The following is a 56,160-nucleotide window of genomic DNA, read 5'->3' as shown; positions in this document are numbered from 1 at the left end:
GATTGCGTTTTCCCCTTCACGGAAAGTGTTCGGATGCAGACTTCGTCGCCCCTTGCCGCCGAAGCGGCAGCGCCCGGCGTCGCGGTGCGCGTACGCGGCCTCGGCAAGACCTACGCCGGCGGTTTCACGGCCCTGCAGGATGTCGATCTGGACATCCGCAAGGGCGAATTGTTCGCTTTGCTGGGGCCCAACGGCGCCGGCAAGACCACCCTCATCAGCATTGTCTGCGGCATCGTCAATCCCAGCCGCGGCACGGTCACCGCCGATGGCCACGACGTGACCCGCGAATACCGCGCGGCGCGCGAGAAGATCGGCCTGGTGCCGCAGGAACTGACCACCGACGCCTTCGAGACGGTGTGGAACACGGTCAGCTTCAGCCGCGGCCTGTTCGGCAAGGCGAAGAACCCGGCCTACATCGAGAAGCTGCTGCGCGACCTGTCGCTGTGGGACAAGAAGGACAGCAAGATCATGATGCTGTCCGGCGGCATGAAGCGGCGCGTGATGATCGCCAAGGCGCTCTCGCACGAGCCGGAAATCCTGTTCCTCGACGAGCCCACCGCCGGCGTCGACGTGGAACTGCGCCGCGACATGTGGGAGGTCGTGCGCGGACTGCGCGAACGCGGCGTCACCATCATCCTGACCACGCACTACATCGAGGAGGCCGAGCAGATGGCCGACCGCGTGGGCGTGATCAACAAGGGCCGCATCATGCTGGTCGAGGACACCGCCGAGCTGATGCGCAAGCTCGGCGAGAAGCGCCTGATCCTGCAGTTGTCCGAGCCGCTGCAACGCGTCCCCGAAACATTGGCATCGCATCGCCTGACGCTGGCGGCCGACGGCCGCGAGCTGGTCTACACCTACGACGCCCAGGGCGAACGTACCGGCATCACCGGTCTGCTGCGTGAGCTGAGCGCGGCGGGCATCACGTTCCGCGATCTCAGCACCAAGCAGAGCTCGCTGGAGGAAATCTTCGTCAACCTGGTGAGGAGCAGCCAATGAATCTGCGCGCGATCGCCGCCATCTACCGTTTCGAGATGGCCCGCACCCGTCGCACGCTGCTGCAGAGCATCGTCGCGCCGGTGATTTCCACGTCGCTGTATTTCGTGGTGTTCGGCTCGGCCATCGGCTCGCGCATCACCGAGGTCGACGGCGTCAGCTACGGCGCGTTTATCGTGCCGGGCCTGATCATGCTCAACCTGCTCACGCAGAGCGTGTCCAATGCCTCGTTCGGCATCTACTTCCCGAAATTCACCGGCACCATCTACGAGATTCTGTCGGCGCCGGTGTCGTACCTGGAGATCGTGCTGAGCTACGCCGGCGCGGCGGCGACCAAGTCGATCATGCTCGGGATCATCATCCTGGCGACGGCGGCACTGTTCGTGCCGCTGCGGATCGAGCATCCGCTGTGGATGCTGCTGTTCATGTTCCTCACCGCGGCGACCTTCAGCCTGCTCGGTTTCATCATCGGCATCTGGGCCGACAACTTCGAGAAGCTGCAGCTGGTGCCGCTGCTGATCGTCACGCCGCTGACCTTCCTCGGCGGCAGTTTCTACTCGATCCACATGCTGCCGCCGCTGTGGCAGAAGGTGACGCTGTTCAACCCGGTGGTCTACCTGGTCAGCGGTTTCCGCTGGAGCTTCTACGGACTGGCCGACGTGAGCGTGGGACTGAGTCTGGGCATGATCGTGCTGTTCCTGGCGATCTGCCTGGCGACGATCGCCTGGATCTTCCGCACCGGCTACCGGTTGCGTACCTGATTCGCGGAGTCGGGCGGGGCGACGGCGCAGGCCGCGACGGGTAGCCCCAGCGATCGCATGGCCGCATCGACCTGACCGGTGTAGCCGTTGTCGCCGCCGAGATCGCGGTTGAGCGCCCGGTGCGTCAGGTCCACGGGCAGTACGTGGACGCGGCTGCCGAGCGCCGCGGCACGCTGCGCGAAGGCGCGGGTCTGTGCGCAGGAGATGGATCGCCTGGTCGAGCAGACCAACAGCATCGGCGGCGTGGTCCGGTGCAGACGTAGCGTCGGCGACATCGCGCGCCACAGCGCCGGGTCCTTGCCGAACGCGCGGTCGTAGAGCCGCAGGTGCGGCGCGCGCATCAGCGTCACCAGGTCGTAGGCCGCGCTGTCCAGCGCCACGGTGCCGGCCCACGGCTTGGCGCCCTGCGCTTCGGCGATGTCGGGCGCGGCGCTCAACAGGACGACCAGATGCGCGCCGGCCGAGTGTCCCAGCAGCACGATGCGATGCGGGTCGCCGCCCCAGGCGCGCGCCTCGCGCTGCACGTAGGCCAGCGCGCGCGCCACGTCCTCCGCCTCGCGTTGCGGGTCGATCGGCGCCTGCATGCGGTAGTTGGTCGAGACCACGATCGCGCCCGCCGCCGTCCAGTGCGCGACCTTGCCGTCGACGAAGGCGCGCATCGCCTTGTCGCCGCGCCGCCAGCCGCCGCCGTGCACCATCAGCAGGATCGGCGCATGACGGGCGTGCCGAGGCCGGTACACGTCCAGGCGCTGACCGGGCTGCGGTCCGTAGGCGAGATCGCGCTGCACGACCGGCGATGTCGCGTGCGCCTGAAGACAGGACGACGATGCCGATGCAGCCGTCGTCATCGCGATGACGATCGCGAGCGTCGCCGCGAACCAGGGTGCGATGCGATGTACCCGCGAGCGTGAACCCATGATGGACTCCTGCCGATTTTGCATGACTGTCATCGTTCCAGGCGATCAATGTGAGCCGGAGGTGGGACATATACAACGCGCTTTGCGCTCGAAGGATGACAGCAAGTGCATCACTTGCATGACTTTTTCATGTGCGTTGCCCTGCGTTTGCCGGTGCGCGCCGCCGTGTCGGCGTTTCGCGGACTGGCTGGATCTTCGTGGCGAGGGTGTCGGTGCGCCGATTGAAATTTCTCTGCGCGTCCGCACGCAGGGAAAGCAGGCGGCCCGATCTGGACCGTTTCCCACATTCACACTCACACTCGATCGAGGAGTGCACCATGGAATACCGACAACTGGGCCGTTCCGGCCTGCGCGTTCCCGTTCTCAGCTTCGGCACCGGTACGTTCGGCGGCAAGGGCGAATTCTTTGAAGCCTGGGGTCGCACCGATGTCGACGAGGCGCGGCGTCTGATCGACATCTGCCTGGAAGCCGGCGTCAACCTGTTCGACAGCGCCGACATCTACTCCGCGGGCCGTTCGGAGGAAGTGCTGGGCGAGGCGCTGAAAGGGCGTCGCGACGAGGTGCTGATCTCGACCAAGGCCACCTTCCGCAGCGGCGATGGTCCGAACGACGTCGGCTCCTCGCGGTTCCACCTGATCGACGCCGTGGACAAGGCGCTCAAGCGCCTACAGACCGACCGCATCGACCTGTTCCAGCTGCACGGCTTCGATGCGATGACGCCGGTCGAGGAAACCCTCACCGCGCTCGACGATCTGGTCCGCGCCGGCAAGATCCGTTACATCGGCTGCTCCAATTTTTCCGGCTGGCATCTGATGAAGTCGCTGGCGGTCTCCGAGCGTCACAACCTGTCGCGCTATGTCGCGCATCAGGCCTACTATTCGCTGATCGGCCGCGACTACGAGTGGGAGCTGATGCCGCTGGCGCAGGACCAGGGCGTCGGCGCGGTGGTGTGGAGTCCGCTGGGCTGGGGCCGCCTGACCGGTAAGATTCGCCGGGGCCAGCCGCTGCCGGAGACCAGTCGTCTGCACAAGACTTCCGACGCCGGGCCGCAGGTCGACGATGAATACCTCTACAACGTGGTCGACGCGCTCGACGCCGTTGCCGAGGAAACCGGCAAGAGCGTGCCGCAGATCGCCTTGAACTGGCTGCTGCAGCGTCCGACCGTGGCGACGGTGATCGTCGGTGCGCGCAACGAGGCGCAGCTGCGCCAGAACCTGGGCGCGGTGGGTTGGAACCTGACGCCGGAGCAGGTGGCGCGACTGGACGCGGCGAGCGAACCGGCCAAAGCCTATCCGTACTGGCATCAGGCGCAGTTCAAGGAGCGCAACCCGTTCCCGACCGCGCGCGCGGAGTAGTCGCCAGAGGCGTGCGCCAAGAAAAAGGGCGGGAATCTTCCCGCCCTTTTTCTTTATTGCGCGCGACGCTGCATTCGATCAGCGCTTGTCGCGGTCGTGCCGGTCGCGACGATGATCGTTCTTGCCGCGATGGTGGTTGTCATTGCGCGAGCTGCCATGCGACGACTGCGTGTTGCGCTGCGCGGATGCACGGTTGCGCGCATCGTTGCGGTGCGGTGCGCGTGCGCCGCGGTACTCGGGGGCGGAGCGATGCAACACGGTCGGTGCGAGTCGGCGGCGCGTCTGGGCCTGATGCTGCTCGACCCGGCGGTGCTCGTCGCGACGATGTTCAAAGCGCTGCCGTTCGTGTCGACGCTGTTCGGCGCGATGGCGTTCCACGCGACGGTGCTCGATGTGCTCGCGTTCGACGTGCTGGCGATACCGGTAGCGGTCGCGGTCATGGTCGCGATGCACGAAGCGCGGCGGCGCGTGGCGGTAGCGGTAGGGTGGCGCGCGATGACGCGGGTGGTAGCCATACCAGTAATCGCGATGGCCGTAGAACGCGCGGTGGCGATAGTGGCGGTGCCAGTAATCGCCGATCACGAAGCGGACCACCGGGATGCCGATGATCGCGCCGTAGCCGTAGATCGGTACCCAGCGCTGCCGGTACGGGTAGCGGATGAAGTTGCCCGCGACCCAGCCGCGGTGGCCGTAGGCGATCACGTCGCACCAGGCCCAGTCGTCCGTGCAGCCCTGGACATACAGCGGCGTGCCGCCCGGGATCAGATCGACGATCGGATAGCCGATGTCGGGACCGGCGCGCATGTTGACGGTGACGTCCGCGTAGGCGCGGGTCGCCTGTGCGGCCGCGGGAAGGGCCAGTAGAAGCGTGAACGCGAAAAGCCAGGCGTGACGTCTCATGGCGTTTCTCCTGCGTGGTGGATCGGACGCCGTATCTGCAAGGACACGGCACGAGCGGGACCGGTTTCCCCATCGGGAAGGCGGTGCGCATTCCGTCGCGACGCATGTCCGCGATACGGATCATGCCCACGTGAATATGAACGGGAGCGTCCCGCAGCGCGTTGACGGCCGGCGCGCCGCGGGTTGGGCGGCGTTCATGCGGCGCGGTCGTTCAGGATTCGGCATGCACGTATCCAGCAAGACCGAAATGCGCGTGATGTGTGTCACATCATCATCATCCGCGGCGTGCATGATGAGATTTGTCGGTCGCCTGGCGACCGACCGCCGCCGGCACCGTCAACCCGGAGAGGTCATGCGGACCGACGGCGCGCACGCGAATCCCAGGACGGGATCGCGTCGGGGGAAAGGTCTTGCCGACAAGGCCATGGACCGGCAGGGAGGCCGCGTTGAATCCCTTTCTGCCGGACTTCATTACTCCACACCATCATGAGGAGAACACGATGTCCGTACTCATGCACAAGCACGTACTCGCGGCCGCTCTGGCCATCGCCGGCGTCACCGCCATCGCCGGCGCGCAAGCCGCTCCTGCTCAGGATGCGCTGCATCCGCCGCAGGGCGTCAGCAATCAGGAACTGGCGCACATGAACCCCTCGATCCCGCTGAAGCTCGCCGCGCGCATCGCCGCCGAGTCGCATGCCATGGGTTCGCAGATCCGCCTGCATGAAGGCACGTCGCAGCAGATGCAGGTGAACGGTTACCTGTACGCCGCGGCCACCGGTTCCGTCGCCGGCATGGACGTGAGCGGCTACCAGGGCAACGTCGCCTGGAGCACCGCGTACAACAATGGCGCGCGTTTCGCCTATGTGAAGGCGACCGAAGGCACGTACTACACCAATCCGTATTTCGCCCAGCAGTACAACGGTTCCTACAACGTGGGCATGATCCGCGGCTCGTATCATTTCGCGCGTCCGGACACCACCAGCGGCGCCACGCAGGCCGACTACTTCGTCAATCACGGCGGCGGTTGGTCCGGTGACGGCAAGACCCTGCCGGGCGCGGTCGATCTGGAATACAACCCGTACGGCTCGACCTGCTACGGCAAGAGCAAGAGCGGCATGGCCAGCTGGATCGCCTCGTTCAGCAGCGAGTATCACGCGCGTACCGGTCGCTGGCCGGTGATCTACACCAGCACCAGCTGGTGGACGCAGTGCGTCGGCACGGCCGGCAACTTCGCCAACAACAGCCCGCTGTGGGTGGCGCGTTACTCGTCCAGCGTCGGCACTCTGCCGTACGCCTGGAGCTACTACACGTTCTGGCAGTACGCCGACTCGGGAACCTTCCCCGGCGATCAGGACAAGTTCAACGGCGCCTACAGCCAGCTGCAGGCGATCGCGAACGGCTGATCCGTTCCCCGACGGTTGCGCGGCCTCCGTTCCCTGAAGACGGAGGCCGTTTTTTTACGGCGAATAGGTCACCGGCGTCGCGCGGTACAGCGCGGGAAGCTGCTGTCGAAGCTGGGTGATCTTCGGTGCGTCGTTGACCGCGATGTACAGCGCGTTCGGGTGTAGTCGGGCATAGTCCTGGTGGTACGCCTCGGCCGGATAGAATCCGGTCAGCGGCTGGATGCGGGTGACGATGGGGCGGTCGAACGCGCCGGCGGCATCGAGTTGGCGGACGTAGGCTTGTGCGACGCGCGCCTGCTGCACATCGGCCGTGAAGATCACGCCGCGGTATTGCGTGCCGACGTCCGGACCCTGGCGGTCGCGCTGGGTCGGATCGGTGGCGACCGAGAAGTACACGCGCAGCAGCTGGCCATAGCTCACCTGCGACGGGTCGTAGCTCACGCGGACCGACTCGGCGTGGCCGGTGCCGCCGCCGCTGACGATGCCGTAGCGGGCCGTGGACGCCTGACCGCCTGCATAGCCGGCCTCGACGCGCTGCACGCCGCGAACGTGCTCGAACACCCATTGCATGCCCCAGAAGCATCCGCCGGCAAACACGGCCGTGCGCTCGCCGGCGTGCCGGGGTACTGGCGTATCCAGTTGCGGGGGCGGCACGGCGGATGACGTGCTGCGCGCGGGCGCCGTGGGGGCGCAGGCCGTCAGCGTGGCGAGCAGGACCGCGCAGAGCAGGCGTCGGACGTTGCGGGGGAAAGCGTGGACGATCATGGCCTGGCCTCGTCGGGGGACGTATCGCAGATGACCCGCGACGCGCGACAAAACTTACAGCGCGCTTCGGAGTGCGCCCGAAAACCGGCGCGGTCCGTGCGGGTCTTGCGGCTCATGCCCAATTTTTATCAGGAATTCAATGCGTTCGGATGCGCCAAAGTATTCCGTGACGAGTAGGCTGGCGTTGTGCCGGTACCTCGTTCATCGAGGCCGGCACGCGCGTCTAGCGACGTCGTCGACGTCGGGACGTGTCCGCACCGGTACGTGCAGGCATGCGTCGGTGCGGATTCATCCAACAATGGAGATTGATCATGAATACGCAATTCGAACGCAACGGGTCGTTGACGGAACTGAGCAGCTATCCGCAGTGGACGCAGGACATGGTGGGCACGTGTGAAGACGCCAAGCGCAGCGTCGTCGAGCATGAACTGTGGGATCTGATGCGGGACCGCACGATGGAATCGACGTCCACCCGCAACTTCATGGTCGGCATCTGGCCGGTCATCGAACGTTTCCCCGGCTACATGTCGATGAGCCTGCTGAAGACGCAGTTCGGTCGCAGCGCGGGCGACAACCTCGCGCGGCGCTGGCTGGTGCGCAACATCCGTGTCGAGCAGAACCATGCCGAGCACTGGCTGAACTGGGCCGAAGGCGCCGGCATCGGCCGCGACGAGGTGCTGCACGGACGCATTCCGCGCGGCGCCGACGTGCTGGCGCGCTGGTGCGAGGAAGCGGCCGGCAAGGATTCGCTGGCGGCCGGCATCGCCGCGACCAACTACGCCGTCGAGGGCGCGACCGGGGAGTGGTCGCAGATTCTGTTCGACAGCGCCTCGTACCGCGAGAGCTTCGAGGAATCCACGCGCACGCGCAGTCTGCGCTGGCTGCAACTGCACGCCGCCTACGACGACACCCATCCTTGGGAGGCGCTGGAAATCGTCTGTACGCTGATGGGAGGCAATCCGTCGGTTGACGATGTCGAGCACATCGCGGAATGTGTACGCCGTAGCTATGTCAGTATGAGAGTGCTCGCCGATATCTGCGTCGAACCCAGCAAGGCGACGCAGGCGGCAAACGAAGCCGCGGCGTAACCGGCAGACACGACCAGGCCGGTCGTCGTATGCTGAGGACGTTGCTGGGAGACAGGGACTGCGATGCGAATCGCTCGGGCCAGCTTGCAACAACCGCTCATACGGCGACTCATGCCACTGGCATGGGGACTGGCCGCCGTCGTGGGGCTGCTCTTGGCCCTGTCCTGGGGCGCCCTGAAGATCCAGGTTGCTCTCGCCGGTTTTCTCAACGGCGAGAGCATCTGGTCGAAGTCGCAGAAGCAGTCCGTGATCGATCTGGACGCGTACGCCGAGAGCGGCAACCCCGAGGAGTTGGCGAGTTTCCAGCAGCACTACACGGTGCTTCGTCATTTCCGCTTCGCGCGCGAGGAAGTGCGTCGCGATCATTACGACTACGATCACGTGGCGCGTCTGCTTCGCGAAGACAATGCGATGCCGAGCGCGATTCCGATGATCCTGTTCATGATGCGGCACCTGACGCAGGCACCGTACATGCGTGAATCGCTCGAAGCCTGGCGCTCCACGGACAGCCGCGTGGACGCTCTCGGCGTGATCGCGGAGCGGTTGCGCAACGCCTATGCGCAAGGCAACGTGACGCCGGCCTTCATCCATGAACAGCGTAAGGCCATCGCCGACCTCAATGCCTACATCGAACCGCGCAGCAACAACTTCTCGCATCTGATGGCGCGCGGCGCGGCCTGGGTGGCCGGACTGCTGTTCGGCGTGCTGGCGATCACCGGCGTGCTGGCCGTGCTGCTGTGGCTTTGGCTGGCGCGGCGCGTGTTGGTTGGCGTGCGCGGCACGGAAGAACGCTACCGCCTGCTGTTCGACAGCGCCGCCGACGCGATCCTGATGGTCGAGGACGTCAGCGGCGACATTCTGCAGGCCAACCGCATGGCTTCGCTGTGGACCGGGCTCAGCGAGGACCAATTGCGCGGACGGCCGTTCCTGGAACTGTTCGCGGAACACGATCGACGGCACCGGCGCGACCGTCACGTCAGCGATCTGCGTCATGTCGACGGCGGCACGCGTCCGGTGGAGATGTCCAGCAACGTGGTCGACTGGGGCGTCCGCAAGGTGCGCCAGGCGATTCTCCGCGACATCACCGAACGCGTCGACATGGCCCGCGAGCGTCGCATCGCTTCCGAGGCGATGGCCAGCGTCGCCGAGGGCGTCATCATCACCGACGCCTCGCGCCGGATTCTGACCGTGAACGCCGCGCATCAACGCCTGACCGGCTACAGCACGCTGGAAGTCGAAGGCATGCGCTTCGACGAACCCCGCCGCATGCCCGACGGGCAGCCGTTGCCGGAGACCGTGTGGGACGCGGTGGCGAAGGACGGTCACTGGAACGGCGAAGTGCAGTGCCGGCGTCGCGACGGCAGCGTGTATCCGGAGATGCTCAGCATCAGCGCGATCCGCAATGCCGATGGCCAGATCGAGCACTACGTCGCGGTATGCACCGACATCACCGACAGCAAGGCGGGCCAGCGCCATCTGCAGTATCTGGCCACGCACGATGCACTCACCGGCCTGGTCAATCGCGCCGAGTTCGAGCGCCGGGTCGCGGAGATGCTGCTGGTCGCCGAGCGCAAGCACGAAACCGTGGTGGTGGTGTTCGTCGATCTGGACAATTTCAAGCTGGTCAACGACAGCTACAGCCATGCCATCGGCGACAAGCTGCTGACGGTAGTCGCCGAGCGCATCCACCGTCATTTGCCGGCCGGCGCGGTGGCCAGCCGCATTGGCGGTGACGAGTTCACGGTGCTGGTCGGGCATCTCAAGGCGCGCGAGGACATCAACTGGTTCGCGCGTCAGCTGATCGAGACGCTGTCGCAGCCGATGGTCGTGGATGGCTACGACATCGTGCTCAGCGCCAGCATCGGCATCGCCTCGTTCCCGCTGGACGGCTACGATGCGACCACGCTGCTGACCAACGCCGACGCGGCCATGTACAGCGCCAAGCAGGAGGAGCGCAACACCTTCCGCTTCTACACGCCGCGCATGCGCGCCGACGCCAACCGCCGCCTGCTGCTGCTCACCGATCTGCGCCGCGCGTTGCAGGAGAACCAGTTCCAGTTGCTCTACCAGCCCAGCATCGCGTTCGCCGACAGCGGTCTGCTCGGCGCCGAGGCGCTGTTGCGCTGGCACCATCCGGAACGCGGCTACATCATGCCCAGCGAGTTCGTGCCGATGGCCGAGACGCTGGGCCTGATTCGCCACATCGACGAGTGGGTGCTCGACGGCGTGTGTCGGCAGATCGCGCAATGGAAACGCAGCGGCCTGAAGATCCGTCGCATCGCGGTGAACATCTCCGCAGGCTGGTTCTCGCATCCCGACTTCGTGCAGCAGCTGACCACCACTATCGAGCGCAATGCCGTCGATCCGCAGCAGATCATGCTGGAGATCACCGAGAGCACCATCCTGCATCTGGGCGAGGCCACGCGGCAGACCATGAGCGCGCTGCACGGACTCGGCGTGGCCATCGCCATCGACGATTTCGGCACCGGCTACTCCTCGCTGGCGTACCTCAAGTTGCCGGCGGTGGCCTACCTGAAGATCGACCGCTCCTTCGTCGACGGTCTGCCGGACAGCGCCGAGGACGCCAGCATCGTGCAGGCCATGCTGGTGATGGCGCGCAGCCTCGGCTTGGCGGTCATTGCTGAGGGCGTGGAGACCGAGGCGCAGCACGACTTCCTGCGCCTCGCCGGTTGCGAGGAAGGTCAGGGGTATCTGTATTCGCGACCGATCCAGGCCGACGAGCTGAGCGAGTTGCTACGTCGCGACGCGCAGCAGGACACAAAGCGACTGACGCTGGTTCCCCCGCGCACCAAGCCCTGACGCGATGCCGCGATCCATGCGCAGACATCGCAGCGCGCGCGGCTTGCGGCTTCGCATGCATCCGTGGAACGATCAGGCGAAGTATCCGCACGGGGAGATGCATTCGTGAATACCACCGGCCACGGCGCACTGGCGCCGCAAACCGAGCTGACCGTCCGCGGCGTGATCATCGGCGTGCTGATCACGCTGGTGTTTACCGCGGCCAATGTCTATTTCGGTCTCGAAGCGGGTCTGACCTTCGCCACCTCGATTCCGGCGGCGGTGATCTCGATGGCGCTGCTGCGCAAGGTCAGCGACGCCACGATCCAGGAAAACAACATCGTGCAGACCATCGCCTCAGCGGCGGGCTGCCTCTCGGCCATCATCTTCGTGTTGCCGGGCATGGTCATCGTCGGCTGGTGGGCCGGTTTCCCGTACTGGGAGACCGCGGCGATCTGCGGGCTGGGCGGCATCCTCGGCGTGATGTACTCGATTCCACTGCGCCGCGCGCTGGTGACCAATTCCAATCTGCCCTATCCGGAGGGCGTGGCCTGCGCCGAGGTGCTGAAGGTCGGTGACAGCCACCGCAGCGCCGACGCCGATCCCGATGCGGTCGAGGTGGCCCGTTCCGGCTTCCGCGCCGTGGTGGTCGGTGCGCTGGTGTCGGCGGGTTTCGCCGTGGTCGAGGCGACCAAGATCTTCGCCAAGGACGTCAGCGCCTATTTTCACGTCGGCAGCCGCGGCGCGGCCACCGGCTTCGATTTCAGTTTGTCGTTCGCGCTGCTCGCGGTCGGTCATCTGGTCGGTCTGTGGGTCGGCGTGTCGATGCTGCTGGGCACGCTGATCGCCTGGGGCTGGGCGGTGCCGCACTACACGCTGCTGGCGCACGCCACCGGTTCGGCCGCCGACATCGCCGGTGCGGCCTTCGGACAGAAGGTGCGTTTCCTCGGCGCCGGAACCATCGCCGCGGCGGCGATCTGGACGCTGCTGAAGCTGGTCAAGCCGGTCTACAGCGGGCTGGCTGACGCCATGCGCTCGACCAAGCTGCGCAAGAGCGGGCAGGGCGGTAGTCTGCCGCGTACCGAACACGATCTGCCGATCGGCATCGTGGCGCTGGTGACGCTGGTGTGCATGTTGCCCATCGCCTGGCTGCTGGGCGATTTCAGCGTCGGTGCGGGCCTGGGTTCGCACATGTGGCTGCTGGTCATCGGCGGCGTCGTGTTCGTGGCGCTGATGAGCTTCTTCGTGGCTGCGGTCTGCGGCTACATGGCCGGCCTGGTGGGCTCTTCCAACAGCCCGCTGTCGGGTATCGGCATCCTGGTGATCGTCATCGCCTCGGTGCTGCTGGCGCTGAGCGTGCAGTCGAGTCTGCCGCCGGAGGCGGGCAAGGCGCTGGTGGCGTTCGCGCTGTTCGCCTCGTCGGTGGTGTTCGCCGGCGCGACCATCGCCAACGACAACCTGCAGGACCTCAAGACCGGCCAACTGGTCGATGCCACGCCGTGGAAGCAGCAGGTGGCGCTGGTGATCGGCGTGATCGCCGGCGCGCTGATCATTCCGTTCGTGATGAACATGCTCAACGAGGCCTACGGTTTCGTCGGCGCGGCCAACGCCACCAAGGACGCGCTCGCGGCGCCGCAGGCCGGACTGATCTCGGCGCTGGCGCAGGGCGTGCTGCAGCACAATATCGAGTGGAGCCTGATCTGGACCGGCGCCGGCATCGGCGCGGCGATCATCGTCGTCGACGAGTTGCTGGGCCTGAAAGGCACTTCCGCGCGCCTGCCGCCATTGGCCGTCGGTCTGGGCATCTACCTGCCCTCGGAGATCACCCTGATGATCGTGGTCGGCGCGTTCGTCGGCTGGTATTTCGACCGCCGCGCGGCGCGCGGGCCGAAACCGGTGGCGACCAAGCAATTGGGCGTGCTCATGTCCTCGGGCCTGATCGTCGGCGAGAGCATCATCGGCGTGGTGATCGCCGCCATCGTGGTGTTCTCCGGCGACGACCGCCCGCTGGCGCTGGTCGGCCCCGGCTTCGAGCATGCCTCGGTGTGGGTCGGCGGCGCGGCTTTCATCGCCGTGCTGGTCGCCTTGTACATGTGGGTCAGCCGGTTGGGCCGCCCGAACGGCGCGTCCTGATCGCGTCGCGGGGATGCGCGCGGCGGGGCCCTGCCGGCTCCGCCGGAGCGCTCTCCTCCGTCAGTTATCCACCGGGCGCTGCGGCAGGTCCGTGGCCGGCTCCATGGAGGCATCCCACGTGCAGATGCGGTTGCGTCCGGCCTTCTTGGCGGCGAACATCGCTTGGTCGGCACGGTCGATGCTCAATTCGACGTTGAGCGTGGCGTCCAGTTCTGCCAGGCCGATGGAAGTCGTCACCTTGACCTCGGCCGCATTGGCCGTGGTCAATACGGTATCGGCCAGTTCCTTGCGCAAGCGTTCGGTGATCTCCCATCCCGAAGTGATGTCGGTGTAGGGCAGGACGATAAGGAATTCCTCGCCGCCGAATCGGAAGATGCGGTCGTATGGACGCAGAATTCCACGGATCACCCGTACCGAGCCGGCCAGCACTTCGTCACCGACGAGATGACCGTAAGTGTCGTTGACGTTCTTGAAATGGTCTAGGTCCAGCATGGCCAGCGTGCATGATTGCGGCATGCGGCGGATCAGCGCCTGCATTTCACGCAACGTCGCCAGCATGCCAGTGCGGTTTTCGGCGCCGGTCAGCGTGTCGATGCGGTAGAGCGATTCGTCGATTTCGCGATTCAGCGACATCAGCTCCAGACGCAGACGGTCCAGCGCGCTGGCGAAGTTGTCGTATTCGGTCACTTCGATGCGGCGTCCGAGATCGATTTCCTGCAGCATGCGCGTGGCGATCTGGTGCATCCGCTTGTGCTCGAATTCCATCGCCGCGAAGGCCTGGTGTTCGCGCAGCTCGCGGGTGACGTCGCTGTAGTACCACTGACCGAAGCGGCATTGCATGTGGGCGTCGGGCGCCACATCGCGCTGATCGTGGTTCAGTCCGCACACGATCGTGCGGATGATGTCCTTGTGCCATTGATCGTGGTTGTAGAGTGCTTGCTTCAACTGCGAGGCTACGGATTGCAAAGATTCGCGACCGATCAACAGCATATGCACACTCCTTGCCTGGCGGATGGGGGCGACTGGCGGCTCGTGCAGTGTAGCGAATCCGGTATCGGGCATTCGGACCGGCGTCGCACCTGAAGCACGATACGCAGGGCCGTACTCGAAGACCGCGGGTGCGCGTGGAGCGCGCCGAACGCCGCTTAGCGGCCTTCCTCCGGGTCCGGCCGGACGTGGATGTCGAGGCCGTTCACGCTGACGCGCTGGCCCACGCGAATTTTGCAGGTCTTGCGCAGTTCGACCTGACCGTCCACGCGCACCGCACCGCTGGCGACCAGCGCCTTGCCGGCACCGCCGCTTTCGCATACGCCGACCAGCTTGAGCAGTTGGTTCAGTTCGATGTATTCGCCGCGCAGGTGGAAGTCTTCGCGCTCCGTCGCGCTCGCCGTGGACGCTGCGTCGGTCGCACCTTCCGGCGACAGGGCGACGAAGCAGAAGAACGGGATGCGCGCCTGCGACCAGCTCGCGGCTGTCTCGTCGAGGATGTCGAGCAGGACGTCGAAATCGCGCGGGTCGGCGTCGTGCAGCGCCTGCGCTTCGTCCAGCAGCAGCACGTAGCCCTGCGCGGGCAGCCAGGACAGGTCGCTCAGGCTGTCGGCCAGCGCGTCCCAGTTGCGGCCGAAGTCGGGCGGGAAGTCCAGCGCGCGCGCCAGCGCCGCGAACAGGGACGCCTTGTCCGTGCAGGCGCGCAGGGACACGTGGCGCACGCAGATGTCTTCGGCGTGTTCGGCCTCGGCGACCTGATGCAGGTCCTCGTCGGTGACGAGGTAGACGCCCGACTGCTCGGGATCGTCGAGGTCGACGCTGGCGGCTTGCATGTTCACGGATGCACCTGGAAAGAGCGGAAACTGCGGTAGTGGTCGTCGGTGTAGTAGTAGATGTCGGGCGGGTTGCCGCCCGTCACGATGCGGCGCGCGCCGCGCGTGCCCACTCCCGGCGTGGGTACGGTGTATTCATGGTAATAGCCGCGCGGGCGATCCGGCAGCAGGCGTTCGCGATTGCCGAACACGGTGCCGTCCTGGCGATACGGGAACGGACCGCCGCGCTGGATGGCGTCGAGGGTGTCGCGGGCTTCGGGCGGCAGGAAGGCGGGCAGGGCGCGCGGCGCGGCGGTCGTCGGCGCAGACGCTCCGGTCACGCTTGGAGCAGGCGCATGCACGCCGCGCCAGGACACGAAGCCCCAGACAGCGGCGATTAGCAGGAGCAGGGGCAGCAGGCGGCGCATGGCGATCACGTGCGGCGGCAGGAGGCCCAGTCTACCGCCCCGGCGGGTGCCCGGGGACGGGGTGCGAACCATGACTTTCGGATGTGTGCACGCGCGCGCGGCGCGGTCCACAATGGATGGGTTCATCAGGGAGCCTGCCATGTTACGAATGATCCGCACGTTCGCGGTGCCGGCGCTGTGTGCGCTGGTGTTGTCTCCGGTCGCAGCCAAGCCTGCCGCGCCCATCGCCCATGCCCAGATGGTGCGCGTCGCCCTCGGCAGCACGTTCAAGCAGCCGGCCTCCGGTCGCCTGCTGATCTTCGCCATGCCGCTGAAGGACGCCCAGGCCGCGGCCCAGGGCGGTCCGGTCGAGGAGGTCGACACCAGCCCGTTCTCGCCGACGCAGACCGCGGTGGCGGCGTTGGAAGTGCCGCATCTCGCCCCCGGCGGCGCGGTGCTGATGGACGCTGATAGCGTCAGCTTCCCGCAGCCGTTCTCGAAGCTGACGCCGGGCGAGTACGCCGTGCAGGCGGTGCTGGACGTCAATCACAACTACAACTACGGCGGTCGTGGCACCGGCGATCTGGTCAGCAAGGTCGTGACCGTGCGTCTGGGCGGTGCGGATGCGGCGACGCCGGATCTGACCCTGACACGCGAACTGACCGAGCGCATGCAGCCCTGGAAACTTTCCTCGCGCGTGCCGGAGGCTGCGCGTGCGCGTATCCAGCCCGCGCTAGATGCGGCCAAGGGACATACCCACGAGATCGATTTCGTCAGCCCCGCGCTGACCGCGTTCTGGGGCCGCCCCATCCACATGCGCGGCTGGGTGCTGCTGCCGCCGGGCTACGCCGAGCACAAGGGGCAGCGCTATCCGACGGTGTATTTCACGCACGGTTTCAGCGCCAACCACGCCTCGCTGACCTTCAACGCCGCGTCGACCTGGAAGCTGATGTCCGAAGGCAAGACGCCGCCGATGATCTGGGTGTTCCTGGACGAATCCAGCCCGACCGGCACGCACGAGTTCGCCGATTCGGTCAACAACGGCCCGTGGGGCACGGCGCTGACCACCGAGCTGATGCCGAAGCTGGAATCGACATACCGCATGGACGCCCGGCCCAGCGGCCGCTTCCTGACCGGTCATTCGTCCGGCGGCTGGGCCACGCTGTGGCTGCAGGTGCGCTATCCGAAGATTTTCGGCGGCACTTGGTCGACCTCGCCCGATCCGAGCGATTTCCATGACTTCACCGGCCCGGACCTGTACGCACCGCACGCCAACGTCTACCGCAAGCCGGACGGCTCGCCGTGGCCGCTGGTGCGCGACAAGGGCAAGGTGATCGCCACCTTCCAGCAGTTCGCCCAGCTCGAGCGCGTGCTCGGCCCTTACGGCGGCCAGATGGCGTCCTTCGAGTGGGTGTTCTCGCCGAAGGGCAAGGACGGCCGTCCGCAGCCGATGTTCGACCGCGCCACCGGCGACGTGAACCCGAAGGTGGTCGACTACTGGCGCGACCACTACGACATCGCGTACCGCATCAAGACGCAGTGGCCGAAGCTGAAGCCGTACCTCGACGGCAAGATCCATCTGTTCGTGGGCACGGCCGACACGTTCTATCTCGATGGCGCCGCGCACAAGCTGAAGGCGGTGCTCGACAGCGTGGGCGCGAAGTCCTCGTTCGACTTCATTCCGGGCAAGACGCACTTCGACCTGTACGCCAAGGGCGGCGATCGCGAGTGGCTGCACAAGGAGATCGCCTGGCAGATGTACCGGGTGGCGCGGCCGAAGGCGAAGATTCCGACGGCATACACCGCCACCACGCCGTAATCCTCACGGGGCGCCGACGCGTGTCGTCGGCGCCTTCTTGCTTTCCCCAGGGCAAAAACGATGCAACGACTCCCCATGCTTTCCGCGTTCACGGCCTGCGCCGTGTTGCTCGCGGGCGCCGCGCATGCCGCGGACACGACCGCCACGCCGGCGCACTCGCGCTTCAACCCGCTGCAGACTTTCGCGCCGTTCGCCTACCAGTACCCGGTCAACCGCTACCGCTCGGCCAGCGGCGTGCCGGGCCCGGACTACTGGCAGAACCGTGCCGACTACGCCATCTCCGCCACGCTGGACCCGGCGAAGAAGGAGCTCAGCGCCAGCGAGGTCATCACCTACACCAACCACAGCCCCGACACGCTGCACATGCTGTGGCTGCAACTGGACCAGAACCGCTACCGCACCGACGCGCGCGGCAACTTCTCCGGCGACAAGGAACCGGATGCCGCCAGCCATACCGACGGCTATCGTCTGAAGGCGGTCGAGGTCGCGCAGGGCAAGACGTTCAAGCCGGTGCACTACCAGATCAGCGACACCCGCATGCGCATCGACCTGCCGCAGGCGCTGAAGCCGAAGGACGGCCAGCTGCGCCTGCGCATCGTCTACAGCTACACCGTGCCGGGCCGCTTCGGCGGCCGCACCGACTGGTACGCGACCAAGAACGGCGACGTCTACGAGATCGCGCAGTGGTTCCCGCGCATGGCCGTGTACGACGACCTGCGCGGCTGGGACACCCTGCCGTACCTCAACAACGAGTTCTATCTGGAATACGGCGACATCGACTATCGCGTCACCGTGCCGGCGAACATGATCGTGGCCGGCTCCGGCGAGCTGGTAAATCCGGACCAGGTGCTGAGCAAGACCCAGCGCGAGCGTCTGGCCAAGGCGCGCGGCAGCGAAGCGACGGTGATGATCCGCACGCCGGCCGAAGTCGAGGCCGCCGCGCGCGGTCCGCAGCCGAAGGGCACCAAGACCTGGCACTTCCGCATGCACGACACCCGCGATGTCGCCTTCGGCGCGTCGGCGGCCTACGTGTGGGACGCGGCGCGCATCGACTTGCCCAGCGGGAAGCATGCGATGGCGATGTCGGTGTATCCGGTCGAGAGCCTGAGCGGCAAGGGCCACTGGCAGGATTCCACGCAGTTCGTGAAGCACACCATCGAATACTTCTCCAAACGCTGGCTGGAATACCCGTGGCCCAACGCCATCGCCGAGGCCGGCAAGGTCGGCGGCATGGAATATCCGGGCATCGCCTTCGACTGGTGGCAGACCGGCGGCAAACCGCTGTTCGGCCTGACCACGCACGAGGTCGGTCACTTCTGGTTCCCGATGATCGTCGGCTTCGACGAGCGCCGCGCCGCGTGGATGGACGAAGGTTTCAACACTTACGTCGACATGCGTGCCGCGCTGGATTACCAGGGCGGCAAGTACGCGCCCAAGTGCGACGCCGAATACGCGCCGGGCTGTACCAATCCGGTCGAGGAAATCCAGTCGGTGCTGCACGATGCCGATGCGCCGCCGATCCTGACCAAGCCGGACATGATCCGCGAGAAGTACCGTCACCCGGTGACCTACTTCAAGTCGGCGCTGGGACTGAACCTGCTGCGCGAGGAGATTCTCGGTCCCGAGCGCTTCGACGTCGCGTTCCGCCGCTTCGTGCATGCCTGGGCGTTCAAGCATCCGACGCCGTCGGACTTCTTCCGCGCGATGGACAGTGCCGGCGGCGAGGACCTGTCGTGGTTCTGGAACGGCTGGTACAAGCACAACTGGTCGCTGGACATGGCCGTGACCGGCGTCAGCTACGTCGACGGCAAGCCGTCGCATGGCGCCAAGGTGACGGTCGCCAACCTCGATCGTCTGGTGATGCCGGCGACCCTGCGCGTGAACTACGTCGACGGCACGCATGCGGACGTGCGCATCCCGACGGCGACCTGGCAGCAGCACCACAGCTTCGACGTGCTGGTGGCGGGCGACAAGGCGGTGAAGTCGGCCACCATCGACCCCGATCACGTCATTCCCGACGGCAACCGCGCCAACGACACCTTCACGCTGCACTGACGGGCCACAGCGCCGGCCGGAGTGCCGGTCGGCGCTGCGCATCCGGAATCCCGGGTCATGCCGATGGGGCAGATGCGCGTGCATGGCGACGCACGCGTTTTCGCACGGAGCATTCGCGTCTGGTCGGAGAGATCCGAGTGGTCATCCGGACGCCATGTTGCCTTAGACCGACGACGGCCCGGTGGAGCACGTCGCCCTGGGTGTTTGGCAAAAAGGTCGCCGCAGCGGTTGCATGCGCGAACCTGGATGTTGCGCGTTGTCTCGAAGCAGCGTGTGGATGCAGGCACTGCCGTGCACGTCTTGAGAAAGCTTGCGGTTGCCTATCGCGGACGTCCTTTGCGCGGACGCAGGAACCCGACGACTTGCCAGTCGTCGAAAAGCGAGAGACACGGGATTCCGGCTTGCGCCGGGATGACGACCGAAGCGTGCGATCCGCGTGCGGGAAGGTCTTCGGTAGGACATGCCGGCAAGGCCTTCGGCGCCGAAGGCGGAAGTGCCTGCGGTATGCGTCTGCGGGGGATGTCTCGGGTGCCACCGATGCCGCACGGTTTGTGCATCCATCGCCTGTATCAGGTTGCTGCTCATCCACATGCTTTCTGCGGAAGCAGGAATCTGGCGACTTGCTTTCAACCGCAGGCAAGAGACCTCCGATCCCGGCTTGCGCCGGGATGAGGATCGAAGCATGCGATCCGCGTGCGGGAAGACCTTCGGCACGACCGAGCGGGGCATTTGCGGGCATGTCTGGGTGGCGGCCGATGCGGAACGGCGGATCCGTCAGTCGCCTGTGTCAGGTGCCTGCTCGTCCTTATACGGCGCGGCATGCGTGGCGCCGTGGTCGGCGCTGACGTCGACGATCAGTGCGCCCCAGGCGGGCACGCGAAAGCACCGGTCCGGCAGATGTTCGACGTCGAAGCCCAGCCCCTGAACGGGGTGTGGATCGCTGTGCATGCTCAGGTCGATCTCGGCGCTGTCGTCGCTGAGGTTGAACAGACACAACAGCGTCTGCTCGGCATAGCTGCGGCGCAGCGCCAGCCAGGGTTCGTCGGCGTCGATCAGTTCGGTCTTGCCTGCGCGCATGGCCGGTTGCGCGGTGTGCCAGTTCAGCAGCGAGCGCCAGTCGTTGAGCAGCGACGCCGGATCATGCTGCTGGCGCGCCACGTTGAGCACGCGGTGCGCGCGCGGGATCGGCAGCCACGGCTGCTCACAGCGCGAAAAGCCGCAGTGGCGCGAATGGTCGTTCCACGGCATCGGCGTGCGCGCGCCGTCGCGGCCGCGGCCGTTGGTCTCGGCCAGCGGATCGCGCAGACGGTCCCGGGGAATGTCGTCGGGCACGCGCGCCTCGGGCAGACCCAGCTCGTCGCCCTGCCACAGGCACAGCGCACCGGGCAGCGACAGCAGCAGCGCGGCGACGGTGCGGCGGAAGCCGTGCGGGTAGGGGAAGCGGTCGCCGCCCCAGCGTGAACTCATGCGGCCGAAGTCGTGGTTGCCGACGATCCAGCAGCTGCCGGTCGGGCCGAAGGTGTCCAGCGTCTTGCGCACCACGGCGCGCATACGCGCGGCGGTCATGCGTTCGTCGAACAGCAGGCCGGCGTGATAGGCCATGTGCAGCAGGGTGCCGTTGCGGGTGTACTTGGCGGCCTCGGTGATGCTGTCCTCGCACATCACCACTTCGCCCAGCAGGGCCACGCCGGGGTAGGTGTCGACCAGATCGCGCAGCGGTTTGAGGTATGCCAGCGTCTCGGGACGGTTGAAGCTGTTGACCAGCTTCTGCCGCGTGGCCTTGTTGGCATCCTGGAAGCCGTCGGGCATGGGGTCGTCGTCGCCGCGCGGCGGGTTGTCGCGCAGTTGCGGGTCCTGCGCGTAGAAGTTCACCGCGTCCAGGCGCATGCCGTCGATGCCGCGGTCGAGCCAGAAGCGCGCGATGTCCAGGATGGCGGCGCGCACGTCCGGGTTGTGCCAGTTCAGCGCCGGCTGGCCGGGGAAGAAGTTGGTGAAGTAGTACTGCTCGCGCTCCGGCGCGAAGTGCCAGCCGGATTCGCCGTTGAACACCGCCGGCCAGTTGTTCGGCGGCCCGCCGTCCGCGGCCGGATCGGCCCAGATGTACCAGTCGGCGCGGTTGTTGCGACGGCCGCTGCGGCTTTCGCGGAACCACGGGTGCTGGTCGGAGGTGTGGCTCCACACCATATCCAGCATCACGCGCAGGCCGCGCTGGTGGGTCAGGCGCACGAGGCGGTCGAAGTCGTCCATCGAACCCAGGCTGTGGTCGATGGCGCGCATGTCCTTGACGTCGTAGCCGGCATCGACGTCGCCGGATGGATACAGCGGCATCAGCCAGATGGCGTCGACGCCCAGCGAGGTGATGTAGTCCAGACTCTGGATGATGCCGTTGAGGTCGCCGCGGCCGTCGTCGTCGGAGTCGCGGTAGCTCCACGGCATGATCTGGTAGATGGCGGCGCCGTGCCACCATTCGCCGAGGGTCGGGTTCTGCTGCTTCTTTTCCCAGGCGTAGGCGCGGCGGTTGATCGGCGCCTGCCGCCACCAGGGCAGTCGTTCAGGTCGCATGGGGACTCCTTTGCGGGGAGCGAATGGCATGTGCGCGGGTGTGTCGATCGTGGGCATGACACGAAGGCCGCGGACATTCATACTCGAAAAGCTAACGGGAACCTCAGGGAGTCGCAATGCGCATCGATCCGATCACTCGTCGTCTGTTCATGGTGCTGGCGCTGGCCGCGGGCTCGGCGTTGTCCGCCACGCCCGCGCTGGCGACCGATGCCGCACAGGCATCCACGGCGGCCAAGCCGGCTGTCGCGAACGCATTGCCGGCGCAGCTTTCCGACTTCACCGATTACGTCAACGGCGTGCGCAAGCAGTTCGACGTGCCCGGCATCGCCGTCGCCATCGTCAAGGATGGCAAGGTGGTGCTGGCGCAGGGCTACGGCGTGCGCACGTATGGCACGCACGGTCAGCCCGACCAGCCGGTCGACGCGCACACGATCTTCGCCATCGCCTCCAACACCAAGGCCTTCACCGCCGCGTCGCTGTCGATGCTGGCCGACGAGGGCAAGCTCGACATGGGCGACCGCGTGATCGACCACCTGCCGTGGTTTCGCATGTCCGACCCGTACATCACGCACGAGATGCGCATCCGCGATCTGCTGGCGCATCACAGCGGCCTGAGCCTGGGCGCCGGCGACCTGCTGTACTGGCCGACCACCGACTACACCACCAAGCAGGTGATCCAGCATCTGGCGCACGTGCCGATCAAGAACGGTTTCCGTGAGCGCTACTTCTACGACAACATTCTGTTCGGCGTGGCCGAGCTGGTGATCGAGAATGTCTCCGGCGAGAGCTATCGTCACTTCCTGAAGACGCGCTTCTTCGAGCCGCTGGGCATGCACGACACGCGCTTCAACTACCACTACATCCAGCCGAGCGACCATGACGTCGCCACCGGCTACGCCAAGTACGACTTCAAGGATCTGAAGCCGGTGGCCAAGCTGGCCTGGGCCAACAACTCCGGCGCCGGCGGCATCTACTCCAGCGTGCACGACATGGCGAAGTGGATCATCGCCCAGCTCGACGGCGGCGTGTACGGCGAGAACGCGGACGGCACGCCCAAGCGGCTGTTCAGCGAGAAGCGCCACGAGGAGATGTGGTCGGTGCAGACGGCCATCCATCCGAGCAAGCCGGAGATTCCCGAACTGGCGGCCATCGCGCCGGACTACGCGGGCTACGGCGAGGGCTGGCACCTGTCCGAGTTCCGCGGTCACAAGGTGGTCTACCACACCGGCGGCTGGCCCGGTTTCGTCTCGCGCGTGACCATGATTCCGGACCTGAAGCTGGGCATGGTGGTGCTGACCAACCAGCAGTCCGGCGCGGCGTTCCAGGCCGTGACGTACCGCATCCTCGACGCCTACATGCACGCGCCGAAGACCGACTGGACGGCGGTCTACGCCAAGGCCGAGGCCAAATCCGAGGCCAAGGCCGACGACAGCTGGAAGAAGCACGAGGCCGCGCGCGACAAGCACAGCAAGCCGTCGCTGCCGCTGTCCGGCTACGCCGGAACCTACCGCGATCCGTGGTACGGCGACGTGGGTCTGCGCGTGGAAGGCGGGCACCTGGTGATGCAGTTCAGCCACACCAAGCAGCTGCTGGGCGACCTGAAACCGTGGCAGCACGACACCTTCATCGTGCACTGGCGCGACCGTTCGCTGAACGCCGACGCCTTCGTCACCTTCGCGCTGGACGCCGACGGCCACGTGCGCGAAATGCGCATGAAGCCGGTGTCGCCGTTGACCGATTTCAGCTTCGACTTCCAGGACCTGCGTCTGAAGCCGGTCAAGAAGGACGGCTGAGTTTCCTCGGTCCGCCGCGCCGAAGCGGGCGCGGCGGACCGGTTTTCAGGCGGCCCAGGGGTCGTAGCTGCCGAACGACCACAGATGGCCTTCGGGATCGCGACAGGTATAGCCCGCGCCGCCGTAGTCCTTTTCCTCGTAGTCGAGCACGATCTCGGCCCCCGCCGCGCAGGCGCGCTCGTAGTGCGCGCGGCAATCGGCAACCACCACATAGATGCTCTGCGTGTTCCGTCCGCTGGCTTCGTCCGGTTGCAGCACCTGGCTGCCATAGTCGTTGTCGCGCACGGAACCGAGCATCACCATGCCGCGGCCCAGCACCAGTTCGGCGTGCTCGATGCCGTCGTTGTCGTCGGCGTGCACTGCGTGTTCGCGGAAACCGAAGGCCTTGCCGAGCCAGGCGATGGCGGCGCGCGCGTCGCGGTAGCGCAGACAGGGCATCAACGTGCTTGCGTTCGGGGTTGTCATGCGGATCTCCTTGCCGTGGGTCACGGAGCCATGATGCGCATGCGGCGCGCGTGCGTCTTGTAGATTTTCGCCGCTACACCGCGACGTGGTTCAGATGCGGGCCGCGTCGCGTCGCATACGCGCTGGGCGTCATGCCGGCGAAGGCGCGGAACTCGCGCACTAGATGCGGTTGATCGTGGAAGCCACAGTCGGCGGCCAGCGCGGCCCAGTCGATGTCGTCGGCGACGTGGGCGGTGTCGATCAGGCGGCGGAAGCGAAGCAGGCGCACGTAGCGCTTGGGGCCGAGGCCGAGGTGTTCGCGGAACAGGCGGCCGAAGCGTTTCTGCGACACCTCGCTGTCGCGCACGATGGCGCCGATGCGCGCCGTGGCGGGCGCCGCGTGCATGCGATCCAGTGCAAGGCGGATCGCCGCCGGCGCGCAGGGCAGGGCGTCGCCGATGCGTCCGCGCAGCCAGTGTTCGAGCAGCGTCAGGCGTTGCGCGGCCGTGGGCGTTTCCAGCAGTCGTTGACGCAGCCCCCGGCAGGCATCGCCGGCCACGGCTTCCAGATCGATGTCGCGATCGCTGAGCCGGTGCAGCGGTTCGCGCAGAAACGGCAGGGCGCCGCCGGGACGGAAGACCACGCCCATCACGCGCAGTTGCTCGGCACTGTCGATCAGGAAGCTGTGAGTATACGGACCGCTGCACACGCTGCCGCCGAGGCGATGACAGGCGCGTGCGTCATCGTCGTCGTACAGGCGCGTCTGGTCCTCGGCCAGGTTGATGACCAGCGCGGCGCCCGGCTGCGGAAGGATGCGTTCGAGCCGGAACGGCGGCGTCTGCCTCAGTGGCGCATCGCCATCCCAGATGCACGCGATCCATGCATCGAGTGGGGCGGTGGGGGTGACAGCGGTGAAAGTCACGGTCAGTCCTCCGCAGGAGTCGGTTCAGCCTACATGAATCGACTTGAATCGGGGGTCGGCCGAAAGTGCTTGAATGGGCGCGAATCGCGTTAGAGTAAGCTGAGAAAACGTGTTGGGATCGAGGCGTGGCAATGGAGAATCAGGCGTGACGGACGAACGGGTACTGGCCTGCATCGGTCTGAACGGTTTCGAGCGGGCGCGACTTCGCCTGCTGCTTGGCGAGGCCAGCGAGCGCCTCAAGGTGCACTGGCGCCTGGGCGAACGCGAACAGGCCGATCTGCTGATTCTGGTGCCCGGTTCGCTGGAGGCCGAGGCCGCCGCCTTGCGCGCGCGCGGTCGCGGCGTGCGCTGTGTGAATCTGGGCGCGCCGGGCGATGTCGGCGACGAATTCCTACCGGCCGGATTCGGCGTCGACGATGTCGTGCGCGTGCTGGGCTCGATCACGCACGCTCAGCGCAACTTCGCCAAGGTCGACGAGCGTTCGCCGGAGTTTTTCGACGCCTTGCCGGGCCATGCCGAGCACGTCGAGCACGATCACGCCATTCCCGAGGCGGTCGATCTGGAACGGTTTCTGCGGCGCGACAGCGGCGAGCACACGCTGGACAAGATCGTGCCCTACCGTCTGGAGGACACTACGTTGATCCAGTCGGTGCCCAATGGCCGCTCGTCCACGCGCGCGCAGGCGCGTAGCAGCGAGCGCGATCCGTTCGCGCGCGGCTCGTCCCATGAGCGCGAACGCCTGACCGGCGTGCAGGCGAACTACGACGCGGGCCTGCGCATCGGCGACGATGCCGGCGCGCCCGGACGTCCGCTGACGCATTACCTGGAAGGGCAGGCGCTGATGGCGCCGAGCCAGGTGGTGCTGGGCGATGCCGAGCCGCTGATTCTGGACCCGAAGAACGCGGTCTACATGATCGTCGGCGATCTGGCCTCGGCGGAAGCCTATGCCACCGCGCATTTCCGCGAATCCGATTTCAGTCGCTTGACCACGCGCGATCTGGAGCGCTGGCGCGCGTTGTGCGAGCCGCGTCCGTACCTGCGCCTGAAGTGGCTGGTCGCGCTGCGCAGCGGCGATGGCTGGTTGCCGCGGCATCTCGATCCCGGCGGCAGCTACCGGCTGCGCAACACGCTGGATCTGGACGTGCATTTCGACGCCCAGGCGCGCATCGGCTATGCGCTGCAGCAGTGGATGCGCCTGCACGAGGTGGCGGCGGCGGCCGCCACCGACATGCAGAACGTGTTCAACGCCATTGCGGCTTACGACGCCATCGGCTGGCTCGAGTGGCGGCCGCGCGAACGTTTTCGCTGAAGGGTTTCGACGGAAACGTTCGCATGGCATGACCGCCGCCGCGTGTCCGGCGACCTCGCGGCGTCATTCGTCGCCGCGGATTTCGCGTGCCGCGCGCTTCAGGATGGCGAGAATGCGTTCGGCCTCGCCCCCGCTCCAGTGTTCGCGGCGCGCCATCAGCGCATGCTTGATGTCGCGCATGGCGTGGCGGATGTCCATCGGTGAGCGCATCCGCGACATCGCGCGCGCGGTTTCCTGCATCCGTTCCATCACCGCCTCCACCTGCGTGCGGTGCTCGGCAAGAAACGCGCGGCCTTCGTCGGTGATGGCGTAGCGCTTGCGCCCGTTCTCGTCGCTTTCGTCGATGTGCGCCAGGCCCATCTCCTCGAGCAGGGTCAGGGTCGGATAGACCGCGCCGGGACTGGGCGCGTAGGTGCCGTCGAACATGTCCTCGATGATGCGGATCAGTTCGTAGCCGTGACACGACCGTTCCGAGATCAGGGTCAGCAGGACCAGCTTCAGGTCGCCGTGGCCGAACACGCGTCCGCCGAAGCGTCCGCCGTGGGAACCGCCGAAATCGAAATCGTCGCCGCCCGGCCCGCGACCGCCACTGTGGCGGTGCCGTCGGCCGGCGGCTGCGCGCATGTCTTCGGCACAGGCCCGGATCTGGTCGTGGAACGGGTGGAAGCGGTGATGATGAAAGGCGCGTTGGAATCTCATGGCATTTCTCGATATATCGCAAGTAACAGTCTTAAGATATATCGCAATTACGCGCGTGACAAGCCCTGGGCATGCGCGTCGCGATCGGTCGCTGCGCGCGGCGTTCAGCAGTGGCGCTTCGGAGCTAGTCGCCCAGATTCTTGGCTTCGGCGGTGCCGAGGATTTCGCCGGGTGGCTTGCTCGGCCGCTGTTTGGTGATCCACGGATGCAGGAACACCGTCGCCAGCACGATGATCACGCCGAGGTAGAACAGGCCGTTGAGTTCGCGTTGCTCGCCGAGCAGCGGGATCGCCAGCACGATGGCGTAGACCGGCTCCAGATTCGTGGTCATCTGCACCGCGAAGGCGCTCAGATGGCGCAGCGCGCCCAGCGCCAGCGCGAAGGGCAGCAGCGTGCAGCCCAGCGACAGCACCAGCAGCAGCACGATGTCGTGCAGGTGCGGCAGCGGCAGCATCGGGCCGGTGTGCGGCAGCAGCGGTCCGAGCAGGGTCAGGAAGGCGGTGCCTGCGCCCAGTTCGATGAAGGTGACGGTGAGCGGGTCGGCGTGCTCGACCATGCGCTTGTTGAAGGCGCTGAACAGGGCCACGAACAGCGCCGACAGCACGCCGATCAGCAGTCCGGCGCGCATGCCGTCCGGGATGCCGCCGAGCACCAGCGCCACGCCCGGCACCACGCCGATGCCCATCAGCAGTTCGCGCGGATCGAAGCGTCGCCGCGCGACCCACGGTTCGATCAGCGCCAGGAAGATCGGCGCGATGGCGATGCACAGCGCGCCGACCGAGGCGTTGGCCAGCTTGATGGCGCCATAGAACGTCAGCCAATGCAGCGACACCAGCACGCCAATGCCCGCATAGGCGGCAATCAGCCGCGCCGGCATCGCGCGCAGGCCGCGCCACACGCGCGGAAAAAACAGCAGCGCAACCGCGACCACCAGCATGCGCCACCACACCATCGGCAGCGCGGGCAGGGTGATCAGCTTGCCGAGGATGGCGGTGAAGCCCCACAGCAGCACGCAGAAGTGAATCTGCAGGTGGGCCTTGCGAGCGGTCGACGACACGGTGCGCGCCTTGCGTGAAAAGGCGTCAAGGATGCAGCAAATCGGCGCGGGCGTGAAGTCGCCCGCGCGTCGTCGTCATGCCTTGTCCGGAGTGCTTCAGCCGAAGGTGAAGGTGAAGGCGCGGAAGCCCGATGTCGGCACGTCGATGGTGATCACGTGATCGCGGTAGTCGTTGCTGTCGAACAGCGTGTACAGGCGGCTGCCGTGCACGGTCACGTCCGGCTGCTTCTTGCCGTCGACGGTGATCGACAGCGTCACCGGGTCCTTGCTGGACGCCACCATGTGCAGCTTGCCGGACTGGAAGTGCAGCCGGATCTGGCCCTTGTCGCCGGTCAGCTCGGCGTACTCGCCGCTCATGCGCCAGCGGCCTTCGAGCGCGTACTTGTTCAGCGGCAGGCGCGCCGGCGCGGTGTAGTCGTGGCTGAACATCAGCGGCGGGATCGGGTTGGCCATGTTGCGCACCCGGTTGCTGCCCAGGTACATCTCCGGCGAGCCGATTTTCGACAGGTCGGCGGCGGCCACGTCCTCGCGCGTCATCGCCGGCAGGCCGAGCAGCTGACGGATGGCGTTCTCGGTCTCCATGTAGTGACCTTCGCCGAAGTGGTGCATGACCACCTTGCCGTTCTTGTCGATCAGGTATTCGGCGGGCCAGTACTGGTTGTTCCAGGCGTTCCAGGTAGCCATGTCGTTGTCTTGCGCCACCGGCCAGCCGATGCCGTACTTCTTCACCGCCGCCTCGACGTTGGCGGTGTTCTTCTCGAAGTCGAACTCCGGCGAATGCACGCCGACGATGACCAGGCCTTTGTCCTTGTACTTGGCCCACCACGACTTCAGGTGCGGCAGTGTGCGCAGGCAGTTGATGCAGGAATAGGTCCAGAAATCGATCAGCACGACCTTGCCGCGCAACTGCTGCATGGTCAACGGCTTGCTGTTGATCCAGTGGTCGATGCCGGCGAAGGCGGGCGCCTGCGCCGGTACCTGGGCGCGGGCGGCCGGCAGCAGGCCGGTCAGGGCGATGCAGGCGCCGAACAGGAGAGCGAGCGGGGTGCGGAAGCGCATGGAGTACCTCGGTGTTGGAGTCCGTCACGCAAGCAGACCGGCCAAGCGCCGATCCGCTTACACGCTTAGTGCGCGAACGCCGGGTCGACCCGCGTCGGCACCTCCAGTCCACACAGCGACAAGTGACCCGGCGGGTCGCGGTAGAAGGCGTCGTGGCGATGGCGCTTGGCGTCGACGATGCGGGCGAACGTCGGGCTGTCGGTGCGCAGCACCTGCAGGTGTTCGCGCTGCGCGACGGGCACGTCCGCGGCCAGGCGCACGCGCAGGATCGGCGTGCGCTGCGACGGCTTGGCGTAGACGCCGATGTTCGCGTCGTCGCCGCGCGGCAGACTGGACAGCAACGGCATGCCCTGGATCACGCGTCCGGCCACGGCCAGATTGTGGTCGATGCGGCGGGCCTCGCCGATCACCGCGTACAGCGTGTTGCCGTTGCCGCTGGTCGGATCGACGTCGCGCGCCACGCCGACGGTGCCGTAGCAGTGCGCGATCCAGGTGCGGTGCGTCTTCGGATCGCGCGCGGTCGGGAAACCGTGCGAAAAGCCGACCTGCGACGCGTACACGTCGCCGTCGGGCAAGGGCGTGAAGGTCATCGAGGCATCGTAGGCGCGGTCGTACTCGGGCGGCAGATGGGTCTTGGCCGTGCCCATCGATTTGGCCTTCTTCGGGTTGTCGCTGTCCGGATCGCCCCATTGCGCGACGAAGTTGTCCTGCACGCGGTAGACGCTGGTGCGGTCGAAGTAGTGCTCGCGCACCAGGGTCTTGAGGTTGGCGACATGCGCCGGCGACCACCACGGCGCCAGTTCGATCACCACGCGGCCGTCGGGAAGGTCCATGTACAGCGTGTTGGCGGGATCGAGCGAGCGCCACTCGGACGGTTTCGCCGCCTTGACGATGGACGCGATCGAGGGCGTGTCCTTGCCGTCGGCGTGGACACCGGCGGTCAGGCTCAGGCCGAGCAGGGCGAGCAGCAGCGGAAAGGCGTGGCGCATGGCGGAGATTCCGTGTCGGACGATGCTGCGAAGGTAGCAAATCCCTCGCTGCGTGGCGCGTGAATCGGTCGCCGCGTGCGCCGAAGGTGCCGTCTGCCATGCAGGCAGCGCACGCGAACTGTGATTGAGGTCATTGGCGCGGGCCGAATCACCGGCGTAGTATCGATCCTGCTTTTCGTCACAAGGACTTCGCACGGAAAGGACGAAAGGCATCCCCTTTGCTGATCTAGCCACAGGAGTAGCTGTCATGCAGAACTATGTTTCCTCGTTCAACCAGAACGTCCCGCCGTCCCGCGCCTTCGCCCGCCTCAAGGCCCGTGAAGTCGCCGCCACGCCGGAGAAGGAAGATCTCTTCCTGAGCATGAATACCGACCCCACGCGCCCGGAACCCGAAATGGGCATCATGGGCTGAGTGCGCCTGCACTCGAAGCTGCACGCCTCGCGGGTCGAGGCGTGTCGCTTTTCCAGGGACGGAAACGAACATGACGCATAGCGCACTGCTGTTGGCCGACGAGGCCGATCCACACGCCGCCGCCGTGGCCTGGGCGCTGCCGTCGCAGGGCGTGCGGCCGGTGTGGCTGCCCTCGCTGCTGGCCAACCGCGGCCCGCACTACACGATGAAGCTTGCCGACGACAGCCTGCGGTTCCGCGACGGAACGCTCGACGGCCAGCCGGTCAGCGCGGTGTGGAATCGCCGCCTGCATGACCCCGAACCGCACTGCGACGAGGCCGACCGTCCCTTCGCTATGTGGGAGTGGCGATTGTTCCAGCGCAACGTGTTCAGCGTGGCGTCCAGCTACGGCGACGCGCTGTGGATCAACCGCCTGCCGGCGGCGCAGCGCGCGGAATGCAAGCTCGTCCAGTTGGAACTGTGTCGCGACATCGGACTCACGTTCCCCGAGACCGTGGTCACCACCGACGCCGCCGAAGTGGATGCGCTGCGCCGGCGCTGGGGACGGATCATCTTCAAGAGCTTCTCGATCCATCTCTGGGAAGACACGCTGAGCGGACAACAGCACGCCGTCGGCGTGTCGCTGATCGACGCCGACACCGAACTGCCGCCCGAGGCGCTCGCTGTGTGCCCGGGCATCTACCAACGCTACATCGAGAAATCCTGCGACATCCGCGCGACGTTCATCGGCGACCGCATCTTCGCCATGCGCCTGGGCAAGAGCCGCGATCGCGGCTACGTCGACTGGCGCAGCCACGGCAAGGATCCGGACTTGCATGTCGAGCCGGTCATCTTGCCGGCCGAGCTCGAACGCAAGCTGCGCGAGCTGATGAAGCGGCTCGGGTTAGTGTTCGGCTGCATCGACCTGGCCGTCGACCGCGAAGGGCAAGCCCATTTCCTGGAGGTCAACCAGGCCGGGCAGTTCCTGTTCGTCGAGGAGATGGTTCCCGAATATCCCGTGCTGCAGGCCGTGACCGCCATGATCGCCAGCGGCCGCACGGACTACGCGCTGGACGCCGCGCCGCAGATTTCGATGCGCGCGTTTTGCGATTCGGAGGCCTTCCAGCATCTGCGCGAACGCACGCGCAAGAAGAGCGCCTCGACGCCAGCCTTCACGATGGAGTGATCGCCGTCGTGGGTTCCGTGGCCCGAGGTTTCATCGCTCGGGGGTTGCGGTCGTGCGGTCCCGGTGGTTGTGCGGCCGCCAGCCGCGATGCCCATGATGTCGCAGGCCCTGATGGTTTCCGGAGGGCCTCGCCGGCGCGGGCTTTCAAGCCGCCTGGCGCGGTGCTGGCGGTCCGCCGACGGGCGCGTGACACCCGTCTGACGTTGCAAACCGGAGGCATTCCGGCAGGCTAGGACCCCATCGAACACCGAGCGGAGTCGGGGAGCCGAGCATGCAGTTCAAACCGGATGGAGCAAAGATCAAACGCTGGCGCGAGGAACGCTGCTGGTCGCAGGAACACCTGGCCGAAGCGGCCGGTATCGGCCTGCGGACCGTGCAGCGGATCGAGAACGGCGACAAGGCCTCGCGCGAATCGGTCATGGCGCTGGCGGCCGCCTTCAACGTCGATGTCATGGCGCTGACGGTCGACCCCGGCACCCAGGCCGCGGACCAGCGGTTCGCGGAATCGGAAAAGGGCGTGGCCGCTTTCCGCCTGTCGTTCTGGATCCACCTCGCTAGCTACGTCTTCGGCGTGATCCTGTTCATGGGCATCAACCTGGGCGTGGGCTCCTTCGTGATGCGATGGCCGCTCATCTGGTGGACCGTCGCCGTGGCCGGCCACGGCCTGGGCGTGGTCATCGCGACGCTGGTGATCCGGTTTCAACGGATGCAGCGTGGTGTGTCGAAGTAGTGGTTCGGAATCCTTTGCCTGATGTTCGCAAACCCCAGTGCAGTCTAGGAAATGCCGCCCTTGGCAAAAGTGCGCGCTTCAGACTGCACGCTGCGGCTGTAGCCAGGGACGGCTAGACAGCGGGAGAAGTCGCCTTCTACTTCCATCGATGTAAACGGTTGTAAGTGAACCTGGTCCCGTTTTGTTTCTTCTTCCTGCGTGACGCGTGGCCGATGCTTCATGGTGAAAGCGGTTGCACGACTTCTCGGTTGATCTTGAAGTCGCAGATCTGTTGCGCACCGTTGGAGTCGATCTTCCATGCTTCACTGGGCGGCCCTTGATCTTTCGGGGAAAGTTCAAGGTACGTAGCACCGCTAAGAGTCACGAGCCTGCCATCTTCCATGCCAGTCGGCAGACTATCTGCGAGTTCTTGATTGGCTGCTGAGGAAAGGTCGGTTACTCCAGTCTTGGAAAGATAGATCGGGAAGACCTTCTCTTGATGGTAGGAGCCGTCTCCTGCAGTTGATCCGCCATCGTCAAAGGATACGAGGCCTACGTGGCGTAATGTGCCGCTGTTGTCCAGGTCAACCATCCCAGTCCGATACAACGTGTAAGAGGCATCGGATGCCCGGGCGTTATTGCGGAAGGACAACCCAGGTAGCGAACCTTGTACGTTACTCGCTGGTCTTTCCTGATAATCAGGCGGTACGTCGGTCATCACCAGCGATTCTCCTGCTGCCGGCGCATGCATGGGCGCGGGAAGCGGCTGGCCTGCAATGATTGCGTTGCAAACCTGATCGACATTATTGCCTTTGACCGTCGGATGTTTGAGTGCTACTCGCCGCCCCTGGCAGGTAGGGACGATGTCGCCATCTCTATCGATACGGGACAAGTAAAATTCCGACTTGCCTTCGCCGGCCGCCCAACTGAGCACCATCGGCTGGCCGTCGACGATGACTACGTCCTCTTTGGTACCGAATTTCCAGGAATCTGAACCAGCGTTTTCCGCATCTCGGTCATCCCGGTCGGAGGGGGATAGTAGCGTTCGGAGGTCGTCGCTGAGCACATAGACGGAAGAGTCGTGAGAGGTTCCGCCCGAATCCACTACGACGGCAACCAATGGCCTACCGTCAACCAGAATGTGTGCAGCCTGTGGTGTATAGCTATTACCGTCCATTTCCAAATGAACGCGACCAAGCACTTCGTTGCTCAGGTCGGTCGTGTGGGCTGACGCAAGTGGCTCGCCATCGTTCATCGTGGTTTCTGCTGCCTCGCACAACGCCGGTGCATTCGGCGGCAGCGTGCTGTGCGATGGGCCTATGATCCTGATACGGGCCGCTTTGACCCAGCCTGTCGATACCCGTCTGGGACCGTGAAACCGCACGTACGCGTAGCCATCGCAGGTGGTGACAAGATCCACTTTGTCTCCCGAGATGAGGTAACCGCTACTCAGGTTCGGGGTATCCCAATAGGAGTCGCTGGGATGATGGTTCTTGAGGACAAGGTGCTGCTGCGGCGCACCTGTAACTTCCGCTGGCGTGACTGTGCGCTGCCCGGGCGCGATCCAAGTGTCGTCCAGGCACGCTGGTGGGTCGGCCCAACTGACGGCCGGCAAAAAAGCCAAGGAAAAAATCCCAAGCCACAACAGCCGTGAGATTGTTCGTCCATTCATCGCCATTCCTTGGGCTGACCCGTACAAGAGAGACATCAACGATAATTCTACTGCTTGAAGTCTAGCGAATGGGGTCAGGTCCGTTTTCGGCTGTCTCAATGGGTGGAATGGGGAGCGCCTGTTCTGCCGACTGGTTGCTCCATGTCAAGTGCAGCTTCTCTTCGATGCCAGCTTCATCATGATTCTCTGGCTGATTCGTAGTTGTCTTACATCGTCCTATCGTGCCCACGTTGCGAAGCTTATGGGTGGGGTTGTGCGCGATGGCTGCCCACCTGACATGGTGGCCGCCCCATGACTTCCGGCCGATATGCTATTCATAACTTCAACCTATACTGAGGATGTGTTTATGAAGCATGTCGCACCATGACCGACGCAGGCCTCCACGTGCAGAAGAAATTCGAGAAGGAGCTGGCTTCCGGCACCGTCTCGCTGGTGTTGCTGGCCGTGCTGGCGCAGGCGGCGGAGCCGATGTATGGCTACCAGATCGCCAAGCGCCTGGAGGACAGCGGCGGCGTGCTCGGCGGCAAGCAGAGCACGCTGTATCCGGTGCTGCGCAACCTGGATGCTGCCGGTCTGCTGAACAGTCGTATCGAACCCTCGATCAGCGGTCCGCCGCGCCGCTACTACCGCATCACCGACGTCGGCCGCGAGGCGCTCGCCGCGTGGACGAGTACCTGGCAGGCGACCCGCGATTCGGTCGATTCCGTCCTTGAAGGAGCCCCCTGATGAATGCCCCCGTGCCACGCACCATCGACGAGTACCTGAAGCAGTTGCGCGCCGCGCTTCGCGGCGCCGACCCCGCCATGATCCAGGACGCGCTCTACGATGCCGAGGAGCACCTGCGCGCGGAGCTGGCCGAACGCGCCGACGGCGACGAGGCCGCGATGCTGGCCGACGTCGTCGGCAGCTATGGCGCGCCGGAGGAAGTGGCGGAGATCTACCGCGATCAGGAGGTCACCGTGCAGCGTGCGCTGCGCACGCCGAAGACGCCGCCGCGTCGCGGTCCGATCGGCCGCTTCTTCGGCGTCGCCGCGGATCCGCACACCTACGGCGCGCTGTTCTACATGCTGCTGGCGATGGCGACCGGCATCTTCTACTTCACCTGGGTGGTGACCGGCGTCAGCCTGTCCGCCGGTTTCTCGATCCTCATCATCGGCATCCCGTTCCTGGTGCTGTTCATCGGCACCGTGCGCGCGTTGTCGCTGCTGGAGGGGCGCATCGTCGAGACCATGCTCGGCGTGCGCATGCCGCGGCGACCGGCCTATGCCGACCGCAGTCTGCCGTGGCTGAAGCGCATCGGCGCGATGTTCACCGACCCGCGCACCTGGTCGACGCTGCTGTACATGCTGTTGATGCTGCCGCTGGGCATCGTCTACTTCATCATCGTGGTGACGGGTATCTCGCTGTCGGTGTCGCTGGCGTGCGCGCCGTGGGCGGCTTTCTTCATTTCGCAGAACGCCATCGACACGGTGTACGTGAACGGCCAGGTGTGGCCGCCGCATGACTGGTACTGGTGGGTCGTGCCGTTGATCAGCATCGTCGGCGTGTTGCTGCTGTTCGTGGTGCTGCATCTGGCGCGCGCGGTGGGCCGCATGCACGGCCACCTCGCCAAGCATCTGCTGGTGCGCGGCCGCGAGGCGGCGCAGGGCTGAGTCGCTTCAGACCAGGCCGAGGTCGCGTGGGGGCGCGCCGGGGAACACTTGATTGACGTGTTCGTCGGACAGCCCCCACAGACGCTGGAACAGGCCGCCGAACACCGCGCGGTAGTTGTTGAGCACGGGGTAGTCGCGATCCTGCAGCAGGTTGGCCCGCGTGACCGCGCGCTGTTCGCCGAGGATGCGTCCGCCGCGCAGCGCGCCGCCGAGGAAGGTGTAGACGGTGCCGTGTCCGTGATCGGTGCCGCGGTCGCCGTTCTCGCGGAAGGTGCGGCCGAACTCGGAGATCACCGCAACGACGGTGTGCTTCCACTCGTCGCCCATGCCGCGGGCGAAGGCTTCCAGACCGCGCCCGAGGTTGGCGAGGTTGTTGGCGAGCACGCCGCGCGCGTCGCCCTGGTTGACGTGCGTGTCCCAGCCGCCGACATCGACGAAGCCGAGACGGAACTGATCGCGCATCAAGGTGGCGATGCGCGCGGTCTCGGTGGCGAAGCCGCCGGGATTCACCGCGCCGCGACTGGCGTGGACCATTTCTTCGGCGAATTTTCCGGCCACCTGCTGGCGCAGCTTCAGTCCATCGCGCACCGGCGCCTGCAGCGGCGTGCCTTCGTACATGGCCTGCAGCAGATCGACCTGGCGCGGCGTGAATGCGGCGCGGGTGCGACCGCGCAGCGATAGGTTGGGAATGTCGCCGTGGCCGCCCTGGAAACTCAGCGGCAGCGAGCGGGTGAAGGCGATGGGCGCGGCCTGTCTGCCGAGCACGCCGGCCAGGCGCGCCATGAAGCCGGAGTGGAAGCCGTGGCGCTGCGCCGCGGTCTCGCCGGATTCGACGTCGTCCTGGGTCTCGAAGTGGCTGCGCGACAGATCGTCGGTGCCGGCGAACGGCACGAAGGCGACCTGGCGCTGCGCGTACAGTGCGCCGAGGCTGTCGTGCACGGCCGGCGCCAGCGCCCAGGCGTCGTCGAGCCGGGTCGCGGCATCGGCGCCGCTGCCGGGACGCGCGATGGCGATGTGCGGACGCGCCTCGTAGTAGAAGTCGCTGGCGTACGGCACCAGCAGGTGGTTGCTGTCGTAGCCGCCGCGCAGGAACACCAGCAGGAAACGCGGTCCGGACGTCGGCGCGGCGAACAGCCGACCGGCCACGCCGAGCGCGGGCAGGGCGGCGAGTGTCTTCAGGAAAGCACGGCGTTGCATGAGCGAAACTCCGTCAGCGGAAGTTGAAGTCGGGCGAGGCCAGCAGCAACGTGTTCCATTCCACGCGGTTGCGGGCCTGCGCCAGCGCCTGGCGCGTGGCGTCGCGCAGGCGCGGCGCGAGGCTCTCGCGATACAGCATGCTGGCGGCGATGTCGGGCGGCGCGGTACCGACCGGGGCGCGCTTCGCGCCGGGATCGAACAGCGGCATGCGGCCGCTGCCCAGCGCGCGGGCCAGGCGGAAGCGGTCGCTCATCTGGCCGGAACTGTTCCAGCTGGTCGCCTGCAGCGGCCAGCCATCCGGCGTCAGGCGACCGTACAGCGGTTCGCCGAGAGTGCGCAGCGCCTTGACCAGCGGTTCGGCGTTGACGACCTCGCGTCCGTCCGCGCTCAGGCGCACGGCGGAGATCACGAACTGCATCGGGTCCTTGAACTTGCGGCCGAGCTGGGCGTCGAGTTCCGGTGCGGTGAACAGGGTGTGCAGCACCGCCGCGATGTCGCCGTGGGTGCGCTGGAAGGTGCGGCTCATGCGGTCGATCAGGGCGGGTGAGGGCGTGTCGGCCACGAAGTAGCGCGCCAGTTCGGTGGAGATGAAACGCGCGCAGGCCGGCTGCGCCACGATCAGGTCGACGGCGCGGCGGATTTCGCTCATGTCGTCGCCGGCGAAGGTGTGACCGAGAAAGACCTGCGGCGAGGCGTCGTGACGGCGCGGATAGAAGGCGACCAGCGCGTTGATCCGCTGCGGGCCGCGTGCGCCGAAGCGTCGGGCGCGCTCCCGTGGACGCAGGTCGAGCGTGAGTCCGCTGAGGATGTGCATCAGCGCCTGCACGTCCTGCTGCGTGTAACCCGCGTGTACGCCGAGTGTGTGCAGCTCCATCAGTTCGCGCGCGTAGTTCTCGTTGTAGTGGCCGCGCGCGTTGTTGGCGTTGTCGAGGTACTGCAGCATGGCCGGGCTGGTCAGCGTGGCCATGACCAGATCGCGGAACGAGCCGAGCGCGTGAGGTCGGATCACGCGGTTGGTGTAGTCGGCGACGAACCAGCCGACCTGCCGCTTGCGCTGGAACACGCTGAAGTGGTTCAGCCAGAACACCGTCATCTGCTCGCGCAGTTGCGCGGGGCTGGCGATGGCGCGCAGCAGTTCAGCCTGCGCGGCCTGGTCGGCGAGTGCGTGTCCGCGCTTGCGCCAGGCCTTGGCGAGTGCGCGCCGCTGCGGGTCGCCTTTGTCGAGTGCGCGGAGCTTCGCGCGCTGTTCGCGCAGTTGCGTGGCGATGTCGTTCAGGGTCAAGCGCTCAGCGTCGAGGGAGGCGAGCTGCGTCGTTACCGCCGGCGGCAACGCGGGGTCGCCGGGGTGCAGCTGCGCCTGCAGAAAGCCTTCGCGTCCAAGCTTGCGGTACTGCGCCAGCGTCGCGCTGTCGGCGCCGAAGGTGATGCGGTCGAGCCAGGCGATGTTGCGCGCGTCCGGTGGCGCGGCAAGCGCTGTCGGCGCGAGCAGGGTGAGCAGCAGGGCGACGAGTGCGCCGGCGATCCACGGTTTCGGAAGGGTGAAGCGCATCGGCGTCTCCACAGCCACGATGCCGACACAACGTGCGAGGCGCGGCGACGGTTGACGCTCGACATGAACCGCGGGCAACGAGCGCGTGCGAGATGCGTACACTATCCGGATGCATCGATCATCCGAGGACGCCATGACCGGCAAGCAATACGACCGCGCCTATTTCGACAAGTGGTACCGCGATCCGCGGCACGCGGGTGTGCCGCCCGATGTGCTCAAGCGCAAGGTCGCGCTGGCGGTGGCGCAGGCCGAGTTCTACCTGGGACGCCCGGTGCGCAACGTGCTGGACGTCGGCTGCGGCGAGGCGCCGTGGCGCGCCGCGTTGCGCCGGCTGCGCCCCGATATCGACTACCGCGGACTCGATCCCAGTCCGTACGCCGTCGAGCGTTACGGCCGCAGTCGGCGCATCGGTCTGGCCACGTTCGGGCAACTGGCCGAGCTGCGTTTCGAGGAGCCGTTCGACCTGATCGTCTGCGCCGACGTGCTGCACTACATGAAGGCGGCCGAGGTTCGCCGCGGCCTGTCCGGATTCGCCGAACTGCTGCGCGGCATGGCGTTCATCGAGGTCTACGCCAAGGGCGACGCCATCGAGGGCGACCAGGAGAATTTCGTCGCCCGCAGCGCCGCGTGGTACCGGCGCGCGTTCGCCGAGGCCGGGCTGACGGCCTGCGGTTCGCACGGCTATCTGGGGCCCGAGCTGGCGGCCAACGCCACGGCGCTGGAACGCCTGTAGGTTCTCGGGGCAGATTTACAGTTTGGACTGCGCCGGGTAGCGGATGCGTTCGATGCCGGCGTAGTGGTAGCGCCGCGCGTAGATCGGATGCAGGCGTTCGAGCAGTGCATGCGCGCGGTCGATGCGTTCCTGGTCGGGCGTGTACGCGAACAGGAAAGCGCCGCCGCGCTGCGCGTGCTTGCGGTCGTCCTGCAGATAGCCGGTTTCGGTGCCGACGAGATCGGCCAGTTGCGCGCGCAGGCGGTCGAACCAGCCGGCATCGTCCATCGATTCGAGCTGCTCGGTGACGAAGGAGCCGGTGGCGACAGCGACGTCATCCTGGGCGAAGCCTGCATCGAGGAAATGCTGCCGCGCGCGCTCGGCGTGCGTGTCGACCTCGAAGGCCGCCATCGTGTAGTGCAGCGGGTAGAACAGGCCGAACGAGGCGTCGCTGTCCTTGAAGAAGTCCCAGTGCCGTTTCATGGTGCGTACCCCACGAGTGGTTGTCGCACCGGATCAGTCTAGGCGGTCGCGCTGAACCTGCGCTGGCGCGGACCGAATGATTCAGCGATGGCTGGCGATCAGCGCCACCATCGCCAGCAGGTTGTTGCCGGCGTGCACGGCCACGGCGCTGTAGATCGAGCCGGTCTTCAGCCGCCGCCAGCAGCACACCGCGCCGACCAACGCCAGCGCCAGCAATCCTTGCGGTTTCCAGCCCAGATCGGGCAAGTGAATCGCGGCGAACAGGCAGGCGTCGATGGCCACCGCCAGCGCGATCGGCATGTGCCGGATCAGCGCCGGCAACAGAATCCCGCGGAACAGGATTTCCTCCGCCAACGGCACCAGGGTGACGACCAACAGCCCGAGTCCGAGCCTCATCGGCAGCGAGGTGTGCAGCATCAGCTTGCCGATGTCCTGGCCGATCGGGTGTCCCTGGGTGAGCAGGTAGGTCAGCATGCTGCCGACGATGCCGGTGGCGATGCCCAGCAGCACATGCAGGCTGAACTGCGTCGGCCGTATCGGCCGCACCGCGAGTCCTTCGTGACCGGCCGTGCGCCAGACGCGCCGGTAACCCAGCCGGAACACCAGGATCGAGGCCAGGCAGGACAGCGGCAGGATCATGAGCAACAGCAGCATCCGCGTGTCCGGACTTTGCAGCACCGCTTTCGGATCGTGTACGCCGTTGGCGACCATCTCCACCATCATGAACACCATCCCGACCAGGAAGCCGGTGAAGGCCTGGATCAGGAAGTACAGGACGATCGCGCCCAGCGCGAAGCGCAGGCGCGGTGCATCGGGCGAGGGCGGGGGTTCGACCGCGGGCAGATCGATCGGGGTGTCATCCATGCATTCGTGCTCCGGGTGCGAACAGGTCAGCCGACATGCGGCACGGCGGCCAGCAGCCACATGTCGTGCAGCACGGCGATCAGTCCCCAGGCGGCCAGCATCACCGTCAGCAGCAGGCCGATGGTGAAGGGCATATGGCGTCGTGCGGCGTCGCGCAGGTAGGCCGCGGCGTACCAGATGCGCGCCAGCAGCCACAGCAGGCCGAGGATGCCGGCGATGCCCGGGTTGCCGAAATGACCGGCCAGCCACAGCGACGGCAGGAACATCACACTGGCTTCCAGCGTGTTCATCTGCACGCGCCAGGCCCGCTCGAAATCCGGATGACCGCTGATGGCGGGCGCCTTGACGCTGTGCTTGCCGCGCGCCTGTCCGACCTTGAACGCGGTGAACAGCAGCAGGAACACAGTCAGCGCAGTGACCAGCGCGGGAAGCAGCGTGAGCATGAACATTCCTTTACCTGAAGACGTGCGGGATCTGCGGCATCCTACACTGCAAACGCACACTCAGGGACTCGGTTCGCCCAGTTGCGCGGTGGCTTCCGGCGCCGGTTCGCGCAGGTGCGCCTCGACGCGTTCGGTGGGCAGGCGCATCGCGGTCGCGATCCACATGATGACCAGCGAAAAACCGGCCACCACCAGGATGGCCCAGCCGAAGCCGATCACGCCGAGGTTGCCGGCGTGCTTGTCCAGCGCCGGGTATTCGCCGAGCCAGCTGATCGACGCCAGGCCGGCCAGCCACAGCGGCACCCAGGCGCCCGAGGCCAGTTCCAGTCGCGGCGTGTTGCCGCGGCTGCGCCACTCGTGCAGCAGCAGCACGACGTAGCCGATCAGCACCGCGATCATCAGCTTCCACACGATGTCCCAGCCGGACCAGTAGACGATCAGGTTGGACGACAGGAAGCCGAGAAAGGCCAGCACGTGCATGCCCGGCAGGCGGAACGGACGCCGCTGCGCGGGCAGCTGACGGCGCATGGCGACCAGCGCCAGCGGCCCGGAGCCGAACGACAGCACGGTGGCCGAGGTGACGAAGCCGACCAGCTTCTGCCAGCCGGGGAACGGCAGCAGGAAGATCATGCCGGCGACGAAGGTGACGATCACGCTCACCCATGGCACGCCGCGTCGGCTGACCTTGGCCAGTGCCGAGGGCGCGTTGCCGTTGCGGCCCATCGCGTAGGAAATGCGCGCGGTCACGGTGGTGTAGATCAAACCGGTGTCGGCCGGCGAGATGAAGGCGTCGATGTACAGCAGCACCGCCAGCCAGGTCAGGCCCATGACCGTGGCCATCGCCGCCAGCGGACCGTAGGTCGCGGCGATGTGGTCGAGTCCGCCGCTGAAGCTGGTGCCGATGTGCGCCCAGCCGTCGACCAGCGCGCCCGGCGGCAATGCGCCGATGAAGGCGATCTGCAGCGCCACGTAGATCACGCCGGTAATCAGCACCGAACCGATGATCGCGATCGGCACGTTGCGCTGCGGGTTGTGGGTTTCGCCGGCCAGCTCCACGCCCTGACGGAAGCCGAGGTAGGAGAACACGATGCCGGCGGTGGCGATGGACGCGAACACGCCGCTCCAGCCGAACGGCATGAAGCCGCCGGCGTCGGCGTGGTCCTGCGCGCCGCCGGTGAAGTTGGCGCCGTCGAAGGCGGTCATCAGGAAAGCCACGATGACCACCACGATGATGATGAGCTTCCACCACACCAGCGCGTTGTTGAGACGCGCGAACCAGCGGATGCCGACCACGTTGATGAGACTGAACAGCGCCAGCATCGCCACCGCGACCGCGAAGCCCGCGCCGGTCAGCACCGGCACGCCGTCCTGCAGGTGCTGCAGCCAGGGCAGGTAGTTGGTCGAGTACTGCAGCGCGGCCAGCACTTCGATGGAGGTGGTCGAGGCCACCGCCAGCCAGGTGATCCAGCCCAGCGTGTAGCTGGCGAAGGAGCCGAAGGCGAAATGCGGGAAACGCACCACGCCGCCGGAGACCGGGAACATCGTGCCCAGTTCGGCGTAGCACAGACCGATCAGGATGATCATCACGCCGCCGATGCCCCAGGCCAGGATCGAGGCCGGGCCGGCGATCTGCGCCGCGCTCAGCGCGCCGAACAGCCAGCCGGAACCGATGATCGAACCGACGGCGGTGAACAGCAGTCCGATGATGCCGATGTCGCGGCGAAGGCGGCGGTCGTCGGTCGCCTTGGGGTCCACCGTGGTGGTCGCGTCGCTCATGCGTCTCCTCCCGTTGCAGCCAGGCAAGGAGTGTCCGCGACGTCCGTCGCCGTGTCGTGCGCGACGGTCGGCGCTGGACACAACAGTCTCCGACTATGGACCGTCGCGGCGACAGGCACAAGCGAGCGGCCGCTGGCGCGGGGTGCGCAATCGAGCTACGTTTGCCGGCAACGGCACGGCGGAGAGGGCGACGACATGCTTTGGCGCAAGGGGAGACGCAGCGACAACGTGGTGCAGTCCACCGGCGGCGGAGGCGGTCGCGGCCTGCGCGGTCGGCCGATGGGTATCGGCGGACTGATCGTGATGCTGATCCTGGGCTGGGTCTTCTTCAAGGATCCGACGGCCCTGCTCGGCAACGGCGAAAGCACGTCGCAGCTCGGCGCCGGCGCGCCGCAGACCACCGCGCCCGCCGCCGACGTGCAGACCGAGTTCGTGCAGCGCGTGCTGGGCAGCACCGAGGACGTCTGGAGCGGCGTGTTCGGCGACCTCGGCCGCCGCTACCAGCCGCCGCGACTGGTGCTGTTCCGTGGCAGCGTGCGCACGGCCTGCGGCGCGGCCTCGTCCGCGGTCGGGCCGTTCTACTGTCCCGGCGATCGCCAGGTCTATCTGGACGTGGGTTTCTTCGATCAGATGGGGTCGCAGCTCAACGCCTCGACCGCGGACTTCGCGCGCGCCTACGTGATCGCGCACGAGGTCGGTCATCACGTGCAGAACCTGCTCGGCGTCATGCGCAAGGTCGACGAAGCGCGTGCGCGCGGCGCGGCGATGCAGGGCGCGAACGGTCTGTCGGTGCGTCAGGAACTGCAGGCGGACTGCTTCGCCGGCGTGTGGGCGAATCGCGCGCAGCGGCAGCTGCAGTGGCTGCAGCCGGGCGACATCGAAGCGGCGCTGGACGCGGCCAGCCACATCGGCGACGACACCCTGCAACGACGCGCGCGCGGAAGCGTGATGCCGGATTCGTTCACCCACGGTACCTCGGCGCAGCGCGTGCGCTGGTTCAAGACCGGTTTCGCCAGCGGCGAGATCGCCCGCTGCAACACCTTCGCGGCGACGGCGCTGTAGCGCGCTTCAGTCGCCTGCGGGTTTCGTCGGCGCAGGGCCGACGAAACCGCCGCTGGGGCGCGAGCCCTGCTGGCCGTCCTGCGTGGTCAGTCCGTCCCAGGCTTTCAGCACCGTTCCGGTCATCGCATCGACGACGCCGGTCGGTCGCCGGGGCGTGTCGTGCTGCGTGATGTAGAACGACACCTGGTAGACCAGCTTCGGCGCGTCGCCGTGCGGGTCGATGGACAAGGCGTGCTGCACGTTGCTCAGCGCGGCGTCGGCGTCGATGCCGTCGTGCGCGCGCAGCGCCTGCACGGCCTGATCCGGCGCGATGCGTGCATCGACCTGCGGCAACTGGGCGGCGAGATCGCGCGCCAGGTCGCCGCGCACGCTGACGATGTTCCCCGTGGCGTCGCGCTCGATCACCACGCCGCGATCCTGCACCGGGATGCCGTGATAGGTCTGCAGCATGCGTTGCTTGGTGGTGCCTTGCGCGGTGGGGAGCGGTGCGGAATGGGGCGTGAGTCCGCCGTCCGCGCCGAGACCGAGCCGTTGCGCCAGCGCCTGATCGTCGAGCGAACCCAGGGCCGTGAGCGCCACGTGATCGGAGGGCATCGCGCAGCCGCCCGGAGCGACCATCGCGGTACCGAGCAATGCCAGCCAGAGGCCGGAGCGGGACATGCGTGTCATGCGGCATTCCTCCATGGTGCGACCGCCAGCGCGGACGGGACGGGTCCATGGTCGACGGGCCGCGGCCCGCATGCAAGCGATGCGTGCGCGCGGCGGCGGGAAGTCAGTCGAGCACGCGACGCGCGAACGCGAAGTGGCGGCTCCAGTACGGGTTGGACAGGTTGTCCAGCCGCACCGTGCCGCCGCTGTTCGGCGCATGCACGAAGCGTCCCTTGCCGACGTAGATCGCCACGTGGCTGATGCGGTGCAGGCCGGTGCGGAAGAACAGCAGGTCGCCGGAAGTCAGGCGGTCCGTCTGCTTGATCTTGGGCACCGACATCTGCGCCATTTCGTGCGAGGTGCGCGGCAGTTGCAGGCCGGCCGAGGTGCGGAACACGTAGTCGACCAGACCGCTGCAGTCGAATCCGCTGTCGGGCGTGTTGCCGCCCCAGCGATAGGGTGTACCGACCAGTCCGATGGCGTGGAACAGCACGTCCTCGGCCTGCCGTTCCGGCGGCTGCTGGGGAATGCCGCTGGCGACCGGCGTGGGCGTCTCGTGCGGTGTCCGTCGTGGTGCGCCGGCGCAGGCGGTCAACAGGGCGAGCGCGCCCAGGCAGGCCACGCGCATGCCGGCGGCGGCCCAGCGAGCGTGCGAAGCGGGGCGATATGGACCCGACGAAAAAGACATGGGCATGAAAAACCCCCGAGGCGGCGTGCTTCGAGGGTATCAAATCAATGGCTTGCGGCAAAGACTTGAGGTGCTGTGCAAGAAGTGCCCTGTTTCAGCTGGCCAGCTTGCCAACCAGCGTCAGTTTGGGACGCTCCGGGGCAGTCGGACGCACCGCGGCTTCCTTCGCGGCCTGGCAGTCGCGGATGATTTCGGTCTCGAAGACGGCGGCGCGATGGCGTGCGGCGTCGCCGATCTCGCGCGGCATGCGCTCCTGATTCAGCAGCTGGCGCAGGATGTCGCGCTGCGCGGCATCGAAACGGGGGTCCTGGTTGGCCTCGTCCAGCACGGTGGCCAGAACGCCCAGCCAGCCGCTGTCGGGCGACCGCAGTGCAAGCAGAATTTCCGGGTTGGACGGGGGCATGGTGAGGACTCCGGTAGGTGCATGCGGGAGTCATGCAGGAAAAGTGCCAACCGACTACACGATATCGGCAAAGCCGTCGCCACGGGTCCAGGGCCGCGGCGGGTATGATGCGGACATGCCCGCGACACCGATTCCGCCGGTCCCGGCCGATGGCCACGTCTGTGCGTCTCCCATGTTCGCCCTGCATCGGGTGCAGGTGCGCTATCCGGGGGTGCTGGCGCTCGACGACGTGTCGCTGGACTTCGCGCGCGGTCAGGTCTGCGCGCTGATCGGCAGCAGCGGCAGCGGCAAGTCCACGGTGTTGCGGCTGCTGATCGGGCTGGTGCGACCCACGGCCGGCGAGGTCCGTGTCGACGGCATGCCGCTGGCCACGACGTCCCTGCAGGACATCCGACGTCGACTGGGTTACGTGATTCAGGAAGGCGGACTGTTCCCGCACCTGAGCGGGCGGGACAATCTGGCCTTGCTGCCGCGTCATCTCGGCTGGACGCGCGAGCGGATTGCCGCGCGCTGCAATGAACTGGCCGAGCGCGTGCGCCTGCCGGTTTCGGCCTTGCAGCGCTATCCGGCGGAGCTGTCGGGCGGACAGCGCCAGCGCGTGGCGTTGATGCGCGCCCTGATGACGGATCCGCCGGCGCTGCTGCTGGACGAACCGCTGGGCGCGCTCGATCCGATCGTCCGCCACGAGTTGCAAACGCAGTTGCGCGATCTGTTCGACACGCTGGACAAGACCGTGATCCTGGTGACGCACGACGTCGCCGAAGCGGCGTGGCTGGCGTCGCGCCTGGTGCTGATGCGCGATGGCCGCGTGGTGCAGGACGGCGGCATTGCCGATCTGCAGCGCACGCCGACCAACGATTACGTACGCCGGTTTCTCGACAGCGCGCGACGCTTGCCGGAGCGCCCGGCATGAGGCGCGTGCTGGGCATCGCGATGCTGCTGGCGGTCATGCTCGCGGCCGGCGCGCATGCGGCGCCGCCACCGGTGCGGATCGGCTCGAAGGCGTTCACCGAGTCGGTGGTGCTGGGCGAGGTCGCGCGTCTGTCGCTGCGCGAACACGGCATTGCGGCCGTTCATCGGCGCAGCCTTGGCGGCACCCGCATCCTGTGGCGCGCCCTGCGCGAGGGCGACATCGATGCCTATCCCGAATACACCGGCACGCTGGTGCAGGAACTGCTGCCGGGTACGCCGGCGGACGCCGATCTCGCCATGCTGCGCGCACGGCTGCGTCCGCTGGGCATCGGCGTCACCGACTCGCTCGGTTTCGAGGACAGCTACGCTGTCGGCATGCGCGCGACCCGCGCCGATGCGCTGAAGATCGCCACGATCTCCGACCTGCGCGCGCATCCAGATCTGCGCTTCGGTTTCTCCAACGAGTTCATGGATCGCGATGACGGCTGGCGCGGCCTGCGGCGCGCCTATGCGTTGCCGCAGCGCGACGTGCGCGGCATGGATCACGACCTGGCCTACCGTGCGCTGGCGCAGGGCGCGATCGACCTCACCGACGTCTACACCACCGACGCGGAGATTCCGTACCACCACCTGCGCGTGCTGCGCGACGACCGCCACTACTTTCCGCCGTATCGCGCGGTGTTCCTGTACCGACTGGATTTGGCGCAGCGCGTGCCCGACGCGATCGAAGCGCTGCGCGCGTTGGCCGGTCGCATCGACGTGCAGGCGATGCAGCGCATGAACGCGGCAGTGAAGCTCGACGGCCGCAGCGAGACGGACGTTGCGGCGGCGTTTCTCGGCGTGTCGGCGGCATCGCCGGTACAGGGCATGGCCGCGCGTATCCTGCAGCGCACGCGCGAACATCTCGCGCTGGTCGGCATCTCGCTCGGACTGGCGCTGCTGCTGGCGGTGCCGCTCGGCATCCTCGCCGCGCGCTGGCGTCGGCTGGGGCATGTCGTGATGGCGCTGACCGGCGTGCTGCAGACCGTGCCGTCGCTGGCCATGTTCGTGTTCATGATCCCGCTGTTCGGCATCGGTGCCGGGCCGGCCATCGCGGCGCTGTTTCTCTACAGCCTGCTGCCGATCGTGCGCAACACGCATGCGGGACTGACCGGCATCGATCCGGCACTGCTGGAATCGGCGGCGGTGATGGGCTTGCCCGCGCGGGTGCGGCTGTTGCGCATCGAACTGCCGCTGGCGATGCGTTCGATCCTGGCCGGCGTGAAGATCGCCGCGGTCATCAACGTCGGCACCGCGACGCTGGGCGCCCTGATCGGCGCCGGCGGCTACGGTCAGCCGATCCTGACCGGCATCCGCCTGGACGACCTCGGCCTGATCCTGCAGGGCGCGGTGCCGGCGGCGGCGCTGGCGCTGCTGGTGCAGGGCGTGTTCGAGGGACTGGAACGCTACCTGATGCCGCGCGGTCTGCGACCCGGGGTGAACGCCTAGGCCGTTCGTCCGGGCGTATGTCGGTCACGAACCGTGGGTAGAATGGGACCCATGGCAGCGCAGCGTAGTGATGTTCTCGTGCTTGGTGGCGGCGTGATCGGCCTGGCCTGTGCGCTGCGGCTGCTGCAGGCCGGCGCGAGCGTGCGCATCGTCGAGCAGGGCACGGTCGGCAGTGGCGCTTCGCACGGCAACTGCGGCACGCTGACGCCCAGTCATGCGATCCCGCTGCTCACACCCGGCGGTCTGCGCAAGGCGTTCGCGCAGATGCTGCAGAACGACGCGCCCCTGCACATCCATCCGCGTCCGGAGCTGGCGCGCTTTCTGTGGTTGCTACGCCTGGCCCGGCAAGGGCGGCGGGCGCGCGCCGAAGAAGCCGCGGAAGCGCGGGCCACGCTGTTGTTGAGCTCGATCGACCTGATGCGTGACTGGATCGAGGAAGAAGGGCTGGACTGCGAATACGCCGCGCGCGGCACGCTGTACGTCTATCGCCACGCGGAAAGCCTGCGCGAGGCCGAGAAGCATGCGCAGTGGCTGGACCGACTCGGCATCGAGGCGCAGCGCAAGAGCGACGACGAGCTGCAGGCGATGGAGCCGGCGCTGAAGCCGGGCATGGCCGGCGGCTATTTCCATCCCGGCGACGCGCATCTACGCCCCGAAGCCTTCGTTGCCGAACTGGCGCGTCGGGTGCGCGAGCTGGGCGGCATTGTCGAGGAGAATGCGCGGATCGAGCGCGTGCACGTCAACGGCCGTCAGATCGATGCTGTGCGCACCCATCGCGGCGTGTACTCGGGCAAACGCATGGTGATGGCGTTGGGCGCCTGGTCGCCGCAGGTCGGCCGCATGTTCGGCATGCGTCTGCCGATGCAGCCGGGCAAGGGCTATTCGATCACCTGGTCGCGCCCGTCGCGCGCGCCATCGCGCCCGCTGATGCTGCGCGAGGACGGCGTCTGCGCGGTGGCCTGGGGTTCCGGTTTCCGGCTCGGCGGCACGATGGAGTTCAACGGCTTCGACGGTCTGCTCAACGATGCGCGCGTGAAGGCCATCCGCCGCGCCGCGACACACTATCTACACGAGTCGTCCGGACCCGTGCTGCAGGAGATGTGGTGGGGCTGGCGACCGATGAGCGTGGACCAGTTGCCCATCATCGGCGAAAGCCGGCGCTGGTCGAATCTGATCTTCGCCACCGCGCATGGCATGCTCGGCATGAGCATGGCGGCGGGCACCGCGGAGATCGTCACGGCGCTGTGCCGCGGCGTGGCGCCGGATATCGACACCCACGCTTTCCGGCCGGCGCGTTTTCGGCTCTGACGGGGAACGACGCTCAAGGATCGCATGCGTACTTTCGATTACATCGTGCTCGGCGCCGGTTCCGGCGGTCTGGCCTCCGCCTTCCGCGCCGCCCATCACGGCGCGCGCGTCGCGCTGCTGGAACCGGGCGCGCTCGGCGGCACCTGCGTCAACGTCGGCTGCGTGCCGAAGAAAGCCATGTGGTACGCCGCGCAGGCGGCCGAGGACGTGCAACGCGCCCGCGCGTTCGGGTTCGAGGTGTCGTCCGGGGCACTCGACTGGGGGCATTTCGTCGCCCGCCGCGAGGCCTACATCGCGCGCATCCATGCCAGCTACCGCAAGCGTCTGCAGGAGGCCGGCGTCGCGTTGATCGCGGCGCGTGGCTGTCTGCGCGCCGCCGACCGCGTGGAGGCCGCCGGCGAGACGCTGTGCGCGCCGCACGTGCTGATCGCCACCGGCGCGCGGCCGCGTCGTCTGGCCACGCCGGGCTTCGAGCTGGGCGGGGTGTCGGACGACTTCTTCGCGTTGCGTGCCTGTCCGCGCAGCGTGGCCGTGATCGGCGGCGGTTATATCGGCTGCGAGCTGGCAGGCGTGCTGCACGCATTGGGCGCGAAAGTCGATCTGTACGCACGCTCGACGCTGCTCAGTCATTTCGACGCCGAGCTGGGCGAGGCGCTGACCGCGTCGATGCGCGCGCAGGGCATCGGCGTGCACCTGCACGCGGCGCTTCCCGATGTGCGACGCGACCGCGACGGCCTGCATCTGGAGCACGTCGCGACCGGCGACGCCGCGCCCTACGAGCAGGTGCTGTGGGCGCTCGGACGCGTGCCCAACAGCGACGACATCGGACTCGGCACGGTGCCGCTGGCGCTGGACGAGGACGGTCACATCGTCACCGACGCGAAGCAGGACACCAACGTGCCCGGCGTGCATGCGGTGGGCGACGTGACCGGACGCACCGAACTGACGCCGGTCGCGATCGCCGCGGGACGGCGGTTGTCGGACCGCCTGTTCGGCGGCCAGCCCGATGCGCAGCTGGACTACGCCAACATTCCCAGCGTCGTCTTCGCGCATCCGCCGCTGGGCGCGGTGGGGCTGACCGAGGCGCAGGCGCGGGTGCTGCATGGCGACGCCGTGCGCGTGCACCGCGCGCGCTTCACGCCGATGGTGTCGGCGCTGTCGGATCACCCGCAGCAGAGTCTGATGAAGCTGGTCTGCGTCGGCCCTGACGAGCGCGTGGTCGGCGTGCATCTGTTCGGCGTCGGCAGCGACGAAATGCTGCAGGGCTTCGCCGTGGCGCTGAAGATGGGCGCGCGCAAGGCCGACCTCGACGCCACGGTGGCGATCCATCCGACGTCCGCGGAAGAGCTGGTGCTGCTCGGGGACTGAGTGCGGGGCAAGGTGTGCCGTGGTTTTGCATGGGCGCATAAAATGCAAGGCCGCCTAAACGGCGGCCTTGCCATACCATGGCTCATGCGATGACGTACATCACGCGAGTTTTTTCAGCGTATGAATCTGCCGGCTGATCCAGGCAAGAAACGCGGAATGATGTTTCGTGAAATCGGGTGCGTGCACTTTCTTGGTATTGTCGCTGAGGGGCGGCGGGCAGCCATAGCAGTAGCCCGGCTGACTGGCTTCGCATGAGCTGTAGGAGCCGCCGGCATCCAGGCACTTTTGAAAGATTGCTTGGCAATCCGGACAAGGAAGTGCTGCGCGTGCTTCCTGATTGCCGATGGAAAGAGCGCCGATTAGGACGATAGCGGCGAGCGGCAAAAATGCGTTCCGTTTCATCACATCTCTCCTTAATGCTCCTTCATTGGAGCTGTTTCATAAGATCACAGGATTGGTTGAAAAGATGTGAAGCATTTCAGGCATCGGAATATCCCTAAGACGAGGTTTTACGCATGTACGCATACGTTGGAACCTATGGGCATGGAGAGCACTAGAATACAGGCATGTTTACCTTCACCTTGCACCGGGGCAGCGCGCCGCTGCTCATCAGCCTGCCACACGACGGCAGCCACATTCCCGAGGCGCTGGCTGCGCGCATGACGCCGTCGGCGCAGCGCTCGCCCGACACCGACTGGCACGTGGGCCGTCTGTACGCCTTCGCGCGCGAGCTGGGTGCCAGCATCCTGCAGCCGGCGCATTCGCGCTACGTGGTCGATCTCAATCGCCCGGCGGACGGGCATGCGCTGTACCCGGGGCAGAGCGAGACCAGCCTGGTGCCGACGATCCAGTTCGACGGTACGTCGATCTACCGTGACGGCGAAGCGCCGGACAGCGAGGACATTGCCGCGCGCGTGGAAGCCTACTGGCGGCCCTATCACCAGGCCTTGCGCGATGAACTGAAGCGGCTGCGCGAGGCGCACGGCCGCGTGGTGCTATGGGAAGGGCACTCGATCCGCGCGGTGGTGCCGATGCTGTTCCAGGGCCGTCTGCCGGACTTCAATCTCGGCACCCACGCCGGGGTCAGCTGCCACCCGTCGCTGCGCAAGGCACTGGCCGGCGTGCTCGACGGCCAGAACGCCTACACCCACGTGGTCGACGGGCGCTTCAAGGGCGGTTACATCACGCGCCATTACGGCGCGCCCGACGACGGCATCGACGCCGTGCAGCTGGAACTGGCGCAGTGCAACTACATGGACGAGGCGACTTTCGAGTACCTGCCGGAGCACGCCGAGCGCGTGCAGCCGGTGATCCGCCGGCTGTTGCAGACCTGTCTGGACGCCGTCGGCTGAGTCGACGTCAGTCCCGACGCGCGCCGGGCGCGGCGATGCATTTCAGTTCGATCGCGATCGGCGTCGGCAGCGCGTCGATGCCGAGCGTAGTGCGGCAGGCGTCGACGCCCTGGAAGTGCTCGGCGTAGAGACGGTTGTAGGCGGCGAAGTCGCGCGCCATGTCGGTCAGGAACACGGTCACGTCCACGAGGTCTTCCCAACGCGCGCCGCTGGCTTCCAGCACCGCGCGGACGTTGGCGAACACCTGCCGGCACTGCGCCTCGATGTCGTAGTCGACCAGCAGCCCGCTGTCGTCGTAGACGTTGCCCGGAATGCCGTTGTCGTCCGGGCGTCGAGGGCCGACGCCGGACAGGAACAGCAGGTCGCCGACGCGACGCGCATGCGGGTAGGCGCCGACCGGCGGCGGCGCCTTGTCCGTGCGGATCGATCCGCTCACGCGGCATCCTCCTGAGCCCATTTCGCGGTCAGCGTATCGAGCGCCTGGCGATAGGATGTCCGCATCGAATCCATGTCGCGCACATCCAGCCCGAGGTCGTTGATGCGGCCGTCGGAAAGGCCGTAGACCCAGGCGTGCACGCGCAGCGGCTGCCCGCGGCTCCAGGCTTCCTGCACGATGGTCGTGGCGCACACATGCATGGCCTGCTCGATGGCGTTGAGCTCGCACAGGCGGTCGTGGCGTCGCTCGAAGCCGAGCGTGTCGCCCAGCGCATGGATGTGCTTGTTGGCGACGTCCTCGACGTGCCGCAGCCAATTGTCGATCAGCCCCAGGCGCTGCTTCTTGAGCACCGCGCCTACGCCGCCACAGCCGTAGTGCCCGACCACCAGCACGTGCTCGACTTTCAGTACTTCGACGGCGAACTGGATCACCGACAGCGCGTTGAGATCGGTGTGCACGATGACGTTGGCGACGTTGCGGTGCACGAAGATCTCGCCCGGCGGCAGGTCGACGATCTGCGTGGCCGGCACGCGCGAATCCGAGCAGCCGACCCACAGGAATTTCGGCGCCTGCTGCTTGGACAGCTGCTCGAAGAACTGCGGATCTTCGGCCTGAATGCGCTCGGCCCATTGCTTGTTGCTGGCGAGCAGTTCCTTGATACGAGGCATGGTTGAACGTTCTCCTGCGATGAAGATTCAATGGACGGCAACGCCGCGACGACCCGCGCTCATGCGGCGGGATGCACGGCGATGCACACGTTCTTGGCTTCGGTGAAGAAGCGCAGCGCCTCGACGCCGCCCTCCCGGCCGACGCCGGATTGCTTGACGCCGCCGAACGGCGTGCGCAGGTCGCGCAGCATCCAGCAGTTGATCCAGACGATGCCGAATTCCAGCGCGCTGGCCATGCGCTGTGCGCGGTCGATGTCACGCGTCCACAGCGAGGCGGCCAGGCCGTAGCCGGTGCCGTTGGCGAGGGCCAGCGCGTCGGCTTCGTCCTCGAACGGCATCAGGGTGACGACCGGGCCGAAAATTTCTTCCTGGTTGGTGGCGCAGTCGGCGGGCAGGCTCTCGATCACGGTCGGGGCGACGAACCAGCCCTCCGCGCAACGACCTTCCAGCTGCACGGCTTGGCCGCCGCACAGCACGGTGCCGCCTTCGCTGCGCGCACGTTCGATGCAAGCCACGACCTTGTCGAAGTGCGGTTTCGAGACCAGCGCGCCGAGGTCGCTCTCCGCCGCCTCGGGATCGCCCACGCGCAATGCTTTCACGCGTGTCAGATAGCGCTCGCGGAAGTCTTCGTAGATGGAGCGCTGCACCAGCAGGCGCGAGCCGCACAGACAGATTTCGCCCTGATTGGCGAAGCCCGAGCGCACGATGGTATCGAGGTTCGCATCGGACAGATCGGCGTCGGCGAACACGATGGCGGGGTTCTTGCCGCCCATCTCCAGCGAGACCTTCTTGAACTGCGCGGCGGTGGCGGCGGCAATGGCCGCGCCGGTGCGCGTGGAGCCGGTGAACGACACGGCCTTGACCTGCGGATGCGCGACCAGCGGTGCGCCGACCGCGGGCCCCTCGCCGTGCACGACGTTGAACACGCCGGCGGGCAGACCGGCTTCCAGTGCCACCTCGGCCAGCATCGTCGCCGTGCACGGGGTGATCTCGGACGGCTTGGCCACCACCGCGTTGCCGCAGGCCAGGGCCGGGGCGATCTTCCAGGTGAACAGGTACAGAGGCAGGTTCCACGGGCTGATGCAGGCCGCCACGCCCAACGGCTGGCGCAGGGTGACGTTGATCGCCTGGCCGGGCATGGCGTGCGACGCGCCGTCCCAGGTTTCGATGGCGGCGGCGAAGAAGCGCAGGTTGGCGACCGCACGCGGAATGTCGACGTTTCGCGCCAGCGCCACCGGCTTGCCGCTGTCACGCGATTCGGCGGCGGCGAAGGCGTCCAGGCGCTGTTCGACGAGGTCGGCCATGCGGCGCAGCAGGGCGGCGCGTTCGCCGGCCGGGCGACGGCCCCAGTCCGGCGCGGCGGCGGCCGCGGCGGCCACGGCGCGCTCGACGTCGGCCGCGTTGCCGTCCGCACAGCGCGCGTAGACCTGGCCGGTGGCCGGTTCATGCACGTCGCGCCAACCGCCGTCGGCGGCGTCGACCATACGGCCGTCGATCAGGTGCTGGAAACTCGGCATGTCCATGCCGCGAAGCTTAGCGAGCTTTGGCCGCAGCGTCAGCGTTGACAATCCGGACAGGTGAACATCGGTCGGCCGCCGAGCTCGCTGCGCGCGATCGGCGTGGCGCAGCGCGGGCAGGGCTGGTTGTCGCGGCCGTAGACGCGGAAACGGAAGGGTGTTTCCTGCAGACGGCCGCGGCCACGTTTACCGCGTGTGCGGTAGGAATGACGCGGCACGTCGAGCAGCGCATCGGCCAGCATGATGCGTTGGGCGTCATCCAGATCGACCGGCCGCAGGGTCGGCGCGATGCGCGCCTGCCACAGGATTTCCGCGCGCAGGTAGTTGCCCAGGCCGGCGAGGAACGCCTGGTCGAGCAGCAGACCGGCCAGCCGCCGACGCGCGAAGCGGCGGTCGCTCAGGCGCGCCAGCACGGTGTCGCGATCCAGCTCGGGGTCGAGCACATCCGGCCCCAGTCGTGCCAGAAACGGATGCTCGTGCACGCGTTCAGTCGGCCACAGACTGACGTCCGAGGCGCTGTAGAGCAGGATCGCGTGGTCGGCCGTCTCCAGCGCCACGCGCAGGCTGCGTTTCGTGCGTGGACGCTCGCCGGCGGCGGCGATGCGCCACACGCCATAGAGCTGGTTGTGCGAATACATCGTCAGGCCGTTGTCGAAGCGCGTCAGCAGCGCCTTGCCGTGCGGCGTGATGGCTTCGATGCGTTGTCCGATCAGGAGCGGCGCGTAGGGCAGGAGCTCCTCGAAAGCGAACCACACGCGCGCCAGCGGGGCGCCGACCACGGCATCGGCCAGGGCGTCGGCAGCGCGACGGATTTCCGGCCCTTCGGGCACGGCTCAGGACAGGCTGCGCGTGCGTCCGCCGTCGACGGCGATGCTGACGCCGTTGACGTAGGCCGCGGCCGGCGTGCACAGGAAGGCCGCGACGGCGGCGACTTCCTCGGGCTTGCCAAAGCGTGCGGCGGGCACGTGGCCGAGCATGTCGCGCGCCACCGCGTCCTCGTCGATGCCCTGCGCCTTCGCGCGTCCGGCGATCAGGCTGGCCAGGCGGCCGGTCTCGGTGAAGCCGGGTAGCACGTTGTTGACGGTGATGCCGTCGGCGGCGAGTTCGCCGGCCAGGGTCTTGGCCCAGCTGGCGACGGCCGCGCGCACGGTGTTGGACACGCCCAGGTTCGGGATCGGTTCCTTCACCGAGGTCGAGATGATGTTGACCAGGCGTCCGTAGCCGGCCGCGCGCATGCCCGGCAGCACCGCCTGCAACAGCGTCTGACCGGCCAGAAGGTGCTGGCCGAAGGCCTGCTCGAAGGCGGCGGCATCGGCGCGGTGCGCCGGGCCGGCGGGTGGTCCGCCGGAGTTGTGGATCAGGATCTGCGCCGGATGCGCGGCGATGTGCGCCTCGATGGCGGCGGCGAGGGCGGGGCGATCGCTCATGTCGGCGACCAGGAAGCGGTGCTGCTGGGCGTCGTGCGTGCGCGGCAGCGTGTCGACGAGTGCGCGCAGGACGTCTTCCGAGCGGGCCAGCACGGTGACGTCCGCGCCCAGCGCGGCCAGTTCCGTGGCGGTGGCGCGGCCGATGCCCTTGGAGGCGCCGCATACCAGCGCGTGGCGGCCGTCGAGTTCCAGTTTCATGCGTGTCTCCTGACAGGCCG

The 56,160-nt window shown here is 66.9% G+C and carries 52 protein-coding genes and 1 pseudogene; 23 read left to right on the top strand and 30 right to left on the bottom strand.

The window, feature by feature from the left end:
- Positions 1–33: 33 nt before the first annotated feature.
- On the top strand, positions 34–999 hold the full coding sequence (locus LF63_RS10275; protein WP_052394950.1) for an ABC transporter ATP-binding protein: 966 nt from the start codon (positions 34–36) through the stop codon (positions 997–999).
- Entirely contained in the window at positions 996–1,757 is a 762-nt protein-coding gene (locus tag LF63_RS10270; RefSeq protein ID WP_043101547.1) for an ABC transporter permease, read from the top strand. Before LF63_RS10275 ends, LF63_RS10270 begins: the two co-directional genes overlap by 4 nt.
- Here LF63_RS10270 and LF63_RS10265 read toward each other — a convergent pair.
- Positions 1,739–2,674 carry an alpha/beta hydrolase gene (locus tag LF63_RS10265; RefSeq protein WP_152569311.1) on the bottom strand — a complete coding sequence of 312 codons (936 nt, stop codon included), beginning with the start codon at positions 2,672–2,674 and terminating at the stop codon, positions 1,739–1,741. The genes LF63_RS10270 and LF63_RS10265 overlap by 19 nt on opposite strands.
- A gap of 317 nt (positions 2,675–2,991) precedes the next feature.
- Between LF63_RS10265 and LF63_RS10260 the strand changes: the two genes are divergently transcribed.
- The gene (locus LF63_RS10260) at positions 2,992–4,029 is read left to right on the top strand and encodes an aldo/keto reductase (RefSeq protein WP_043101546.1); all 1,038 of its coding nucleotides are present in this window, start codon (positions 2,992–2,994) and stop codon (positions 4,027–4,029) included.
- 78 nt (positions 4,030–4,107) lie between these two features.
- Here LF63_RS10260 and LF63_RS10255 read toward each other — a convergent pair whose 3' ends face one another.
- Complete coding sequence (locus tag LF63_RS10255; RefSeq protein ID WP_052394948.1) at positions 4,108–4,929, bottom strand: SH3 domain-containing protein; 822 nt, start codon at positions 4,927–4,929, stop codon at positions 4,108–4,110.
- Between the two features lie 500 nt (positions 4,930–5,429).
- On the opposite strand from LF63_RS10255, the gene LF63_RS10250 reads away from it, so the two are divergent.
- Positions 5,430–6,332, top strand: coding sequence for a lysozyme (locus tag LF63_RS10250; protein WP_043101544.1), 903 nt, complete (start codon positions 5,430–5,432; stop codon positions 6,330–6,332).
- A gap of 54 nt (positions 6,333–6,386) precedes the next feature.
- Here LF63_RS10250 and msrA read toward each other — a convergent pair whose 3' ends face one another.
- The gene (gene msrA, locus LF63_RS10245) at positions 6,387–7,097 is read right to left on the bottom strand and encodes a peptide-methionine (S)-S-oxide reductase MsrA (protein WP_052394946.1); all 711 of its coding nucleotides are present in this window, start codon (positions 7,095–7,097) and stop codon (positions 6,387–6,389) included.
- Between the two features lie 311 nt (positions 7,098–7,408).
- Here msrA and LF63_RS10240 point away from each other — a divergent pair, with 311 nt between their 5' ends.
- The 3 genes from LF63_RS10240 to LF63_RS10230 all read left to right on the top strand — a co-directional run bounded on the left by LF63_RS10240 (position 7,409) and on the right by LF63_RS10230 (position 13,117).
- Complete coding sequence (locus LF63_RS10240) at positions 7,409–8,185, top strand: iron-containing redox enzyme family protein (protein WP_043101542.1); 777 nt, start codon at positions 7,409–7,411, stop codon at positions 8,183–8,185.
- A 111-nt stretch (positions 8,186–8,296) separates the two neighbouring features.
- Positions 8,297–11,005 carry a putative bifunctional diguanylate cyclase/phosphodiesterase gene (locus tag LF63_RS10235; RefSeq protein ID WP_043101541.1) on the top strand — a complete coding sequence of 903 codons (2,709 nt, stop codon included), beginning with the start codon at positions 8,297–8,299 and terminating at the stop codon, positions 11,003–11,005.
- 105 nt (positions 11,006–11,110) lie between these two features.
- The gene (locus LF63_RS10230) at positions 11,111–13,117 is read left to right on the top strand and encodes an OPT family oligopeptide transporter (protein WP_052394944.1); all 2,007 of its coding nucleotides are present in this window, start codon (positions 11,111–11,113) and stop codon (positions 13,115–13,117) included.
- A 60-nt stretch (positions 13,118–13,177) separates the two neighbouring features.
- Here the strand turns inward: LF63_RS10230 and LF63_RS10225 are convergent, their stop codons facing one another.
- The 4 genes and pseudogenes from LF63_RS10225 to LF63_RS10215 form a co-directional block, all read right to left on the bottom strand.
- Complete coding sequence (locus LF63_RS10225; RefSeq protein WP_052394942.1) at positions 13,178–14,107, bottom strand: diguanylate cyclase; 930 nt, start codon at positions 14,105–14,107, stop codon at positions 13,178–13,180.
- Between the two features lie 155 nt (positions 14,108–14,262).
- On the bottom strand, positions 14,263–14,541 hold the full coding sequence (locus LF63_RS15565) for an RNA-binding S4 domain-containing protein (protein WP_081945267.1): 279 nt from the start codon (positions 14,539–14,541) through the stop codon (positions 14,263–14,265).
- 15 nt (positions 14,542–14,556) lie between these two features.
- A pseudogene (locus tag LF63_RS10220) lies at positions 14,557–14,937 on the bottom strand (barstar family protein); the annotation flags it as partial.
- Between the two features lie 2 nt (positions 14,938–14,939).
- Entirely contained in the window at positions 14,940–15,344 is a 405-nt protein-coding gene (locus tag LF63_RS10215) for a guanyl-specific ribonuclease (protein ID WP_043101540.1), read from the bottom strand.
- A 139-nt stretch (positions 15,345–15,483) separates the two neighbouring features.
- Here LF63_RS10215 and LF63_RS10210 point away from each other — a divergent pair, with 139 nt between their 5' ends.
- Positions 15,484–17,142, top strand: coding sequence for an alpha/beta hydrolase (locus tag LF63_RS10210; RefSeq protein WP_152569310.1), 1,659 nt, complete (start codon positions 15,484–15,486; stop codon positions 17,140–17,142).
- Positions 17,143–17,217: 75 nt separating this feature from the next.
- Positions 17,218–19,197, top strand: coding sequence for a M1 family metallopeptidase (locus tag LF63_RS10205; protein WP_235205305.1), 1,980 nt, complete (start codon positions 17,218–17,220; stop codon positions 19,195–19,197).
- A gap of 774 nt (positions 19,198–19,971) precedes the next feature.
- Here the strand turns inward: LF63_RS10205 and LF63_RS10200 are convergent.
- Complete coding sequence (locus LF63_RS10200; protein ID WP_052394940.1) at positions 19,972–21,759, bottom strand: alpha-amylase family glycosyl hydrolase; 1,788 nt, start codon at positions 21,757–21,759, stop codon at positions 19,972–19,974.
- Positions 21,760–21,875: 116 nt separating this feature from the next.
- Here LF63_RS10200 and LF63_RS10195 point away from each other — a divergent pair, with 116 nt between their 5' ends.
- A complete protein-coding gene (locus tag LF63_RS10195) occupies positions 21,876–23,552 on the top strand; it encodes a serine hydrolase (protein ID WP_043101534.1) in 1,677 nt (558 codons plus the stop codon).
- 45 nt (positions 23,553–23,597) lie between these two features.
- Here the strand turns inward: LF63_RS10195 and LF63_RS10190 are convergent, their stop codons facing one another.
- Together LF63_RS10190 and LF63_RS10185 are read right to left on the bottom strand one after the other, a co-directional pair.
- On the bottom strand, positions 23,598–24,017 hold the full coding sequence (locus LF63_RS10190; protein ID WP_043101531.1) for a VOC family protein: 420 nt from the start codon (positions 24,015–24,017) through the stop codon (positions 23,598–23,600).
- Between the two features lie 73 nt (positions 24,018–24,090).
- Positions 24,091–24,918, bottom strand: coding sequence for a DUF6597 domain-containing transcriptional factor (locus tag LF63_RS10185; RefSeq protein WP_043101529.1), 828 nt, complete (start codon positions 24,916–24,918; stop codon positions 24,091–24,093).
- A gap of 145 nt (positions 24,919–25,063) precedes the next feature.
- On the opposite strand from LF63_RS10185, the gene LF63_RS10180 reads away from it, so the two are divergent.
- Complete coding sequence (locus LF63_RS10180; RefSeq protein ID WP_043101527.1) at positions 25,064–26,227, top strand: hypothetical protein; 1,164 nt, start codon at positions 25,064–25,066, stop codon at positions 26,225–26,227.
- Between the two features lie 63 nt (positions 26,228–26,290).
- Here LF63_RS10180 and LF63_RS10175 read toward each other — a convergent pair whose 3' ends face one another.
- The 4 genes from LF63_RS10175 to LF63_RS10160 all read right to left on the bottom strand — a co-directional run bounded on the left by LF63_RS10175 (position 26,291) and on the right by LF63_RS10160 (position 30,031).
- Positions 26,291–26,926 carry a PadR family transcriptional regulator gene (locus LF63_RS10175; RefSeq protein ID WP_052394939.1) on the bottom strand — a complete coding sequence of 212 codons (636 nt, stop codon included), beginning with the start codon at positions 26,924–26,926 and terminating at the stop codon, positions 26,291–26,293.
- 124 nt (positions 26,927–27,050) lie between these two features.
- Complete coding sequence (locus tag LF63_RS10170; RefSeq protein ID WP_043101525.1) at positions 27,051–27,983, bottom strand: DMT family transporter; 933 nt, start codon at positions 27,981–27,983, stop codon at positions 27,051–27,053.
- Between the two features lie 96 nt (positions 27,984–28,079).
- Positions 28,080–29,042 carry a thioredoxin family protein gene (locus tag LF63_RS10165; RefSeq protein ID WP_052394937.1) on the bottom strand — a complete coding sequence of 321 codons (963 nt, stop codon included), beginning with the start codon at positions 29,040–29,042 and terminating at the stop codon, positions 28,080–28,082.
- A 65-nt stretch (positions 29,043–29,107) separates the two neighbouring features.
- Complete coding sequence (locus tag LF63_RS10160; RefSeq protein ID WP_052394936.1) at positions 29,108–30,031, bottom strand: peptidylprolyl isomerase; 924 nt, start codon at positions 30,029–30,031, stop codon at positions 29,108–29,110.
- A gap of 247 nt (positions 30,032–30,278) precedes the next feature.
- Here LF63_RS10160 and LF63_RS15970 point away from each other — a divergent pair, with 247 nt between their 5' ends.
- The 3 genes from LF63_RS15970 to LF63_RS10150 all read left to right on the top strand — a co-directional run bounded on the left by LF63_RS15970 (position 30,279) and on the right by LF63_RS10150 (position 32,338).
- Positions 30,279–30,443 (top strand): hypothetical protein, encoded by a 165-nt coding sequence (locus LF63_RS15970; RefSeq protein ID WP_154662673.1) that lies wholly within the window; start codon positions 30,279–30,281, stop codon positions 30,441–30,443.
- Between the two features lie 70 nt (positions 30,444–30,513).
- The gene (locus LF63_RS10155) at positions 30,514–31,608 is read left to right on the top strand and encodes an ATP-grasp domain-containing protein (RefSeq protein ID WP_043101524.1); all 1,095 of its coding nucleotides are present in this window, start codon (positions 30,514–30,516) and stop codon (positions 31,606–31,608) included.
- A 271-nt stretch (positions 31,609–31,879) separates the two neighbouring features.
- Positions 31,880–32,338, top strand: coding sequence for an XRE family transcriptional regulator (locus LF63_RS10150; protein ID WP_043101522.1), 459 nt, complete (start codon positions 31,880–31,882; stop codon positions 32,336–32,338).
- Positions 32,339–32,555: 217 nt separating this feature from the next.
- Here the strand turns inward: LF63_RS10150 and LF63_RS15890 are convergent, their stop codons facing one another.
- A complete protein-coding gene (locus LF63_RS15890; RefSeq protein ID WP_152569309.1) occupies positions 32,556–33,989 on the bottom strand; it encodes a hypothetical protein in 1,434 nt (477 codons plus the stop codon).
- Positions 33,990–34,352: 363 nt separating this feature from the next.
- Between LF63_RS15890 and LF63_RS10140 the strand changes: the two genes are divergently transcribed.
- The gene (locus LF63_RS10140; RefSeq protein WP_043101519.1) at positions 34,353–34,715 is read left to right on the top strand and encodes a PadR family transcriptional regulator; all 363 of its coding nucleotides are present in this window, start codon (positions 34,353–34,355) and stop codon (positions 34,713–34,715) included.
- Positions 34,715–35,641 carry a sensor domain-containing protein gene (locus LF63_RS10135; protein WP_043101517.1) on the top strand — a complete coding sequence of 309 codons (927 nt, stop codon included), beginning with the start codon at positions 34,715–34,717 and terminating at the stop codon, positions 35,639–35,641. Before LF63_RS10140 ends, LF63_RS10135 begins: the two co-directional genes overlap by 1 nt.
- 6 nt (positions 35,642–35,647) lie before the next feature.
- Here LF63_RS10135 and LF63_RS10130 read toward each other — a convergent pair whose 3' ends face one another.
- Positions 35,648–36,838 carry a DUF1501 domain-containing protein gene (locus LF63_RS10130; protein ID WP_043101515.1) on the bottom strand — a complete coding sequence of 397 codons (1,191 nt, stop codon included), beginning with the start codon at positions 36,836–36,838 and terminating at the stop codon, positions 35,648–35,650.
- A gap of 13 nt (positions 36,839–36,851) precedes the next feature.
- Positions 36,852–38,387, bottom strand: a complete 1,536-nt coding sequence (locus tag LF63_RS10125; protein WP_052394935.1) for a DUF1800 domain-containing protein — start codon at positions 38,385–38,387, stop codon at positions 36,852–36,854.
- A gap of 133 nt (positions 38,388–38,520) precedes the next feature.
- Between LF63_RS10125 and LF63_RS10120 the strand changes: the two genes are divergently transcribed.
- A complete protein-coding gene (locus LF63_RS10120; RefSeq protein WP_043101512.1) occupies positions 38,521–39,120 on the top strand; it encodes a class I SAM-dependent DNA methyltransferase in 600 nt (199 codons plus the stop codon).
- A 15-nt stretch (positions 39,121–39,135) separates the two neighbouring features.
- Here LF63_RS10120 and LF63_RS10115 read toward each other — a convergent pair whose 3' ends face one another.
- The 4 genes from LF63_RS10115 to LF63_RS10100 all read right to left on the bottom strand — a co-directional run bounded on the left by LF63_RS10115 (position 39,136) and on the right by LF63_RS10100 (position 42,665).
- Complete coding sequence (locus LF63_RS10115) at positions 39,136–39,582, bottom strand: hypothetical protein (RefSeq protein WP_043101509.1); 447 nt, start codon at positions 39,580–39,582, stop codon at positions 39,136–39,138.
- A gap of 81 nt (positions 39,583–39,663) precedes the next feature.
- On the bottom strand, positions 39,664–40,446 hold the full coding sequence (locus tag LF63_RS10110; protein WP_043101506.1) for a CPBP family intramembrane glutamic endopeptidase: 783 nt from the start codon (positions 40,444–40,446) through the stop codon (positions 39,664–39,666).
- Between the two features lie 26 nt (positions 40,447–40,472).
- Positions 40,473–40,889 (bottom strand): MAPEG family protein, encoded by a 417-nt coding sequence (locus LF63_RS10105; RefSeq protein ID WP_052395227.1) that lies wholly within the window; start codon positions 40,887–40,889, stop codon positions 40,473–40,475.
- A gap of 60 nt (positions 40,890–40,949) precedes the next feature.
- On the bottom strand, positions 40,950–42,665 hold the full coding sequence (locus tag LF63_RS10100; protein WP_043101502.1) for an APC family permease: 1,716 nt from the start codon (positions 42,663–42,665) through the stop codon (positions 40,950–40,952).
- 195 nt (positions 42,666–42,860) lie between these two features.
- Here LF63_RS10100 and ypfJ point away from each other — a divergent pair, with 195 nt between their 5' ends.
- On the top strand, positions 42,861–43,727 hold the full coding sequence (ypfJ, locus tag LF63_RS10095) for a KPN_02809 family neutral zinc metallopeptidase (protein WP_043101495.1): 867 nt from the start codon (positions 42,861–42,863) through the stop codon (positions 43,725–43,727).
- 6 nt (positions 43,728–43,733) lie between these two features.
- On the opposite strand, the gene LF63_RS10090 is transcribed toward ypfJ, so the two are convergent.
- From LF63_RS10090 to LF63_RS10080, 3 genes are all read right to left on the bottom strand, one after another.
- Complete coding sequence (locus LF63_RS10090; protein ID WP_052394932.1) at positions 43,734–44,396, bottom strand: PepSY domain-containing protein; 663 nt, start codon at positions 44,394–44,396, stop codon at positions 43,734–43,736.
- A 103-nt stretch (positions 44,397–44,499) separates the two neighbouring features.
- Entirely contained in the window at positions 44,500–45,063 is a 564-nt protein-coding gene (locus tag LF63_RS10085; RefSeq protein WP_235205366.1) for a C40 family peptidase, read from the bottom strand.
- Positions 45,064–45,157: 94 nt separating this feature from the next.
- Complete coding sequence (locus LF63_RS10080; RefSeq protein ID WP_043101491.1) at positions 45,158–45,466, bottom strand: hypothetical protein; 309 nt, start codon at positions 45,464–45,466, stop codon at positions 45,158–45,160.
- A gap of 172 nt (positions 45,467–45,638) precedes the next feature.
- Between LF63_RS10080 and LF63_RS10075 the strand changes: the two genes are divergently transcribed.
- The 4 genes from LF63_RS10075 to gorA are packed head-to-tail and all read left to right on the top strand — an operon-like array spanning position 45,639 to position 50,542.
- Complete coding sequence (locus LF63_RS10075) at positions 45,639–46,379, top strand: ATP-binding cassette domain-containing protein (protein WP_043101490.1); 741 nt, start codon at positions 45,639–45,641, stop codon at positions 46,377–46,379.
- Positions 46,376–47,866: an ABC transporter permease/substrate-binding protein gene (locus LF63_RS10070; RefSeq protein ID WP_043101483.1), complete on the top strand. Its 1,491-nt coding sequence runs from the start codon at positions 46,376–46,378 to the stop codon at positions 47,864–47,866. The genes LF63_RS10075 and LF63_RS10070 overlap by 4 nt, the downstream gene beginning before the upstream one ends.
- A gap of 51 nt (positions 47,867–47,917) precedes the next feature.
- Complete coding sequence (locus LF63_RS10065; protein ID WP_043101482.1) at positions 47,918–49,174, top strand: NAD(P)/FAD-dependent oxidoreductase; 1,257 nt, start codon at positions 47,918–47,920, stop codon at positions 49,172–49,174.
- 24 nt (positions 49,175–49,198) lie between these two features.
- Positions 49,199–50,542, top strand: coding sequence for a glutathione-disulfide reductase (gorA, locus tag LF63_RS10060; protein WP_043101480.1), 1,344 nt, complete (start codon positions 49,199–49,201; stop codon positions 50,540–50,542).
- Between the two features lie 99 nt (positions 50,543–50,641).
- Here gorA and LF63_RS15885 read toward each other — a convergent pair whose 3' ends face one another.
- Positions 50,642–50,944, bottom strand: coding sequence for a hypothetical protein (locus LF63_RS15885; RefSeq protein WP_152569308.1), 303 nt, complete (start codon positions 50,942–50,944; stop codon positions 50,642–50,644).
- Between the two features lie 164 nt (positions 50,945–51,108).
- Between LF63_RS15885 and hutG the strand changes: the two genes are divergently transcribed.
- The gene (hutG, locus tag LF63_RS10055) at positions 51,109–51,894 is read left to right on the top strand and encodes an N-formylglutamate deformylase (RefSeq protein ID WP_043101478.1); all 786 of its coding nucleotides are present in this window, start codon (positions 51,109–51,111) and stop codon (positions 51,892–51,894) included.
- Between the two features lie 7 nt (positions 51,895–51,901).
- Here the strand turns inward: hutG and LF63_RS10050 are convergent, their stop codons facing one another.
- The 5 genes from LF63_RS10050 to LF63_RS10030 are packed head-to-tail and all read right to left on the bottom strand — an operon-like array spanning position 51,902 to position 56,140.
- Entirely contained in the window at positions 51,902–52,330 is a 429-nt protein-coding gene (locus tag LF63_RS10050; protein ID WP_235205304.1) for a RidA family protein, read from the bottom strand.
- Entirely contained in the window at positions 52,327–52,998 is a 672-nt protein-coding gene (can, locus tag LF63_RS10045) for a carbonate dehydratase (protein WP_043101476.1), read from the bottom strand. The genes LF63_RS10050 and can overlap by 4 nt, the downstream gene beginning before the upstream one ends.
- A 59-nt stretch (positions 52,999–53,057) precedes the next feature.
- Positions 53,058–54,515, bottom strand: coding sequence for an aldehyde dehydrogenase (locus LF63_RS10040; RefSeq protein ID WP_043103629.1), 1,458 nt, complete (start codon positions 54,513–54,515; stop codon positions 53,058–53,060).
- Between the two features lie 38 nt (positions 54,516–54,553).
- Positions 54,554–55,345: an endonuclease VIII gene (gene nei, locus LF63_RS10035; protein ID WP_043101474.1), complete on the bottom strand. Its 792-nt coding sequence runs from the start codon at positions 55,343–55,345 to the stop codon at positions 54,554–54,556.
- A 3-nt stretch (positions 55,346–55,348) separates the two neighbouring features.
- Positions 55,349–56,140, bottom strand: a complete 792-nt coding sequence (locus tag LF63_RS10030; protein ID WP_043101471.1) for an SDR family oxidoreductase — start codon at positions 56,138–56,140, stop codon at positions 55,349–55,351.
- Positions 56,141–56,160 lie beyond the last annotated feature (20 nt).

The organism is Oleiagrimonas soli (genome assembly GCF_000761445.1).
In the GTDB taxonomy this organism is placed as follows: Bacteria; Pseudomonadota; Gammaproteobacteria; order Xanthomonadales; family Rhodanobacteraceae; genus Oleiagrimonas; species Oleiagrimonas soli.
This window is presented reverse-complemented; position numbering and strand designations above follow the sequence as displayed.

Excerpts from the sequence above, each read along its gene's own strand:
- LF63_RS10070 (WP_043101483.1), top strand. The coding sequence starts at position 46,376 with ATGAGGCGCGTGCTGGGCATCGCGATGCTGCTGGCGGTCATGCTCGCG.
- LF63_RS15890 (WP_152569309.1), bottom strand. The coding sequence starts at position 33,989 with ATGAATGGACGAACAATCTCACGGCTGTTGTGGCTTGGGATTTTTTCC.
- LF63_RS10200 (WP_052394940.1), bottom strand. The coding sequence starts at position 21,759 with ATGCGACCTGAACGACTGCCCTGGTGGCGGCAGGCGCCGATCAACCGC.
- LF63_RS10190 (WP_043101531.1), bottom strand. The coding sequence starts at position 24,017 with ATGACAACCCCGAACGCAAGCACGTTGATGCCCTGTCTGCGCTACCGC.
- LF63_RS10030 (WP_043101471.1), bottom strand. The coding sequence starts at position 56,140 with ATGAAACTGGAACTCGACGGCCGCCACGCGCTGGTATGCGGCGCCTCC.
- can (WP_043101476.1), bottom strand. The coding sequence starts at position 52,998 with ATGCCTCGTATCAAGGAACTGCTCGCCAGCAACAAGCAATGGGCCGAG.
- LF63_RS10265 (WP_152569311.1), bottom strand. The coding sequence starts at position 2,674 with ATGGGTTCACGCTCGCGGGTACATCGCATCGCACCCTGGTTCGCGGCG.
- LF63_RS10150 (WP_043101522.1), top strand. The coding sequence starts at position 31,880 with ATGCAGTTCAAACCGGATGGAGCAAAGATCAAACGCTGGCGCGAGGAA.
- LF63_RS15970 (WP_154662673.1), top strand. The coding sequence starts at position 30,279 with ATGCAGAACTATGTTTCCTCGTTCAACCAGAACGTCCCGCCGTCCCGC.
- LF63_RS10225 (WP_052394942.1), bottom strand. The coding sequence starts at position 14,107 with ATGCTGTTGATCGGTCGCGAATCTTTGCAATCCGTAGCCTCGCAGTTG.
- LF63_RS10215 (WP_043101540.1), bottom strand. The coding sequence starts at position 15,344 with ATGCGCCGCCTGCTGCCCCTGCTCCTGCTAATCGCCGCTGTCTGGGGC.
- gorA (WP_043101480.1), top strand. The coding sequence starts at position 49,199 with ATGCGTACTTTCGATTACATCGTGCTCGGCGCCGGTTCCGGCGGTCTG.
- ypfJ (WP_043101495.1), top strand. The coding sequence starts at position 42,861 with ATGCTTTGGCGCAAGGGGAGACGCAGCGACAACGTGGTGCAGTCCACC.
- LF63_RS10115 (WP_043101509.1), bottom strand. The coding sequence starts at position 39,582 with ATGAAACGGCACTGGGACTTCTTCAAGGACAGCGACGCCTCGTTCGGC.
- LF63_RS10140 (WP_043101519.1), top strand. The coding sequence starts at position 34,353 with ATGACCGACGCAGGCCTCCACGTGCAGAAGAAATTCGAGAAGGAGCTG.
- LF63_RS10090 (WP_052394932.1), bottom strand. The coding sequence starts at position 44,396 with ATGACACGCATGTCCCGCTCCGGCCTCTGGCTGGCATTGCTCGGTACC.
- LF63_RS10160 (WP_052394936.1), bottom strand. The coding sequence starts at position 30,031 with ATGCGCCACGCCTTTCCGCTGCTGCTCGCCCTGCTCGGCCTGAGCCTG.
- LF63_RS10135 (WP_043101517.1), top strand. The coding sequence starts at position 34,715 with ATGAATGCCCCCGTGCCACGCACCATCGACGAGTACCTGAAGCAGTTG.
- LF63_RS10130 (WP_043101515.1), bottom strand. The coding sequence starts at position 36,838 with ATGCAACGCCGTGCTTTCCTGAAGACACTCGCCGCCCTGCCCGCGCTC.
- LF63_RS10105 (WP_052395227.1), bottom strand. The coding sequence starts at position 40,889 with ATGCTCACGCTGCTTCCCGCGCTGGTCACTGCGCTGACTGTGTTCCTG.
- LF63_RS10040 (WP_043103629.1), bottom strand. The coding sequence starts at position 54,515 with ATGCCGAGTTTCCAGCACCTGATCGACGGCCGTATGGTCGACGCCGCC.
- LF63_RS10080 (WP_043101491.1), bottom strand. The coding sequence starts at position 45,466 with ATGCCCCCGTCCAACCCGGAAATTCTGCTTGCACTGCGGTCGCCCGAC.
- LF63_RS10065 (WP_043101482.1), top strand. The coding sequence starts at position 47,918 with ATGGCAGCGCAGCGTAGTGATGTTCTCGTGCTTGGTGGCGGCGTGATC.
- LF63_RS10175 (WP_052394939.1), bottom strand. The coding sequence starts at position 26,926 with ATGAGATTCCAACGCGCCTTTCATCATCACCGCTTCCACCCGTTCCAC.
- LF63_RS10255 (WP_052394948.1), bottom strand. The coding sequence starts at position 4,929 with ATGAGACGTCACGCCTGGCTTTTCGCGTTCACGCTTCTACTGGCCCTT.
- LF63_RS10165 (WP_052394937.1), bottom strand. The coding sequence starts at position 29,042 with ATGCGCTTCCGCACCCCGCTCGCTCTCCTGTTCGGCGCCTGCATCGCC.
- msrA (WP_052394946.1), bottom strand. The coding sequence starts at position 7,097 with ATGATCGTCCACGCTTTCCCCCGCAACGTCCGACGCCTGCTCTGCGCG.
- LF63_RS10210 (WP_152569310.1), top strand. The coding sequence starts at position 15,484 with ATGTTACGAATGATCCGCACGTTCGCGGTGCCGGCGCTGTGTGCGCTG.
- LF63_RS10155 (WP_043101524.1), top strand. The coding sequence starts at position 30,514 with ATGACGCATAGCGCACTGCTGTTGGCCGACGAGGCCGATCCACACGCC.
- LF63_RS10195 (WP_043101534.1), top strand. The coding sequence starts at position 21,876 with ATGCGCATCGATCCGATCACTCGTCGTCTGTTCATGGTGCTGGCGCTG.
- hutG (WP_043101478.1), top strand. The coding sequence starts at position 51,109 with ATGTTTACCTTCACCTTGCACCGGGGCAGCGCGCCGCTGCTCATCAGC.
- LF63_RS10260 (WP_043101546.1), top strand. The coding sequence starts at position 2,992 with ATGGAATACCGACAACTGGGCCGTTCCGGCCTGCGCGTTCCCGTTCTC.
- LF63_RS10205 (WP_235205305.1), top strand. The coding sequence starts at position 17,218 with ATGCTTTCCGCGTTCACGGCCTGCGCCGTGTTGCTCGCGGGCGCCGCG.
- LF63_RS10275 (WP_052394950.1), top strand. The coding sequence starts at position 34 with ATGCAGACTTCGTCGCCCCTTGCCGCCGAAGCGGCAGCGCCCGGCGTC.
- LF63_RS15885 (WP_152569308.1), bottom strand. The coding sequence starts at position 50,944 with ATGAAACGGAACGCATTTTTGCCGCTCGCCGCTATCGTCCTAATCGGC.
- LF63_RS10110 (WP_043101506.1), bottom strand. The coding sequence starts at position 40,446 with ATGGATGACACCCCGATCGATCTGCCCGCGGTCGAACCCCCGCCCTCG.
- LF63_RS10240 (WP_043101542.1), top strand. The coding sequence starts at position 7,409 with ATGAATACGCAATTCGAACGCAACGGGTCGTTGACGGAACTGAGCAGC.
- LF63_RS10235 (WP_043101541.1), top strand. The coding sequence starts at position 8,297 with ATGCCACTGGCATGGGGACTGGCCGCCGTCGTGGGGCTGCTCTTGGCC.
- LF63_RS10075 (WP_043101490.1), top strand. The coding sequence starts at position 45,639 with ATGTTCGCCCTGCATCGGGTGCAGGTGCGCTATCCGGGGGTGCTGGCG.
- LF63_RS10125 (WP_052394935.1), bottom strand. The coding sequence starts at position 38,387 with ATGCGCTTCACCCTTCCGAAACCGTGGATCGCCGGCGCACTCGTCGCC.
- LF63_RS10100 (WP_043101502.1), bottom strand. The coding sequence starts at position 42,665 with ATGAGCGACGCGACCACCACGGTGGACCCCAAGGCGACCGACGACCGC.
- LF63_RS10270 (WP_043101547.1), top strand. The coding sequence starts at position 996 with ATGAATCTGCGCGCGATCGCCGCCATCTACCGTTTCGAGATGGCCCGC.
- LF63_RS10250 (WP_043101544.1), top strand. The coding sequence starts at position 5,430 with ATGTCCGTACTCATGCACAAGCACGTACTCGCGGCCGCTCTGGCCATC.
- LF63_RS10085 (WP_235205366.1), bottom strand. The coding sequence starts at position 45,063 with ATGTCTTTTTCGTCGGGTCCATATCGCCCCGCTTCGCACGCTCGCTGG.
- LF63_RS10120 (WP_043101512.1), top strand. The coding sequence starts at position 38,521 with ATGACCGGCAAGCAATACGACCGCGCCTATTTCGACAAGTGGTACCGC.